Annotated in this window: 48 protein-coding genes, 1 pseudogene and 3 riboswitches (2 of these 52 only partly in view); of the genes and pseudogenes, 29 read left to right on the forward strand and 20 right to left on the reverse strand. The window is 61.2% G+C overall.

Going from position 1 to position 57311, the window contains the following annotated elements:
- A protein-coding gene (gene ggt / locus ACFVHU_RS11835) for a gamma-glutamyltransferase (RefSeq protein WP_388024586.1) crosses the window boundary here: on the forward strand, positions 1 to 1396 show its 3' portion. It extends 428 nt beyond the left edge of the window; 1396 of the gene's 1824 nt are visible here — the last part of the coding sequence; its start codon lies beyond the left edge, outside the window; it ends in the stop codon at positions 1394 to 1396.
- An 82-nt stretch (positions 1397 to 1478) separates the two neighbouring features.
- Here the strand turns inward: ggt and ACFVHU_RS11840 are convergent, their stop codons facing one another.
- Positions 1479 to 2882, reverse strand: coding sequence for an LLM class flavin-dependent oxidoreductase (locus tag ACFVHU_RS11840; protein WP_388024588.1), 1404 nt, complete (start codon positions 2880 to 2882; stop codon positions 1479 to 1481).
- A 57-nt stretch (positions 2883 to 2939) separates the two neighbouring features.
- A complete protein-coding gene (locus tag ACFVHU_RS11845) occupies positions 2940 to 4271 on the reverse strand; it encodes an acyl-CoA dehydrogenase (RefSeq protein WP_388024589.1) in 1332 nt (443 codons plus the stop codon).
- A gap of 15 nt (positions 4272 to 4286) precedes the next feature.
- A riboswitch (SAM riboswitch) is annotated at positions 4287 to 4378 on the reverse strand.
- A 267-nt stretch (positions 4379 to 4645) separates the two neighbouring features.
- Positions 4646 to 4747, forward strand: a riboswitch (SAM riboswitch).
- A gap of 5 nt (positions 4748 to 4752) precedes the next feature.
- On the opposite strand from ACFVHU_RS11845, the gene ACFVHU_RS11850 reads away from it, so the two are divergent.
- The 4 genes from ACFVHU_RS11850 (at position 4753) to acs (ending at position 9534) form a co-directional block, all read left to right on the forward strand.
- Positions 4753 to 5574 (forward strand): ABC transporter ATP-binding protein, encoded by an 822-nt coding sequence (locus ACFVHU_RS11850; protein WP_388024591.1) that lies wholly within the window; start codon positions 4753 to 4755, stop codon positions 5572 to 5574.
- Between the two features lie 85 nt (positions 5575 to 5659).
- Positions 5660 to 6682, forward strand: coding sequence for an aliphatic sulfonate ABC transporter substrate-binding protein (locus ACFVHU_RS11855; RefSeq protein WP_388024592.1), 1023 nt, complete (start codon positions 5660 to 5662; stop codon positions 6680 to 6682).
- 69 nt (positions 6683 to 6751) lie between these two features.
- Positions 6752 to 7516 (forward strand): ABC transporter permease, encoded by a 765-nt coding sequence (locus ACFVHU_RS11860; protein ID WP_388024657.1) that lies wholly within the window; start codon positions 6752 to 6754, stop codon positions 7514 to 7516.
- Between the two features lie 56 nt (positions 7517 to 7572).
- Positions 7573 to 9534 carry an acetate--CoA ligase gene (gene acs / locus ACFVHU_RS11865; protein WP_388024593.1) on the forward strand — a complete coding sequence of 654 codons (1962 nt, stop codon included), beginning with the start codon at positions 7573 to 7575 and terminating at the stop codon, positions 9532 to 9534.
- An 80-nt stretch (positions 9535 to 9614) separates the two neighbouring features.
- Here the strand turns inward: acs and ACFVHU_RS11870 are convergent, their stop codons facing one another.
- A complete protein-coding gene (locus tag ACFVHU_RS11870) occupies positions 9615 to 11486 on the reverse strand; it encodes a BCCT family transporter (protein ID WP_133834313.1) in 1872 nt (623 codons plus the stop codon).
- 665 nt (positions 11487 to 12151) lie between these two features.
- Between ACFVHU_RS11870 and ACFVHU_RS11875 the strand changes: the two genes are divergently transcribed.
- Positions 12152 to 12580 carry a Fur family transcriptional regulator gene (locus ACFVHU_RS11875; RefSeq protein ID WP_388024594.1) on the forward strand — a complete coding sequence of 143 codons (429 nt, stop codon included), beginning with the start codon at positions 12152 to 12154 and terminating at the stop codon, positions 12578 to 12580.
- A gap of 103 nt (positions 12581 to 12683) precedes the next feature.
- On the forward strand, positions 12684 to 14867 hold the full coding sequence (gene katG, locus ACFVHU_RS11880; RefSeq protein ID WP_105657950.1) for a catalase/peroxidase HPI: 2184 nt from the start codon (positions 12684 to 12686) through the stop codon (positions 14865 to 14867).
- Positions 14868 to 14965: 98 nt separating this feature from the next.
- Here the strand turns inward: katG and ACFVHU_RS11885 are convergent, their stop codons facing one another.
- The 3 genes from ACFVHU_RS11885 to ACFVHU_RS11895 form a co-directional block, all read right to left on the reverse strand.
- Positions 14966 to 15595 (reverse strand): methylated-DNA--[protein]-cysteine S-methyltransferase, encoded by a 630-nt coding sequence (locus ACFVHU_RS11885; protein WP_388024596.1) that lies wholly within the window; start codon positions 15593 to 15595, stop codon positions 14966 to 14968.
- Positions 15592 to 16089, reverse strand: coding sequence for an RNA polymerase sigma factor (locus tag ACFVHU_RS11890; RefSeq protein WP_332595234.1), 498 nt, complete (start codon positions 16087 to 16089; stop codon positions 15592 to 15594). Before ACFVHU_RS11890 ends, ACFVHU_RS11885 begins: the two co-directional genes overlap by 4 nt.
- A 115-nt stretch (positions 16090 to 16204) precedes the next feature.
- On the reverse strand, positions 16205 to 16765 hold the full coding sequence (locus ACFVHU_RS11895; protein ID WP_332595233.1) for a histidine phosphatase family protein: 561 nt from the start codon (positions 16763 to 16765) through the stop codon (positions 16205 to 16207).
- A 111-nt stretch (positions 16766 to 16876) separates the two neighbouring features.
- A riboswitch (SAM riboswitch) is annotated at positions 16877 to 16971 on the forward strand.
- Between the two features lie 115 nt (positions 16972 to 17086).
- Between ACFVHU_RS11895 and ACFVHU_RS11900 the strand changes: the two genes are divergently transcribed.
- From ACFVHU_RS11900 to ACFVHU_RS11910, 3 genes are all read left to right on the forward strand, one after another.
- Positions 17087 to 18460, forward strand: coding sequence for an O-acetylhomoserine aminocarboxypropyltransferase/cysteine synthase family protein (locus tag ACFVHU_RS11900; protein WP_133834308.1), 1374 nt, complete (start codon positions 17087 to 17089; stop codon positions 18458 to 18460).
- The gene (locus ACFVHU_RS11905; RefSeq protein WP_105657946.1) at positions 18460 to 18954 is read left to right on the forward strand and encodes a CoA-binding protein; all 495 of its coding nucleotides are present in this window, start codon (positions 18460 to 18462) and stop codon (positions 18952 to 18954) included. The genes ACFVHU_RS11900 and ACFVHU_RS11905 overlap by 1 nt, the downstream gene beginning before the upstream one ends.
- A gap of 686 nt (positions 18955 to 19640) precedes the next feature.
- Positions 19641 to 19769: a hypothetical protein gene (locus ACFVHU_RS11910; RefSeq protein WP_388024598.1), complete on the forward strand. Its 129-nt coding sequence runs from the start codon at positions 19641 to 19643 to the stop codon at positions 19767 to 19769.
- Positions 19770 to 19813: 44 nt separating this feature from the next.
- Here ACFVHU_RS11910 and ACFVHU_RS11915 read toward each other — a convergent pair whose 3' ends face one another.
- The 5 genes and pseudogenes from ACFVHU_RS11915 to ACFVHU_RS11935 all read right to left on the reverse strand — a co-directional run.
- Entirely contained in the window at positions 19814 to 20077 is a 264-nt protein-coding gene (locus tag ACFVHU_RS11915) for a hypothetical protein (protein ID WP_332488338.1), read from the reverse strand.
- 558 nt (positions 20078 to 20635) lie between these two features.
- Positions 20636 to 20947, reverse strand: coding sequence for an ATP-binding protein (locus ACFVHU_RS11920; protein ID WP_388024658.1), 312 nt, complete (start codon positions 20945 to 20947; stop codon positions 20636 to 20638).
- Complete coding sequence (locus ACFVHU_RS11925) at positions 20917 to 21336, reverse strand: hypothetical protein (RefSeq protein ID WP_105662623.1); 420 nt, start codon at positions 21334 to 21336, stop codon at positions 20917 to 20919. The genes ACFVHU_RS11920 and ACFVHU_RS11925 overlap by 31 nt, the downstream gene beginning before the upstream one ends.
- Positions 21337 to 21369: 33 nt before the next feature.
- Positions 21370 to 22086, reverse strand: a complete 717-nt coding sequence (locus tag ACFVHU_RS11930) for an amidase domain-containing protein (protein WP_388024600.1) — start codon at positions 22084 to 22086, stop codon at positions 21370 to 21372.
- 26 nt (positions 22087 to 22112) lie between these two features.
- Positions 22113 to 23188 (reverse strand): annotated as a pseudogene (locus ACFVHU_RS11935) (IS3 family transposase); the annotation flags it as partial.
- Between the two features lie 111 nt (positions 23189 to 23299).
- Here ACFVHU_RS11935 and ACFVHU_RS11940 point away from each other — a divergent pair.
- The 13 genes from ACFVHU_RS11940 (at position 23300) to ACFVHU_RS12000 (ending at position 39412) form a co-directional block, all read left to right on the forward strand.
- Complete coding sequence (locus ACFVHU_RS11940; RefSeq protein WP_388024602.1) at positions 23300 to 23776, forward strand: GNAT family N-acetyltransferase; 477 nt, start codon at positions 23300 to 23302, stop codon at positions 23774 to 23776.
- Between the two features lie 156 nt (positions 23777 to 23932).
- The gene (locus ACFVHU_RS11945; RefSeq protein WP_388024604.1) at positions 23933 to 24793 is read left to right on the forward strand and encodes an AraC family transcriptional regulator; all 861 of its coding nucleotides are present in this window, start codon (positions 23933 to 23935) and stop codon (positions 24791 to 24793) included.
- Between the two features lie 117 nt (positions 24794 to 24910).
- Positions 24911 to 25753: an ABC transporter ATP-binding protein gene (locus ACFVHU_RS11950; RefSeq protein ID WP_388024605.1), complete on the forward strand. Its 843-nt coding sequence runs from the start codon at positions 24911 to 24913 to the stop codon at positions 25751 to 25753.
- A gap of 220 nt (positions 25754 to 25973) precedes the next feature.
- Positions 25974 to 26867 carry an ABC transporter substrate-binding protein gene (locus ACFVHU_RS11955; protein ID WP_332488347.1) on the forward strand — a complete coding sequence of 298 codons (894 nt, stop codon included), beginning with the start codon at positions 25974 to 25976 and terminating at the stop codon, positions 26865 to 26867.
- A gap of 12 nt (positions 26868 to 26879) precedes the next feature.
- Entirely contained in the window at positions 26880 to 29021 is a 2142-nt protein-coding gene (locus ACFVHU_RS11960; RefSeq protein WP_388024607.1) for an iron ABC transporter permease, read from the forward strand.
- Positions 29022 to 29186: 165 nt separating this feature from the next.
- Entirely contained in the window at positions 29187 to 30173 is a 987-nt protein-coding gene (locus tag ACFVHU_RS11965; protein ID WP_388024609.1) for a peptidase C39 family protein, read from the forward strand.
- Between the two features lie 1182 nt (positions 30174 to 31355).
- Positions 31356 to 32132: a DeoR/GlpR family DNA-binding transcription regulator gene (locus ACFVHU_RS11970; protein WP_133834940.1), complete on the forward strand. Its 777-nt coding sequence runs from the start codon at positions 31356 to 31358 to the stop codon at positions 32130 to 32132.
- Positions 32129 to 33106: a 1-phosphofructokinase family hexose kinase gene (locus ACFVHU_RS11975; RefSeq protein WP_105662631.1), complete on the forward strand. Its 978-nt coding sequence runs from the start codon at positions 32129 to 32131 to the stop codon at positions 33104 to 33106. Before ACFVHU_RS11970 ends, ACFVHU_RS11975 begins: the two co-directional genes overlap by 4 nt.
- Before the next feature lie 2 nt (positions 33107 to 33108).
- Complete coding sequence (locus ACFVHU_RS11980) at positions 33109 to 35103, forward strand: fructose-specific PTS transporter subunit EIIC (RefSeq protein ID WP_388024611.1); 1995 nt, start codon at positions 33109 to 33111, stop codon at positions 35101 to 35103.
- On the forward strand, positions 35100 to 36782 hold the full coding sequence (ptsP, locus tag ACFVHU_RS11985) for a phosphoenolpyruvate--protein phosphotransferase (RefSeq protein ID WP_105662633.1): 1683 nt from the start codon (positions 35100 to 35102) through the stop codon (positions 36780 to 36782). The genes ACFVHU_RS11980 and ptsP overlap by 4 nt, the downstream gene beginning before the upstream one ends.
- A 52-nt stretch (positions 36783 to 36834) precedes the next feature.
- Positions 36835 to 37113, forward strand: a complete 279-nt coding sequence (locus ACFVHU_RS11990) for an HPr family phosphocarrier protein (protein ID WP_105657931.1) — start codon at positions 36835 to 36837, stop codon at positions 37111 to 37113.
- 129 nt (positions 37114 to 37242) lie between these two features.
- Positions 37243 to 38547 (forward strand): MFS transporter, encoded by a 1305-nt coding sequence (locus ACFVHU_RS11995; RefSeq protein WP_133834942.1) that lies wholly within the window; start codon positions 37243 to 37245, stop codon positions 38545 to 38547.
- 103 nt (positions 38548 to 38650) lie between these two features.
- A complete protein-coding gene (locus ACFVHU_RS12000) occupies positions 38651 to 39412 on the forward strand; it encodes a polysaccharide deacetylase family protein (RefSeq protein WP_388024613.1) in 762 nt (253 codons plus the stop codon).
- Between the two features lie 19 nt (positions 39413 to 39431).
- On the opposite strand, the gene ACFVHU_RS12005 is transcribed toward ACFVHU_RS12000, so the two are convergent.
- From ACFVHU_RS12005 to ACFVHU_RS12025, 5 genes are all read right to left on the reverse strand, one after another.
- A complete protein-coding gene (locus tag ACFVHU_RS12005; protein ID WP_166650869.1) occupies positions 39432 to 39863 on the reverse strand; it encodes an SRPBCC domain-containing protein in 432 nt (143 codons plus the stop codon).
- 142 nt (positions 39864 to 40005) lie between these two features.
- On the reverse strand, positions 40006 to 40380 hold the full coding sequence (locus tag ACFVHU_RS12010; protein ID WP_105657927.1) for a hypothetical protein: 375 nt from the start codon (positions 40378 to 40380) through the stop codon (positions 40006 to 40008).
- A gap of 132 nt (positions 40381 to 40512) precedes the next feature.
- A complete protein-coding gene (locus tag ACFVHU_RS12015; protein ID WP_388024615.1) occupies positions 40513 to 42141 on the reverse strand; it encodes a hypothetical protein in 1629 nt (542 codons plus the stop codon).
- A 23-nt stretch (positions 42142 to 42164) separates the two neighbouring features.
- Positions 42165 to 43448, reverse strand: a complete 1284-nt coding sequence (locus ACFVHU_RS12020; protein ID WP_133834946.1) for an AAA family ATPase — start codon at positions 43446 to 43448, stop codon at positions 42165 to 42167.
- Positions 43449 to 43583: 135 nt separating this feature from the next.
- Entirely contained in the window at positions 43584 to 45239 is a 1656-nt protein-coding gene (locus ACFVHU_RS12025) for a thiamine pyrophosphate-dependent enzyme (RefSeq protein WP_105657924.1), read from the reverse strand.
- Positions 45240 to 45607: 368 nt separating this feature from the next.
- Here ACFVHU_RS12025 and ACFVHU_RS12030 point away from each other — a divergent pair, with 368 nt between their 5' ends.
- Positions 45608 to 47137, forward strand: a complete 1530-nt coding sequence (locus ACFVHU_RS12030; protein WP_388024616.1) for a sodium:solute symporter — start codon at positions 45608 to 45610, stop codon at positions 47135 to 47137.
- A gap of 93 nt (positions 47138 to 47230) precedes the next feature.
- Here the strand turns inward: ACFVHU_RS12030 and ACFVHU_RS12035 are convergent, their stop codons facing one another.
- The 3 genes from ACFVHU_RS12035 to ACFVHU_RS12045 form a co-directional block, all read right to left on the reverse strand.
- Positions 47231 to 48211, reverse strand: coding sequence for a TIGR00730 family Rossman fold protein (locus ACFVHU_RS12035; protein WP_388024617.1), 981 nt, complete (start codon positions 48209 to 48211; stop codon positions 47231 to 47233).
- Between the two features lie 192 nt (positions 48212 to 48403).
- Complete coding sequence (locus ACFVHU_RS12040; RefSeq protein ID WP_388024618.1) at positions 48404 to 49693, reverse strand: adenylosuccinate synthase; 1290 nt, start codon at positions 49691 to 49693, stop codon at positions 48404 to 48406.
- Positions 49694 to 49848: 155 nt separating this feature from the next.
- Positions 49849 to 50502 (reverse strand): Pr6Pr family membrane protein, encoded by a 654-nt coding sequence (locus ACFVHU_RS12045; RefSeq protein ID WP_105657920.1) that lies wholly within the window; start codon positions 50500 to 50502, stop codon positions 49849 to 49851.
- A 176-nt stretch (positions 50503 to 50678) separates the two neighbouring features.
- Here ACFVHU_RS12045 and ACFVHU_RS12050 point away from each other — a divergent pair, with 176 nt between their 5' ends.
- Positions 50679 to 51488: a MerR family transcriptional regulator gene (locus ACFVHU_RS12050; RefSeq protein ID WP_388024620.1), complete on the forward strand. Its 810-nt coding sequence runs from the start codon at positions 50679 to 50681 to the stop codon at positions 51486 to 51488.
- Here ACFVHU_RS12050 and ACFVHU_RS12055 read toward each other — a convergent pair.
- Positions 51473 to 52708 (reverse strand): ROK family transcriptional regulator, encoded by a 1236-nt coding sequence (locus tag ACFVHU_RS12055; RefSeq protein WP_332488375.1) that lies wholly within the window; start codon positions 52706 to 52708, stop codon positions 51473 to 51475. The two genes, ACFVHU_RS12050 and ACFVHU_RS12055, sit on opposite strands and share 16 nt — an antisense overlap.
- Before the next feature lie 130 nt (positions 52709 to 52838).
- Here ACFVHU_RS12055 and xylA point away from each other — a divergent pair, with 130 nt between their 5' ends.
- The 4 genes in view from xylA to ACFVHU_RS12075 are tightly spaced (at most 41 nt apart) and all read left to right on the forward strand, a layout consistent with a single transcriptional unit that may run on beyond the window.
- Positions 52839 to 54026 carry a xylose isomerase gene (xylA, locus tag ACFVHU_RS12060; protein ID WP_105662643.1) on the forward strand — a complete coding sequence of 396 codons (1188 nt, stop codon included), beginning with the start codon at positions 52839 to 52841 and terminating at the stop codon, positions 54024 to 54026.
- Positions 54027 to 54067: 41 nt separating this feature from the next.
- The gene (gene xylB, locus ACFVHU_RS12065; protein WP_388024622.1) at positions 54068 to 55495 is read left to right on the forward strand and encodes a xylulokinase; all 1428 of its coding nucleotides are present in this window, start codon (positions 54068 to 54070) and stop codon (positions 55493 to 55495) included.
- Between the two features lie 9 nt (positions 55496 to 55504).
- Entirely contained in the window at positions 55505 to 56773 is a 1269-nt protein-coding gene (locus ACFVHU_RS12070; RefSeq protein ID WP_388024624.1) for an FAD-binding protein, read from the forward strand.
- Between the two features lie 33 nt (positions 56774 to 56806).
- Positions 56807 to 57311: the 5' portion of a TetR/AcrR family transcriptional regulator gene (locus ACFVHU_RS12075; protein WP_388024626.1), read on the forward strand. 29 nt of this gene lie beyond the right edge of the window; 505 of the gene's 534 nt are visible here — the first part of the coding sequence; the start codon lies at positions 56807 to 56809; the stop codon falls past the right edge of the window.

Genomic DNA, 57311 nt, shown 5'->3' on the forward strand with positions numbered 1-57311 from the left:
GGCCGTAGGCGTGCCCGGGACAGTGGCCACCTGGCAGCGCGCACTGGATAATTGGGGTTCGCAGAACCTGAAACAGGTTCTGCGGCCGGCAACCCAGATCGCTTCACGCGGCTTTGTCATCGACGAGACGTTCCGCGAGCAGACCCTGGACAACAAGGAACGGTTCGCCGCGTTCACCTCCACGAGCGAATTGTTCCTGCCCGGCGGAGATGCTCCGGAAGTCGGGAGCATTTTCAAGAATCCGGATCTCGCACACACCTACCGGATGCTGGCAAAGCAAGGCATTGATGGATTCTATGAGGGCGAACTGGCTGCCGACATCGCCCAAACGGTACAGGCGCCGCCAAAGAGCGAAGACACCACCCTCCCGGTTCCCGCAGGGCAGCTGGGCACCGCCGACCTGGCCGGCTACGAAGTGGTGGAGCAGGCACCGACAAAGGTGGACTACCGGGGCTACGACGTCTTCGGCATGGCTCCTTCTTCCAGTGGCGGAACGACCATCGGCGAATCTCTGAACATTCTGGGCGAATTCGATTTGCCAGCCATGGAAGAACCCGATGCCTTGCATCATTATTTCGAGGCAACTGCGCTCGCCTACGCTGATCGCGGCAAGTACGTCGGCGACCCCGCGTTCACCAGCGTCCCGACCCGGACCTTGACGGACAAGTTATTCGGCGCGGATCGTGCCTGCGCCATTGATCCGGATCAGGCCGCAACGAAGCCGGTCGCTCCGGGCGACCTTGAAAACTATGATGGCCAATGCCCTGCGGCTACCAGCGAACCGGTAGTGGAGCAGGATACGGAGAACATCTCCACCACCCATCTGTCGGTCGTGGACCGTTGGGGCAATGCCGTTTCCTACACGTTGACCATCGAGCAGACCGGCGGCTCGGGCATGGTGGTCCCCGATCGCGGTTTCCTGCTGAACAACGAGCTGACCGATTTCTCCACGGTGTACGACCCGCAGGATCCGAACCGCATTGAACCTGGCAAGCGCCCGCGTTCCTCGATGGCTCCGACCATTGTCCTGCAGGACGGCGAGCCGGTGCTGGCCATCGGCTCCCCCGGTGGTTCAACCATCATCACCACGGTGCTGCAGACCCTGGTGAACCGCATTGATCTGGGCATGGATATCAGCGAAGCCATCGCCGCTCCACGTGCTTCCCAGCGCAATACGGCAGTGGTCACCGCGGAACCGGAGTTCATCCAAGCCCATGGTTCGGCGCTCGAAGCCTTCGGGCACAAGCTCGCGCCAGCTGGGGATTCCTTCACTCCGCAGGCGGAAATCGGGGCGGTTGAAGCGGTGGAAATCGCTGCCGACGGCACACTCACCGCCGCGGCCGAGCCCACGAGGCGCGGCGGCGGTTCAGCCATGGTGCTGCAGCCAACCGAATAGGCCCGCAGGCAGACGACGGCCCCCGGCAACTTCATTCGAAGGTGCCGGGGGCCGCCGTCTGCTGCGCTAGCAGGCGATGCGCCTAGGCCTGCGCGGCCATCCGGTTGGAGATCTTGTACCGGGCTGCGCGGTGGGTGTCCTTCACGCGGTCGCCGGCGCCGAACATCTTGTGGCGCAGCGAGCCCTCGGTGTATTCGGTCTTGTAGACCCCGCGCGCCTGCAGCTCGGGAACCACGTACTCGACGATGTCCTCGAAGGTGCCCGGTGTGACGGCATAGGCGAGGTTGAAGCCATCAACATCGGTGTAGTCCACCCAGTCGATGAGCTTCTCGGCTACCTCGGCGCCGGAACCGACGGAGACCGGGCCGAATCCGCCCACGCCGATCCATTCGGCCAGCTGGCGGATGGTCCACGGCTTGCCGGTATCGCCGCTGGCCTTCTTGAAGGTTTCCACCGAGGACTGGATGGCGTTGGACTTCACGTCGTCGCCGATGACATCGTCGGGGCCGTAGACGGACATGTCGATGCCGGTCCAGCCCGACAGCAGTGCGAGCGATCCCTCGATATCCACGTAGGAGCTGTAGTCCTGGAACTTCGCCTGGGCAAGTTCGGTGGTTTCGGCGGTAATGATGGTCTGCATGGCGAAGACCTTGATGTCGTAGCGGCCACGCCCGGCGGCCTCGGCAGCGTCACGGATCTTGCTGACCGCTTCCTTCAGCAGGTCGCGGGTGGGGCAATTGACGAAGATCGCTTCGGCGTTCGTTGCGGCGAACTCGGTGCCGCGCTTGGAGGCGCCGGCCTGGTAGATCACCGGGGTGCGCTGGGTGGACGGCTCGGTGATGGCGATGCCCGGAACCTTGAAGTACTTGCCTTCGTGCTCGATCGGGTGCACCTTGGCCGGGTCGGTGTAGACGCCGGTGGCCTTGTTGTTCTGCACCGCGTCGTCTTCCCACGAGCCTTCGAGCAGCTTGTAGACCACCTCGAGGTACTCATCGGCGTGGTTGTAGCGCTCGTCGTGCTCCATCTGGTCTTCCTGGCCCATATTGCGGGCCGCCGATGGCAGGTAGCCGGTGACGACATTCCAGCCCACGCGGCCGTTGGTCAGGTGGTCCAGGGTGGCCAAGCGGCGGGCGAAAGCGTACGGGTGCTCATAGGCGGTACCTGCGGTGACGCCGAAGCCGAGGTTCTCGGTCACAGCGGCCATGGCGGAAACCAGCATCATCGGGTCGTTGACCGGCGCCTGCGCGCCGGAGCCCAGCGGGGTCACGTTGGTGCCCTTGTACACGTCGTAGGTGCCCAGCACGTCGGCAAGGAACAGCCCGTCGAACTTCCCCTTTTCCAGCACCTTGGCCAGGTGGGTCCAGTAGCCCAGGGTCTTGTAGGTCGAGGCCTTGTCCTGCGGATGGCGCCACAGGCCCGGCGACTGGTGCACCACGCAGTTCATGTCGAATGCGTTGAATAGGATCTCGCGCTTGTTCTCGCTCATGGCTTTGCCCCCATAGGTTGGTAATCGTGGAAAGTTGCTGGTGTGCGTCGCAGGCCCTCAGGCCCGCTGGGTCGAATCCTCGCCGGTGACGGACAGCCGTTGCGGCTGGACCCCATTGATCTCGTAGTCCCCGACGATGCGCGCCTTGTAGATCGCCGGGTTATGCGTGGCGATGGTGCGCGCATTGCGCCAGTGCCGGTCCAGGTTGCAGCCGCTTCTGGTGGAAGAGGCGCCCAGTGCGTCGAAGAGCTTGCTGGTCACGCCGATGGCCAGTGGCTGCACCACGGTTTGCGCGCGGTTGGCGGCCAGCTCGCATACTGCGTAGCGTTCCTCGTCGTTCAGTCCCGGATCGCCCAAGGCGGCTTCAACTTCAAGGACTGCGCCGATCACCACGGAGTCGGCAGCGAAGGACTCCGCGGAAACTTCGCCCACCAGCTGGAGGACCTGGGGTTCCTGGTATACCGGCACCCCGGTTCCAGTGGTGAAGATGCGGGTGCGCGCCTGCACCGCGTGACGCAGGTCGTTCAGTGCGGCGCGGGCGATGCCCGCCTGCACGGCCATGAGCACCAGCTGGAAGATCGCCGCTTCGGAGTCATTGGTCTGCTGCGGCATGAAGCAATCCACCGGGACCTGGTGGAATTCGGTGGTGCCGGTTCCGGTGAGGCCCTGGCCGAACCCATCCCAGTCGTCGAGGATCTTGACGCCGCTGCGCTGGGTGGAGACCACGGCGATCTGGCGGCCGGCGAGCTCCGGGTGGGCCACCGCAACGGTGGTCCAGTCGGCAAAAATGGTGCCGGTGCAGTAGTACTTTTCACCGTCGATCACCCAGCGTCCATCCAAGACGCTGGCCTTGGTGTTCAAGGTGCCCAGGGCGTTGCCACCGCGTTCGGTGTAGGCGTTGCCGATAATCTGCCCGGCAGCGATGCGAGCGACCCACTTCTTGCGCAGTTCTTCGTCGTCCAGCACCAAGACATTCTCAACGAATGCGATATGCGCGCGCCACAGCTGGCCTACGTGGGAGTCCGCCTCGGAAAGCTCGATGAGCAAGCGGAAGACATCCACCAGCCGTGCACCATAGCCCCCGTCGGCAACGGAAAGGCGCAACGCACCGAAGCGCTCGCGATTCAGCAGGCCTACCTGCTCGAAAGGAAGCACGCGGTTCAAGTCGCGGTCCTTGGCGGTTGCGGCGATCTGCGCAAAAACGGGACGGAAGATTTCGGCCAGCCGGTCGTATTGCTCATCCGCACTTGGTCCGGGGGTGATTTTCAGCAATTGCCTAGTCGGCAACTGTTCTTCAAACTTGTCCAGGTCCATTGCGGTGGCCTGCGAAGGGTCACTGAGCTGGTTGAAGTCCAGTCCGAGGGCATTGTGCGATTCACCAATAGGCATCAGGGTTCTCAATTCTTTCCATCGGTCCTGGCGGTAGCACCGTCCCGCTATTGGGGTGGTTGCTGCGGCGTCGTGGAGCCAGATCTCTCAGCCGCTCTGGATGGGTCGTAATTCATTTGTAACGGTAATAAACCGGTGATTCCAACCCGCGAAGTCACATTTCGTCCCAGTGCCGGCAGTGCCCATCTTCAAATTTCACAGCCTATTCCGTGTCCTGCCGAAGATGAGTTGCAAAGTTTTGCTTAATGTCGAGCAAACCGGCCTGCAATAAAATAAATAACGAAATTTCTGGGCAATGTGACGTAGTTGTCGAAGATTTTTTCATATTACGCGAGATTTGCGTTCAAATCGTTCGACTCGTTGTAATGGACACGTAACCATCCCGAGCGGCCTAGAGATCTGGCTCGTTGACGCCGCAGCAACCACCTTTGGAGTTTTGCTCTGCAGGCCGGTGCTACCGCCAGGACCGATGGAGATGAACATGACTCTTTCCTTTGCAGCGCCCGAGGCAGCTCCCGTTGTCTCAGCTTCAAGCGCCCTGGACGTGCAGTTCAGCAACGTGTCGCGGACCTTCACCACCAAGATGGAAAGCCGCACCGTCCTGGCCGATATCAACCTGCAAATTCCGGCAGGTCAAGTCGTGGCCATTCTTGGAGCCAGCGGTTGCGGAAAATCCACGCTGCTGCGTTCAGTATCGGGCTTGGACCACCCCACCACCGGCACCATCCGCACCGGCACCCGCGAGGTCACCGGCATCAACGAGTTATGCGCCGTTGCTTTCCAGGAGCCCCGGCTGCTGCCATGGCGCTCGGTTCGCCAGAACATTGCACTGGGCCTGGCACCGGAAACCGATAAGCGCTCCGGCAACGCGCTGATCGAGGAGTTGATCGAGCTGACCGGTCTGAGCCATGCAGCCAGCTTGCGCCCACGCGAGATCTCCGGAGGCATGGCGCAGCGGGTTTCGCTGGCTCGCGCGCTGGCTCGGCGCCCGGGTGTATTGCTTCTTGATGAACCCTTTGGCGCCCTCGATGCGCTGACACGCTTGAAGATGCAGGATCTGCTGCTCTCGATTCACGCATCGTTCCCCACCACCGTTCTCATGGTGACCCATGATGTGGACGAGGCGTTGACTCTGGCTGACCGCGTGATTGTTCTGGGGCGAGGCGCTGGGCATAGTGCAGCGGGCGTCATCGAAGATCTGTCCATCTCAGCTGGGCATCCACGCCGGCATACCGATGAAAAGTTCGTTGCAGATCGCCTGCACCTATTGCGCCTGCTCGGCGTCGACCCAACCAACCATTAGTCCCGGCCACGCCGTGGGTCCCGAACCATTCGTCCCCTTTGCCTTTTCACCTACACCGCTTGCACGCACAATTCTAGGATTCTCCATGCTTTTGAACCGTCTCACCCGCCGCACTGCATTGTCCGCCGCCGCCTTGATCGTTGGCGCAGTTGCCCTGACCGGCTGTGCTGGCGAAAACGCTACAGCCTCCTCGGATGGTCAGACCCTGTCCATCGACTTTGCCACTTACAACCCGCTGAGCCTGGTACTCAAGGAAAAGGGATGGTTGGAAGCAGCCGCCAAGGAGCAGGGCGTAAATGTCGAATGGATCCAGTCCGCAGGTTCCAACAAGGCCAATGAAGCTCTTCGCGCCGACGCAATCGATGTTGGTTCCACAGCCGGTTCCGCTGCGCTCCTGAACCGTTCGAACGGTGCACCCATCAAGACCATCGCACTGTATTCGCAGCCGGAATGGGCGGCCCTGGTAGTGGATAGGGACTCGAAAATCGAGTCCGTTGAAGATCTGGCGGGCAAGACCGTGGCCGCTACGAAGGGCACCGATCCATACTTCTTCCTGCTGCAGGCGCTGGAATCCGCGGGCTTGAGTGAAGCTGACATCAAGCTGCAGAACCTCCAGCATGCCGATGGACGTACCGCCCTGGCCAACGGCTCGGTTGATGCCTGGAGCGGTTTGGATCCGATCATGGCCGCTGCCGAAAAAGACGGCGCGCAACTGGTTTACCGGAACTTGGATTTCAACACCTACGGTGCGCTGAACGCTCGCGAAGACTTCATCGAGCAGAGCCCCGAACTCGCCCAGCTCGTTGTCGATGCCTACGAAAAGGCTCGTGGCTGGGCAGCTGACAATCCCGAGGAAACCGCAGAAATCCTGGCCGACGTAGCAGGGCTCGAACCAGGAGTTGCTGCCACCGTGATTGAGGAACGCTCCAATCTGGACGTTCCGGCAGTTCCCGACGCCAAATTCACTGGAGTCCTGAGCAAGATTGCTCCCACGCTGGTCGCTAGCGGCGATGTCTCGGAGCAGGAATCCGTTGATGAAGCTCTGGAGAGCCTCATCGATGACCAGTTTGCCGTCAAGACAGACGCAACAAAGATCTCCGGAGAGTAACCAGCCATGAGCCCCACTAACGTGGCTGGAACCCGCGGAAGCCAAACACCTGCCAAGCAGAAGGCCAGCATGGCCGCAACGATCCTGCGTGCCCCGAAATGGCTGCTTGCGCTGGTCTTGCCGCTGACCACCCTGGCTGTGTGGCAATTTGTCACCGTTACCGGAATCGTTGCTCCGTGGACACTGCCAACTCCGGGTTCAGTGGTTTCTGCTGCCATTGAGCTCTTCCAGGATGGCGAACTCGGAAAGCACATCGGCATCTCCACTCAGCGTGTTCTTCTCGGTTTCGCCTTCGGATCATTGCTGGGCTTGGCGCTGGGTGCGCTTGTCGGGCTGTCCAAATTGGCAGATGCATTTCTGGGACTGAGCATCAGCGCCCTGCGTGCAGTCCCTTCCTTGGCTTGGGTTCCGCTGCTGGTGCTCTGGATGAAAATGGGTGAAGATTCCAAGGTCACACTCGTGATCATTGGTGCCTTCTTCCCGGTCTTTACCACCGTCGCCTTGGCGTTGCGCCATGTCGATGCCCACCTGGTCGAAGCAGCCCGCGCCTTCGGGTTGAAGGGATTGAAGCTGCTGCGCACCGTCCAGCTGCCCGCAGTGGTCCCTTCGATCTTCTCCGGCCTGCGTTTGGCACTAGCCCAAGCTTGGCTCTTCCTGGTCGCAGCCGAACTCCTCGGCGCGTCAATGGGCCTTGGCTTCTTGCTCACCGACTCGCAGAACAACGGCCGATTGGACCGCCTAATCATGACCATCGTGCTGCTGGCCGTCTTTGGAAAGATCACCGATGCCCTGCTGTCGATAGCAGAACGCTGGGCTATCAAGCGCTGGACCTGAAACCGGACCAGCTAGTACCCGTTGACAAAGCTACCCCTCACCAAAGAAAGTTTGCGATGACCACCGAATTGGCAACAACCTCAACTCAAGTTTCAGAGGCAGCACGCCAGGAATTCTGGGACGAAGCGGCGAACCTCTTGGATTGGGACACCCCGTGGCACACCACCAGCCGCATCATTCCGGCCGATCCGGATGCCAAGCGCGGACCGGAAATTTCTTGGTACCTCGGCGGCAAGCTGAACGCCGCAGTGAACTGCGCCGACCGCCATGTAGCTGCGGGACGCGGCCAGAAGGTCGCACTGTATTTCGAAGGCGAGCCCGGAGACCGGGTAGCCGTCACCTACAAGAATCTGCAGGAGCGGGTCTCCCAGGCAGCCAACGCCTTGGAATCCCTGGGTGTGGTGAAGGGCGACCGCGTGGTCATTTACCTGCCGGTGCTCATTGAAACAATTGTCATCACCTTGGCTTGCGCCCGCATCGGCGCCATCCACTCGCTGGTCTTCGGCGGGTTCTCCGCCGAAGCGCTAAGGTTCCGTGTGGAGGACACCAAGGCAAAGGTCCTGGTCACCACCGACGGCCAGTTCCGCCGCGGCACTTCGGTTCCGGTCAAAGGCAATGCCGATGCGGCCGTTGCCGGCGAGAACGAAATCGAAAAGGTCCTGGTTATCCGCCGCACCGGCGACGAAATCCCGTGGACCGAAGGCCGCGACATCTGGTGGCATGAGGTGGTTGATACCCAGTCCACCGAGCACCACGCGCAGGCATTCGATGCGGAAACACCGCTGTTCATCATGTACACCTCGGGAACCACCGGCCAGCCGAAGGGCTTGGTGCACACCACCGGCGGGTACCTGACGCAGGCGGCTGCCAGCTACAACCTGCTGTTCGCCAACCCGGACGAATCCCAGCGCGCCAAGGACGTGCACTGGTGCACCGCCGACCTCGCCTGGGTCACCGCGCATACCTACGAGATCTACGGCCCGTTGGCCAATGGCGTCACCCAGGTAATCTACGAGGGCGTCCCCAACGCCCCGCACCCGGGCCGCCACTTCGAGGTCATTGAACGCTACAAGGTCACCAGCTACTACACCGCTCCCACCTTGGTCCGCTCGTTGATGGGCTGGTTCCCGGACGGCATCCCCGCTCAATACGATCTGTCCTCGGTGAAGATCGGCGGCACTGTGGGTGAAGCCGTCAATCCCGAGGCATGGAAATGGTTCCGCCAGCAGATCGGCCGGGACAGCGAAGCAGGACTGCCGATGGTTGACACCTGGTGGCAGTCCGAATCCGGCGCGACCGTGCTTTCCCCCCTGCCGACCGATGGACATTTCAAGCCAGGCTGCGCCGCACGCGCGCTGCCGGGCATCTCGGTGGACATTGTCGACGATGGCGGCCTGAGCGTGCCGGCCAACCAGCAGGGCAATATTGTCATTACGCGCACTGGCCCGTCGATGGCCCGTACCGTATGGGGCAACCCGACGCGCTACTACACCAGCTACTGGGAACAATACGTAGAGCAAGGCTGGTTCTTGGCTGGCGACGGTGCCCGCTTCGATGAGGACGGCGATATCTACATCCTGGGCCGCACCGATGACGTGATCAATATTTCCGGCCACCGGCTTTCCACCATTGAAATCGAATCGGCATTGGTCACCCACCCCGGCGTGGTGGAAGCCGGCGTTTGCCCCACCCCGGATTCCAAGACCGGACACGCTGCAACCGCCTTCGTGGTACCGCTGGACAAGACCCTGGTTGCCGAGTCGCCTGACGAGCAGCTCGTTGCACGGCAGGCCGAGTTCATTGCTGAACTCCGTGATACCGTCGCGGTGCAGATCGGCCCGATTGCCAAGCCGCGGGAAATCGTCTTGGTTCCAGATGTGCCCAAGACCCGTTCGGGCAAGATCATGCGCCGCCTGCTCACCCAGCTGTTCGAGGGCACCACGCTCGGCGACACAACGAGCCTGCAGAATGAGCCGTGCATTCCGGAGATCAACGCGATCTGCCGCGCGCGCGGCTAATCGCTGCTCCCAAGCCCCTTGGGGTTAAACAAATGAAGCTTCTTCCCCGGCTGGGGAAGAAGCTTCATTTGATTTGCCGGTTAGGAATCCCCGGCCGTTGGCTTCTGGCTCTGGCCATCGGCCGCGCTGCCCTTGCCGTCCTGCACCGGGTCAGCGGTGGCTTCGGTGGCGAAAAGCTTCACTTCGGAGGCCCTTCCCTCGGCCCTGACCAAAGGGATTTCGGTGGTCATCAAGCTGAACTGGCCACCCTCATGGCGGTCAACCGCCTGGCCCACGGACTGCTCCAGGACCTTTCGAGCCACCTTGCCGCGAAGCACCAGCGGATCCTTGCTCAGGTCCTTCCACAATGCCACGCAGAGCAGGAGCATCACAATCACGAATGGCAGCGCCGAAACAATAGTGATGTTCTTCAGCCCGGTCAATGCCTCCGCCGGATGATCGCCGCCAGCCAGCAGCATCACCGCGGCCACAGCGCCGGTGGCCACGCCCCAGAAGATCACGGCCTTCTTGGATGGCTCTTCAGCGCCGCGTTCGCTGAGCGCACCCATCACGATCGAGGCCGAGTCTGCGCCGGTCACGAAGAAGATCGCAATCAGCAGCACGGTGACGACCATCAGCACGGTAGCCATCCAGCCCGACAGCGGGAGGCTGCCAAGCATGTCGAAGAGGATCAAATCGAAGTTGATGTCTGGTGCGCCATCAACAATGCTGGCCAGCTTTTCCCCGGTTTCCCCGGCGCGTTCAGCGCGTTCCTGAATACCGATGGCGCCGCCGCCGAAGATTGCGAACCAAATCAGGGTGACACTGGATGGAACAAGCAGCACGCCGGTAACGAACTGGCGAATAGTGCGGCCACGGGAAATGCGGGCGATGAACAAGCCGACGAATGGGCTCCAGGAGATCCACCATGCCCAGTAGAAGACAGTCCACGAGGACAGCCAATCAGACATTGCACCGTCGCCGGCGGCCGTACGCGAGGCCATCTCTGGCAAGTCGCCGATGAAAGCGCCAATGGCATCGGGAATGACGTTCAGGATGAACAGAGTTGGGCCGCCAATGAAAACGATCAATGCGATGATCAGTGCCAATACCATGTTGGTGTTGGACAACCACTGGATACCGCGCTCGATACCGGAAACGGCAGAAGCGACAAACAATGCGGTCAGAATGCCAATGATGATAACCAGAACGCCGGAACCGACCTTCTCCATCATCCCGGTGGCCTGGATGCCGCCGCCAATCTGCAATGCGCCCAGACCCAGCGAACAAGCCGAACCGAAGAGGGTGGCGATGATGGCCAGGATATTGATGGTGCGCCCGCCCCAACCATGGATGGCCCGGTCGCCGAAGATCGAGCTGAACATGGCTGAGAACAGCTGGGGGCGTCCCAGCCGGAAGCTGCCGTACGCCATGCCCAAGCCAACGATGGCGTACATGGCCCATGGGAATAAGGTCCAGTGGAAGAGCGTGGTGCCCATAGCGGTGCTCAATGCATCACTGGTGGAACCTTCCACCGTTCCCGGAGGAGGCGACATGTAGAAGTACAGCGGCTCGCCCACGCCGTAGAAGACCAAGCCGATGCCCATGCCGGTTGCGAACATCATCGAGATCCACGAGACCGTGGAGAACTTTGGCGTCTCGCCGTCCTTGCCCAGCGGGATGCGTCCAAAGTTCTTGGCCGCTACGACGATGGCGAAGACCGCGAAAACCGCGGCAGCAATGACAAAAAGCCAGCCAGTGTTGGTGATAACCCAGTCAAGGGCCGCGCTGGAGGCCTTGCCCAGCCCTTCGGGGCTAGCGAAACCCCAAATAATAAAGGCCAGCGCTAGAGCGCCGGCGATTCCGAATACCCAGTAATCCGTACCGGAAAGTGAGTACTTCTTAGGTCGTCTGTGACGAACTGAATGCAGTTCCTCAACGAGGTCGCCGATTGATTGATCCGTCTGCTTCATTGCGGTCTTCCTTCACTGGTGAGATCCCGCGGATAAGATCCGGGCGGAATCTGCCGAGCCATCGCCTCTCGAGTAAACGATCGCCATGCAGTGTGATTGATTGCGAATTGCTTTTCGGGTGTCGGTCCACTGTGTCTAAATCTCGCGTTGGAGCAGCCTGAAAGAAACAACTATTCTCCGCTAATATCCCGCGAATTATTCCTGCGAGTTGACTCGATTTAGCACGATTTTGACACGATAAATCCCAAAATGGGCCTTTTCCAGCATGGTCGACATCTCATCAAGGGTCAAATCAGATCCTTGATTTCTCGCCGTTTCCGGATCTTCAGCACCCCGGGATCACGTTGTTTACGCTGGCAGCGCCATCCATGTGAGCTTCCTCGCCCCACAGGGTTTTTCGCTCCCCGAACCCGTGGAACCATCAATTGGAACGCAATATTTCCCAAGATAAAACCACGCACTATTCGCTTTCTTATTTCGGGTGAAATGTCTGCGATTTCGTAATTTTTCTCCCCCAGAAGCACATCACGCTTGAACATGCATCATACGGAATACTTACTAATGAAGCACCGATTCAACCAGTCAGCTGGAGTCCACCCACTTTTAACGCGAAATACACTGGAACTTATCTTGACTGATTCAAAATAAGCAGGCATGCTGGGTACATGACATCACAGGCAGGGATCGAGCAGGTGCTGAAGGCGGCATCGATGCGGGTCACGCAACCGCGCGTTGCGGTACTTTCCGCCGTCGCGGCGCACCCGCACGCGGATACCGAAACCATCATTTCGGCTGTCCGTGAAGATCACCCCAATGTGTCGCACCAAGCTGTCTACGATTCACTCAGGCTCTTCACGAAACTGGGTGTCATTCGGCAGATACAGCCACAGGGCCATACCGCCCGCTATGAAGCCCGCGTTGGCGACAATCACCACCATGTGGTGTGCCGCCAGTGCGGAACGCTGGCGGACGTCGACTGCGCTGTCGGCGGCGCCCCGTGCCTGCATGCTTCCAATGACCACGGGTTCAGCATTGATGAAGCCGAAGTGATCTATTGGGGCACCTGCCCGGATTGCCAGGCTGCGAACGCATAGTTGCTGTCTAAGTAAACCCCTAGATTTGCCATCGTCATCAGCGCAGCTGCTGTGCGATGGATAAAACCAGATAAACCCTAAACAATCCGGAAGGAAAGAGCACATGTCTGAGATGACTGCAGGTCAGTGCCCAGTAGTTGGCGGCGCGGGTCGAATTCACCCTACCCAGGGCAATGCCAACACCGAATGGTGGCCGAATAAGCTGAATCTGAGGATTCTGGCCAAGAACCAGCAGGTTTCCAACCCGCTGGACGAGAACTTCGACTACATTGAAGCCTTCAATGCCCTCGACTTGTCGGCAGTAAAAGCCGACCTGACCGAAATCATGACCCAGTCGCACGACTGGTGGCCAGCAGACTTCGGCCACTACGGCCCGTTCTTCATCCGCATGGCTTGGCACTCCGCAGGCACCTACCGCTCGCACGACGGCCGCGGCGGCGGCGGCGCAGGCCAGCAGCGCTTCGCTCCGCTGAACTCGTGGCCGGACAACGTTTCGCTGGACAAGGCTCGCCGCCTGCTGTGGCCAGTGAAGAAGAAGTACGGCCAGTCGATTTCCTGGGCCGACCTTATCCTGCTGGCTGGAAACGTGGCTCTGGAAGACATGGGCTTCGAGACCTTCGGTTTCGCCGGCGGCCGCAAGGACGTTTGGGAAGCAGATGACGATGTCTACTGGGGCCCGGAAAAGGTCTGGCTGGACAGCGAACGCTACACCGGCAAGCGAGACCTGGATGCTCCTCTGGCAGCAGTGCAGATGGGCCTGATCTACGTGAATCCTGAGGGTCCTGACGGAAATCCGGATCCGCTGGCCTCGGCCGTAGACATCCGCGAAACCTTCCGCCGCATGGGCATGAACGACGAGGAGACCGTCGCGCTGATCGCCGGTGGCCACACCTTCGGCAAGACCCACGGCGCGCATGCCGATGACAAGATCGGCCCGGATCCAGAAGCAGCTCCGCTTGAAATGCAGGGACTGGGCTGGAAGAACGGCCACGGCACCGGCAAGGGCGCGGACACCGTGTCCTCGGGTCTTGAAGTCACCTGGACCTACCACCCAACCCGCTGGGACAACGAGTTCTTCCACATCCTCTTCGCCTACGAATGGGAACTGTTCGAATCCCCAGCAGGCGCCAAGCAGTGGCGCCCGGTCAACAATGGCGGAGCCGGCTTGGTCCAGCCTGCATTCGAGACCTTGGAACACCGCGAGCCACGCATGCTTACCAGCGACCTGGCCCTGCGCTTCGACCCGGTCTACGGCCCGATCTCCAAGAACTTCAAGGAGAACCCAGACCAGTTCGCAGACGCCTTCGCCCGCGCATGGTTCAAGCTGACCCACCGCGACATGGGCCCGAAGTCCCGCTACTTCGGCCCAGAGGTTCCTGCTGAGGACCTGCTCTGGCAGGATCCACTGCCAGCAGCTCCGCAGACCACCTTGGGTGCAACTGAAGTTGCCGCACTTAAAGCCCTGATCAACGATTCGGGACTGACCGTCCAGCAGCTGGTATCCACGGCTTGGAAGGCCGCTTCGACCTTCCGCACCTCGGATAAGCGCGGCGGCGTTAACGGCGGCCGCATCCGCCTGGAACCACAGGTCTCCTGGAGCGTGAACCAGCCTGAGCAGCTCAAGCCGGTAATTGCCAAGCTGGAAGAGATTGTTGACAACTTCAACGCCACTTCCGGGATCAAGGCTTCCTTCGCGGACGTCGTTGTCCTAGCCGGCAACGTCGGAGTCGAGCAGGCAGCCCTGGCAGCTGGCCAGCAGGTCGAGGTTCCATTCACCCCGGGCCGCGTAGACGCAACCCAGGAGCAAACCGACGTTGACCAGTTCGCATGGCTGGAACCAGTTTCCGACGGATTCCGCAACTACGACTCGGGCTTCGTCAAGCTGCCTAGCGAGTACTTGCTGATCGACCGCGCGAATCTGCTGGGCCTCTCGGCACCGGAAGCGACCGTACTGCTCGGTGGACTGCGCGTCATCGGCAATAACTGGGACGGTTCCAACTTGGGCGTCTTCACCGACACCCCAGGCGCGTTGACCAACGACTTCTTCGCGAACCTGCTGGAGCTGGGGTTGGAATGGACCCCATCCGCTGACGAGCAGACCTACACCACCACCGATGGCCGCTGGACCGGCAGCCGCGTGGATCTGGTGTTCGGTGCCAACTCCGAGCTGCGTGCACTGGCCGAGGTTTACGCTTCGGATGATGCCAAGGAGAAGTTCGTCAATGACTTCGCCTCCGCTTGGGCCAAGCTCATGGACGCAGATCGCTTCGAACTGCGCAGCAAGTAGCAGCTGCTGGGCCGCGAGCCCGTAGCAATTAGTGCTGGGCTGCTGCTTCCCGCAAGGGAGGCAGCAGCCCAGCACTTGTTTCATGCGGGAGCTGCCCGTCAGAACAGCGTCGCGGCGCCGCTGGCGAAGTCCGGGTTCTCCAGCTTCAGCAGCTCGGACTTGGCTTCCAAGCCTCCCAGGTAGCCGCCCAATGAACCATCGGTGCGCAGCACCCGATGGCAGGGCAGCACGATGGGAATCGGGTTGGTGGCGCAGGCTGAACCGACGGCCCGCACCGCCTTCGGCTTGCCGATCTGCTGCGCCAGTTGGGCGTAGCTCAGGGTATGCCCGTAATCGATATGACCCAGTTCCAGCTGCACCTGGCGGCGGAACTCGGTGGAGAGTTGCAAGTCCACCGGAAGATCGAAGCCATGCCGCTGGCCCGCGAAATACTCCTCCAGTTGCCGGGCGGCACCATCCAGGCTCGACTTGTCGCGCAGGATCCGCGGGCTGAGCTTTTCCGAGAGCACCTCCAGAATCCGGTCATGGCCTTCGGATTCAAAAGCGACCCGGACCAGCCCGGCATCGGTGCTGGCCAGCAGCAAGGCCCCCACGGGGCTATCGACCACGCGATAGGCAACATCAACAAGTTCCCGTGCACGGGCCCGTTCAACGAGCCGGTCCTGCAGCGAGTCGAGGACTTGCGCTTCAGCGGCCGTAGCCTGCTGCCAATAATTTTTTCCGTTCATGGCTGCTCCCGCCATAGTTCTTGGTCATCCATCCGGGCCCGCAGATTCTTGATCCCATCGGCGCCCGAACGCCGGGCGGCAGCTTCGGTGCCGGAAAGGATTCCGGCAATTTGCGCGTAGCTCATTCCGCCCAGGTAGCGGTAGGCCACCACCTGCCGCTGCTTGCCAGGAAGCTGGTTCACCTCATGCCACAGTTGCAGGTTTTCCAACTGCAGATCCGGCCGTTGGGCCGATGGGGCCAGGCTGTCCACGTCTTGGCCGATGAGGATTTCCGGCTTGTTCCTGCGCAACTCGTCAATGGCTTTGTTCCGGGCAATACGCACTAGCCATGCCAGGACATTGGCATCCTCCGGCAGTTGCGGGTACGCCTTGAGCGCGGCAAGGAACGTTTCGGACCAGGCGTCTTGCGCGCGATGCTCATCAAGCAGGGCACGGCAAACGCGCAGGACGTTCAGTCCATAGTCCTGGACTATCCGCTCGAACGGTGCTTGCATGGCTCTCCTGGAATTCTTGCGCCTTCATGGCTTCTCACCATGTAAACGTACGAGGAGACCATTTTGTGAGGCGTGAACGAAAAAAATTTACTTCTCGCAGAGACCCCATGGATTCCTAGAATGCCACCAGATCCAATTCGCTGGCGATCTGCTCAAGGCGGATCAAGTCCAAGTGGAGCATTTCGCCATTTTCCACGCCTTGGGGATCCGTGGTTCCGGCCAATGCGTCGCGGATGGTGCGCATGGTGGCCCCATGGCTGACAATCATGACCTTGCGCCCGGCATGCCTGCTGGCCAAGTCCAGCAGCGCTGGCACCGCACGGCTCAAGATCTGGGCACGCGGCTCACGCAGGTCCTTGGCAGCAGCCGATTCCGCTTCGCTGACCTCGGCCATGATCCGGCCTTCCAGCGGGCCGAAGCCGCGTTCAATGAGTTCCGGAACAGCGTTCCCCGTCTCGGCCCCGATCTGCTGGGCAATCAGCGCGGCAGTTTCCCGGGCACGTTCCAAGGGCGAAGCAAGTACCAGCGACCAGTTCTGGCCGATCAGCTGGCGCCCGACCTCGCGAGCTTGTTCGCGCCCGGTATCGTTCAACGGGATATCGGTACGCCCCTGCAGGCGCCCTGCAAGGTTCCAATCGGTCTGCCCGTGTCGCACCAGTGCCAGCGAAGTATCCATGACTCCAGCCTAACCGGGGTAATAGGTATCGAAGAATCTCCGATAACAGCTCCAATACGCAACGTTACGACTCATAGTTGGGTCACGAACGGTCATGTTGCGAAGATTATTACACCATCCCGAGCGGCTGAGAGATCTGGTTCGATGACGCCGCAGCAACCTGCCACATCCGGTGGTTACGGTGCTACCGCCAGAAACGATGCAGCCGCCTACCCGTTGGACGACAGCAGGAAGCGACATTGATTCCGGGATTCCTGCCTCGATCGCGGTCCGCCCTGCGGAGCCCGCGAAACCCCAATCGACGAGGAGTCGTAAGCCACCATGGCAGATCACAAGTTTGGATTCCGCACCCGCGCATTGCATGCCGGAGGCACCCCCGATGCCGAGCATGGCTCACGCGCAGTGCCGATCTACCAGACCACTTCGTTCGTCTTCAAGGACGCTGACGATGCGGCCAACCTCTTTGCCCTGCAGAAGTACGGCAACATCTACTCGCGTATCGGCAACCCGACCGTAGCGGCTTTCGAAGAGCGCATGGCTTCGCTGGAAGGCGGCATCGGAGCGGTAGCCACCGGCTCGGGCATGGCCGCGGAATTCGTCACCTTTGCGGCCTTGGCCCAGGCAGGCGACCACATTGTGGCTTCCTCGAAGCTCTATGGCGGCACCATCACCCAGCTCGATGTCTCGCTGCGCCGCTTCGGCATCAACACCACTTTCATCGACTCCAATGATCCCGCCGACTTCGAAGCGGCGATCCAGGAAAACACCAAGGCCGTCTACACCGAGGTGGTGGCCAACCCGTCCGGCGACATCGCTGACCTGAAGGGCCTGGCCGAGGTGGCGCACCGCCACAATCTCCCGCTGGTAGTCGATTCGACGCTCACTCCCCCGTACATCCTGCGCCCTATCGAGCACGGCGCGGACATCGTGATCCACTCGGCCACCAAGTTCATCGGCGGGCACGGCACCACCCTGGGCGGCGTGGTCATCGAGTCGGGCAAGTTCAACTGGGGCAATGGCAAGTTCCCCACCATGACCGAACCGGTTGCCAGCTACGGCAACGTCTCCTGGTGGGACAACTTCGGCGAGTACGGCTTCCTGACCAAGCTGCGCAGCGAACAGCTGCGCGACTTCGGACCGGCTCTGCCGGCCCAGTCCGCATTCCAGCTGTTGCAGGGCCTGGAGACCTTGCCGCAGCGCATGGACAACCACCTGTCCAACGCGAAGCAGGTCGCTGCCTGGTTGCAGGCCGATGAGCGCGTGACCTACGTGAACTATGCCGGCCTGGAATCCCACCCGCAGCACGCGCAGGCCAAGGAGCTGCTGCCCATGGGCGTCGGCTCGGTCTTCAGCTTCGGGGTGAAGGGCGGGCGCGAAGCCGGCTCGAAGTTCATCGAAGCCCTGCAGCTGGCCAGCCACCTGGCCAACATCGGCGATGCCCGCACCCTGGTGCTGCACCCGGCCTCCACCACCCACCAGCAGCTGAGCGCCGAGCAGCTGGTCTCCGCTGGCGTGCCAGAAGATCTGATCCGCCTGTCGGTAGGACTGGAAGATGTCGAGGACATCCTCTGGGATCTGGACCAGGCGCTGGCCGCTTCGCAGGAAGCGATTGCCGCTTCCGCCGCAGGGTTCGAGGCTCCGGCCTATGACGGTTCCGCCTGCGCATTGCCAACCGCTTCGAAAGGAGCAATCTAATGACTGCCGTTGATACCGCTTGGGAAGGCCCTGGAGCCGCACAGCGCCTGGAGATCCTGCGCGACACCAAGTCCATCGCCATTGTCGGTGCCTCGAACAAGCCATCGCGCGCCAGCTATTTCGTGGCTACCTACCTGCTCTCCTCCTCCAAGTACAAGGTGTATTTCATCAACCCGGTACTCGATGAGATCCTGGGCCAGCCGGTGTACAAGTCGCTGGCCGATCTGCCGGAGACCCCGGATCTGGTCGAGGTTTTCCGCAAGCACGATGACCTGCCTACCGTGCTGGACGAGGCCCTGGCCGTAGGCGCGAAGACCCTGTGGCTGCAGCTGGGATCCTGGCATGAGGAAGTGGCCCGGCGCGCCGAGGCCGCGGGCATGAATGTGGTCATGGACCGCTGCGTGAAGATCGAGCACGCCCGCTTCCACGGCGGCCTGCGCCTGGCTGGATTCAATACCGGCGTCATTTCCTCCAAGCGCCAGGTACTTGCCTAGGGAGTCCAAGATTCCAGGAAATGGGTGCATGCAATATTGCGTTGCATGCACCCATTTTTCTGCGGCAATTCCCCGGAATCGGCCGGTTTGGTCAACGACGCTGAACTTTTGCACGGAGCATTCCGAAGGAAGAACAAGACCTCTGACAAACCATGGTCGACGCAATTGGCCCACGGCATGCCGTGGGTGTGGCCCCGAAGTGCTCGACGCGTTCAATCACAGATCGAAAAATCTGCAAACCACAGCACTGCAACGCAAGGCCAAACGACCCAAACCCTAAAACAGGCAGAGAGAATCGATTTCGATTCGCTACGAGCGCGAACGAAAGAAGAAAAATCCCGCCCGCACTGCTATATGAAAACTCAATTCCCCTGGCCCGAGAACATTCCAGCATCTCGCAATAGCATTGCGCCGCACCCTCAATGCTGCACGGAGTTGAAATTTCTCTGGGCGAGGATTCCCTCTGCGGCACCCAGCTAAGAGGCATCGGAGACAGTACTCTGGGTTGACGCACTATTCAGAATTCTCCGGAAGCAGAAGCTTCCTTGGAAGTGCGCCAGTTGACTGGAGATACGAAGGAGCAGACAGTGGATGCAAATCGAAGAACCCTATGGTCCGTGGCCCTCGGGATGAGCTTGACTGCCTTGGTATGCAGCGGGATTGCCCTGTATTCTACGGGGGTCATCATGGATGAGAACAACCTGGACTCATGGCCTGCCCCGGCTCTTTGGGTGGTGGCGATTGTTGGTGTCGTGGGGCTGCTGATTAGCTTGCCCGGCTGGTTTGCTACCAAGGAAACCAAAAAGGCTTCCTAGCTGTTGCTTCCCTTGTCCATAATCGGAGCGTTCTGCCGTACGGCCTAGTTCTTTTGACCAGTTACGTCGCCTTCCACGTAGGTGGTGTATCCGCACAGCTTCCCGGTTTCATCGGTCGTCTTCGTCGCGGCGAAGATGATGTAAGGCCAGGATCCCAGGTCCCATCCGTCGCGTCCCCACCCTGGAACTTCGTACCACCCGGTACCGGCCAGCGATTCCATCCAGTCATACACTTCGCCGTACATATCGCGCTCGACAGTTGCCGGGACGGTAACGGTTTCGCGGCTGTCTTTGGTCGTGGTCTGCATAGGTTTTTGCATCCTTTCGCTTCACGGAAAGTGGGGCAGATTGCCAGCCTCCCGTCGAAGCCCTCCCCCGGTTGTTTTTCTGCCTGCTGGCGAAAAGAAATGAAGCGGGGCCAGCCGGAAACCCATCAACCCGTCAGGGGTGCGCAATCCACGAAAATCTTGGGCCGAAAAAGCGACGAAGGAGCGCGGACCAAGAATTTCTGGTGGAGCACGCCCGAAGCGCAGCGAGTGGCTTGTGGGTTTGGAGGTGGCCCGTACACTCCGAAGGACAGCAGCAAAAACAGGAAAAGACCGGACGAAGTCCGGGCCACCAACCGGACACGCCAGCGGACGCCCGACACACCCTGGAGACGAGCTTGCGAGGACCCAGGGTGTTCAACGGGACGAGAAACCTCATGGCATACCTAGCCTGCGTCTAACGTCCACGACTATCCTGAACGGGGAATGCCCGCATGTTCAGAACCCACAGCGGGATTTGTAGCCAAAGTTTATCAACGCTAACTGAAAATTGACCCTCTACCGCCAATCGAAACTTGACCCCTCCACGCCCAATTTGTTCTATACCTGCTCAGCGTTGCGCAGCAGATCCTGACGGTTCTTCACCCGATATGAATCCCCAGCCAAAGACAACACCTCCGCATGATGAACCAAACGATCAATCATCGCCGAAGCAACAACATCATCACCGAAAACCTCACCCCACCGGCCAAAAGGCATATTCGAGGTCGCCAGCACCGACCCCTGCTCATATCGATGAGCAATCAGCTGAAAGGACGCAGACCCTGAATGAGATTCAGGGTCTACGTCCTTATCGCGGGGCTTGATAATACGGTAGTGACTCAGTAGTTTTCGCCAAATACTATTCGCGATCCTTTGCCAACGTCCATGAACGTAAGGTCCACGGACTTATCAGGCTGATCAGCATACACATGGTAGAAGTGTGCTGGACCGCCGCGCTCGAACTCGACCATCGTGAAGTTGGATGAGGTGACTTCTACCGAATCCATGTCGGTCTTCAGCGCAGCTAGCTGTGTGTTCATGACTGTTTCGTCTAATTTGTCCATGATCACTGAACACGCTTTGTCATGGTCAGTTGTTTCTGCAGCCTCAAGTAGTACTCGAACTGCTTCCTGTGGATCGCTGACGGGTTTTCCTCCGTCACAAGCCTGCTTCCTATCGGCTGAACACCCTGCTGCCGAAAGAGCTAGCGGAAACAGCAGTAGTGGGGCAATAATCTTTGAGATGCGTTTTTCGTACACAAATGACCTTTGCAAATCGAATGAGCTGTACGACTAGATCCTATGCGCGTACCAAGTTACATTCAGTGGTTTCAGCTGAGTGAAGGGCTTATTCAAAGTAGCGTTGCTGTGGTACGAGAGGTATGGGACATCATTGATTTTCTTAGTGGTCACCATGGTGTGCGTCATATTCTTAATCTTGGCACCGTTCGTTTTGTACTGAAGGATATCTCCAGGAACGAGGCTGTAGACACTGGCAAGACGTGAAGCCCGCTTTGATTCATTCCGGGCAAAACGATAGAAATTTTCAGCACCGCTCCAAGTCCAGCTGGTCATGACACCATTGCCAAACCATTTCGAGTTGCTCTTGTAGTAGCCTTCAATTTTCTTCCATCCACCTGCATAAAGCGCTTGGGAAGCGAAATTAGTACAGTCGTAGCCGTGCCTCTTATAGGCAGGATTGTACGACTTAGCCCACTTGATTGCGTAGTTTGCAACTTTCGTCTTGTTGGACGAACTAAGCTTTGAAGCCGCCATTTCGGCGACGTTCAGGGGGAGAGGATTGATTAATGCCCCACTGTCCTCCTCGCTGCCAGGGACAGTGGGGTCAACTTCGATTTCCTCTTCTTCGGTAGTTAGAGCTAGTGCCGCAGACTGCGAGACAAGATACTCATCATCCTTCACTACGATGTTTTGGATCTTGCCAGTGTCGTCGATTGTTAGCTCATAAGGGATGAGCTCGCTCCTGAGCTGGTCAAGTTTTTGGGACACGAACTTTGATCTTTTTGTACATTTCCTCAAGCAGTCAAAGCTAGAGGATCCCTTTCCTGATACGAGTCCAGAACCGCCTGGGGGCTAACTCCGCCATTTGCCGTATACGGGCGCTTCCGGTTGTACCAAACCGCGATGCACTCCTTCACTGCGGCACACGCAGCCACCCTGCTGCTGAAGAACCTGTGGTGGAACATATCCTTCTTGATCGTCCAGAAGGCTGACTCGGCGACGGAATTATCCCAGGGACACACCGGCGCGTCCCGTCGACTACTGCACCCTGTGCGCAGCACACCACCTCTGGAACGCGCCGAGGTACATTGGGGCCTCGGTCTGAATGGAACACACTACCAAACTGGATGAACGCCTGCGACGCAGCAAGCCCCCTCGCGTCAATGGCCAACTACGTTTACATGTTCTTACCCATTGACCAGCCCACGATCTGTCGCGAATTCAAATCGATCACCGTCGCCAAATACAACCAGCCTTCACCGGCGCGCAGGCAGGCAATATCGCCTAACAGTTTCGCCGCAAGCCGCGAGGAGCGGAAGTCACGCATACCGAGATTGTCGACCCTATGGTTTTCTATACGCACCGTCCGGGATTGGCGCTCACGCACGGTCGTGGTTTTGAAGGCGCTCATCCGCCTGGCCCGGATTCTCAGCTCTTTCATGAGCGACATCACCGTGGATGTCGAGATGTCTTCCTCATGGTTTTTGCGGATCAAATCCACTAATTGTCCGCCACCGGCGACCTGGTTGGACGCCTCACACTCGTCCTGGAGCAGTTTCGTGCGGTGTGCTCGCAGGACTTAGGCTTCGCTCAGCTCTTGGCAGGCGTTCAGACATCGGTAGTGACTGCCCCTGGAATTCTGGGTTTCCTGCCCATCCAGTTCACTGGATACTCGCCTATGTGGGCTTCGATGAAGTCTAAGACCGCGCTTACTCCTTACTGTTCGAGGCGCGATAGGCGCCGACAACTTTTATGAAGCCGTTCTCCCGTTTCACCTTCAACAGTTCTTTGCGCAGGTTCTCGTTGTGGACCGTTTCACTGGGCCGTGTTCTTCGGTTTCCGCTATGGGACGCTCGGCGCGGTCGGCGCGGGATTCTGAGCGCTCATTGACCTCTATTTGAAATAAGAGCGCCATAGGTAGGTCTAGTACTGTTTAATGCATTTAAGAGTTTTTTAAATTTACGACATCGAAAGGCTTTGGATGTCGCGCTCACAATCAATTACCCTGCGTCCATTTCGCAGCGCAGACACCGAATTCTTTGCCAGCATGGCCTCGGATGAACGTGTAGCTCGTTTTATTGGGTATGGGGAGCCATGGGACCGGCAAACCATCAACGCCTGCGTTAAGCAATCCCTCCAACATGAACCACTCGACACTGTGGGGGGCTCTCGATGGTTCCTAGCTACTGAAGCAAATGCAGCAGTGGGCCTCGCGTTTTGCACCCGGCAGGAAAGTTGCGTGGAGGTCGGTTACTGGGTATCTCCAGATCAATGGGGGCGAGGAGTTGGTGGAGCCGTGCTCGATAGCACCCTGATTTCAATTCCCAAGATATACGGAATTACGAAATTCAGTGCCCGCGTAGCTCCGGCTAACACTGCTTCAACCCGACTGCTCACCAGTCGAGGATTCAGACTGGAAAAACGTGATGACATGCTTGAGTACTACACACTGGAATAGCCTTCTGTGGGTAACCGAACGCAGCCTAGATTCCTGATTGAACCAGTTGGGGGTGAAATGTATTTGGTTTAGTAGCCGATCCGTAGAATTTTGGCACGCGATTATTGAACCGTTCTTCAAGGGGTTCGGTAGATCTAACATGAAACCTGCTATGTCATGCTGAATACTTTCTATACTGCAAATATGACTTCCCCTCCTACCTCGACCATCGGGCTTGGTACTTGGTCCCGTGAACCAGGTACTGCTCTAGTGCAAGCAACTGCCTTGCCTAGCGATGCGACCTCATCATTTGTGATTCTGAGCGAAACGCACACCATTGAGGTCTCTACGGAGTGGGAGCCTCATTCGCACCTGGCCCATGAGCTCTTATGGACCCAAGATGGGACACTCACCGCTCAAATCGAAGGACAGATTTTTACGGTCTCCGAGGGTCATGGTCTGTGGATTCCGTCCGGAGCGCTGCACGGTGGACGCCTGACCGCACATGTAGAACTTTTCAGCGCGTTCTTTTCCCCTGAACGAACCACCACCCCATTCAGTACCCCTACAGTGATCGACATGAAACCGTTGCTTAAGTCGTTGCTGGTCCATTTATCCAGTCGGGAACTGAGCCAAGAAGCCAGAGCGCGTGCGGAGGCTGTAGTTTTCGACGTACTCAAACCATCAGCTCATCAGCTAGCGCTGCGCTTGCCCGATGACCCTCGTATCCATGGCATTGCCAACCGTTTACTAGCCAACCCTGCGGATAACCGATCTCTCGAGCGATGGGCGGTAGATGCTGGAATCAGCTCACGAACCATCACGCGAGTCTTCCGCGAAGCAACCGGCTTATCCTTTGCCCAGTGGCGTCAAGCGGTGAAAATTCATCGCGCCCTGGAGCTGCTCACCAACGGTGAAGGCGTCCAAGACATCTCTGAAATGCTGGGCTACGCGCAGCCGAGTACTTTTATCGACGCTTTTCGACGCACCATGGGCTCCACACCTGGCACATTCACCTTAGCAAATGTGAATAGGTGACCGAAAAGCCGGATGCACTGTCAGAAATCATCGATTGCTGACATCGATTAGTTAACTTAGACTTACCTAAGTGAAAATACCTATTCAAATCGGACGTATTCAATCCGTTCCTTACGCATGCTAGACGTGGCGTCCGGAGCAGCATCCGCCGCAGCCGGAACGATGCTCGCCCACGAGGTAGTGCTGCGCTACGGCAAAAGCACTGTAGTGGACGGTGCTTCCATCCGTTTATCCCCGGGTGAAGTCACCACACTCATTGGACCCAATGGCAGCGGGAAATCCACACTTCTCCGTTCCATGGCAAGGTTGCATGAGCGCGCCGCGGGGGTGATCACGCTCTCCAATTCTCACGGGGAGGCCCGCGAAATTAGCACGCTGAATGGACGAACATTCGCCCACGAAGTTACGCTCTTCGCGCAGTCCCACGCCACCCCGGAAGGGTTAGCCGTGGCAGATATCGTCGCCTTCGGTCGCCATCCATATCGGCGCGGTTTCTCGGGGCTATCCGATACGGATCATGCGGCGATTGCCTCGGCCATGGAACTGACTGGCACTACCTCGATGTCCCGGAAGGCAGCTGGGGAACTATCCGGTGGAGAACTTCAACGTGTCTGGTTGGCCGTGTGCTTGGCACAGCAAACCAATGTGGTGCTTCTCGACGAGCCGACCAATCACCTCGACTTGAGATATCAGGTCGAGACCCTAGATCTGGTCCATGATCTAGCCCGTCAAGATCGGCTAGCCATCGGCATCGTCCTGCATGACCTGAATCAAGCCGCCGCGTTGGCTGATCGGCTGGTGCTGATGAAACACGGCCGGGTATACGTCTCAGGAACCCCCGCTGAGGTCCTCACCGCAGATAACCTCTCGGAGGTCTATGAGATCCCTGTGCAGGTCCTCTCTGATAAGCAGAATGGATTGTTGCGCATCGAACCGGTTAGCCGCCACCGGATGAGCTAACCACTTTCTTTCTACCACCGAAACATATAATTACAAGGGAAAACCTATGCCTACACTCGCTCGAAATGCAGTCACTTCAGCGGCCGCTCTAGCACTGTTGTTCTCAGCCACCGCTTGCGGTACCACGGACATTAGCAGCGCTGGTGCCGAACGGAGCCCCGCTGCCGCATCCGCAAGTTGCGCGAATGACACCACCGCCACTAGCACAGATCCGGTATCTATGACCGATGATCTGGGCCGCACACTTGAATTGGATAAACCAGCCGAGCGCGTGGTGGTGCTCGAATGGCAGGAAATTGAAGATGTACTAACCTTGTGCGTCACTCCGGTGGGCGTCGCTTCCCCAGATGGATATAGCACCTACGTCACTGCAGAGGAGCTGCCTGAGGGTGTTGCTTCGGTGGGTGAACGTGGCGAGCCAGATCTGGATTCGATCTACGCGCTGGACCCCGACTTAATCATCGTGGACGCTTTTAGTGAAGAAGACCCCGTGCTGTCGCAGCTTGATAAGGGCGACGTTCCCGTATTGGCGGTCAAGGGCAACGATTCTGCGGATCCCATCGGCAACATGAAAAAAGTCTTCTCACAGGTCGCCGAAGCCACCGGCCGCACCGAGCGTGCTGCGTTAGTGCTCAACGAATTCGACGCCCACTTGGCGCAGAAAAAACAGGAAGTCTCCGAGGTGAAGTTGGAAACCACCGACTTCCTCTTCTTCGACGGTTGGGTTGACGGCTCCAACCTGACGATTCGTCCATACACTGACGGGGCTCTGTTCACAGAGCTTGGCAAGGAACTGGGCCTGAGCCCAGCTTGGAACGATGACATCAACAAGTCCTTCGGATCCGGCGGCGTGAACAAAGAATACGGACTGGCCCAGACGGACATAGAAGGCCTAGCGGGCGTTGGCGACGTCAACCTGTTCTACTCCAACGACGCAGGCACCGGGTGGACCACCGAGCTGGAATCCAGCGAGATCTGGAACAACTTGACCGCAGTCAAGGATGGCCGGACCTTCCAGTTCCCAAACATCTGGGGTGCCGGCGGGCCGAAATCCACCAGTCAAGCGGTAGATGCCTTCACCGATGCACTGACCTCCGCCTCGGAAGCCAAGTAGCGTACAACTGAAATGAAAACCGCTGAAAAATCAGCAGAGCGACACATCGTGGACAGCAGGGTCGGCATCCGAATGACCGGCCCTGGTTATTCCCCCGCGCCAGTCACCGGTACCCGTCTCGCCACTGGCCTAGGTCTGCTCGCCGCCTTAGCGGCAGCGGTACTGCTGGTGGGTGCTTGGCACCTCACCCAGGGGACCTCCGGTATTGGTTTGGGTGAACTGCTACGCGCACTCACCGGAGATGACACCCGTATCGGAGGGGTAGGAGCCGCCGAGATCTTCACCGGCTCCCGGCTACCGCGCCTCTGTGCGGGTGCCGCCGTTGGTCTGGCTTTGGGGGTGGCAGGTTCATTGCTCCAATCCGTCACCCGCAACCCGCTGGCCTCGCCGGACACATTGGCTGTCACCTCTGGTGCATTCTTCGCGTTGAGCGTGGCTGCTGCCTTGGGAATAAGCATGTCCACGCTGGCTTCCAGCACTCTCGCATTCGCTGGCGGGCTGCTCGCCGCCGGGATCGTATTGGCTATCTCTGGGCGCAGCGCGGGAACCGCCACCACCCGGTTGATCCTCGCTGGCTCTGCCATCGCCATGGCGTTGGAAGCAGGCAGCGGAATCATTTTACTGCTGTTCAAGGAAAATACGACTGGACTGTATGCCTGGGGTTCAGGGTCGCTGGCCCAATTAAATCTCGATGCATTCTTGCGCAGTCTGCCAGTGATCTTGGTGGTGCTGGCCATCTGCCTCTTGCTCTCTCGCCGACTGGATGTCCTGTCCTTGGGTGATGAAAACGCTGCGGTGCTCGGCATCCCGGTGCGCTCAACCCGCACTCTCGCCGTCCTGTGTGCTGTGCTGCTCACCGGCGTTTCCGTTTCGCTGTCCGGCCCGATTGCTTTTGTAGGGCTTGGCGCCCCCGTGCTCGCCCGACTGCTGTCGCGCCGCCTGGTAGTCTTGCGCCGTCAACTGTTCTTGCTCCCCGCCACCGGCCTGATTGGTGCGCTACTGATCCTGCTGGCCGATGTTTCGCTTCGTGCCTCGCTCGGTGCGCAAGGTGCGGCTTCCATTCCTACTGGAGTTCCCACCGCGATCCTGGGCGGGGTGCTGATCATCATCTTGGCAATGCGACTGCCCGAAGCTTCCAGCTCCCGCAACCCGTTACAGGTAGCAAGCAAATTGCGCAGCAACCGCCGATTCGTTCTCACCATGACGCTGGGATTCAGTTTGCTGTTGGGAGCCGTGATTCTAGGCCTTTTGGCCGGGAGCATGTTACTCAAGCTGGGAGATCTCGCCTTGTGGTTCCAGGATGATGCGCCCAAGCTCATTGCCCGAGCCTTCTCCGAACGTGCACCACGGACCAGCGCGGCGCTGGGTGCCGGAGCCGCCTTAGGACTGGCTGGTTGTTTGGTGCAGGGCGCCGTGCGAAACCCATTGGCCGAGCCCGGAATCCTGGGTATTACCGCGGGGGCAGGGCTGGGCGCGGCTGTAGTGGTCACTGCCTTTGGCGGTTCCCGCTCGCTACTGGTGATTTTTGCGGTGATTGCCGGGCTCGCGACCTTCGCTGCCATCACCGCGCTAGCCTGGCGTCGAGGATTCTCCCCTGAACGTTTTGTGCTAATCGGCATCGGTGCTGGCTACACGCTCTCTGCGGTCACCACCTACCTGCTGCTGAGCATTAATTCGTGGGAAACTCCGCGCATCTACACCTGGCTGTCTGGCTCAACTTATGGACGTCAGTTCGCAGACGTGTTACCTGTTCTGACGGTGTTGGCATTAGCTCTTCCGGTCGTACTGCTCATGGGACGCAAGCTGGACCTGCTAGCCATCGACGAAGACCTGCCCCGGGTGCTGGGCGTCAAGACCATTCGCATCCGATTAGTCTCATTGTCCATTGCCGCGCTGCTTGCGGCACTCAGCGTCGTGGCCGTAGGTGTGGTTGGCTTTGTCGGACTCATCGCCCCGCATCTGGCGCGGTCGTTGGTGGGTTCCCGCCATCACCGGGCGATCCCGGTGTCCATGGTTTTCGGAGCCTTGCTAGTTTGCCTGGCCGATACCTTGGGCCGTACCGCAATCGCGCCGGCACAGATTCCCGCCGGTCTGATCGTGTCGTTACTCGGCTCCCCGTACTTCATTTGGCTTTTGTACCGATCACGCGCCTAGGTGTTAAGCGAGGATCCTAACCGACGCCGCCTCCACCCCACCTAATAGTAAGGAATCATGGCGAAACGCTCTGCCCGGCAAACGAGAATCCAGGCCTTTGACCCCGAGCAGCACCCGGCGCAACTACGGCATCTGGGTTGCATATCAGGTCCGTGGGAAAGTCTCATGGCAACGGTCAACGCTCGGCTGCTCACGATACAGTCATCAGATGCCACCATACTCGGTGCCGCATTGCTTACCGCCCGTTCGGCGACTGCATACGTGAAGATCTCTGGGGTTCTTGCCCGCGACACAGCTGCATATGAAGAGCTCGTCCGTGCGGTGCTGGACTACGCCAGGGAAAAAGATCTGGCCTGCGTGAAATGGGAAAGCTGGTCGGAAGAACCGTGGCTCGCAGACCTGGCTGAACAAATGGGTTTCCAGTCGTTGCCTGCTCCACGCTTCACCACAGATGCGTCGGTATCGATTCCAAAATTCGGCTATGTGCACTGGTCACATCCAGCCCGATATCTGCGTACCTCGCACTACCAGCAAAGCGAGAACTTCACCTGCGCGGCGGTTTCCGCGCTGGCCGCGCACGGGGAAACGATGAGCATTGCAACGATGGATCGCCTGCGTACCGCCGAGTTGTTACTGTGGCGTCAAGCGACTAATTTCATGGCTTGCGAACCCGTGGGGCTCGGGCTGGCCATCGCTGAGCGCTGGCCAGCAAGCTCAGTTCAGGTGTCTTTGGATACCGATAAGCCAGTAATCGTCGACTATTATCCCGAGGTTGAACGTGGCTGGCGGGGCATCTTGCAGGCTGACTCGCGCCGCCGTGCAGAAGCTACCGGGTTGCCGGTGACCTCTATGCGTATGGAAATCTCACAGATTCACAAAGTATTAAGTCAGGGTGCCCGCGTCTTGTTGCTGGTGTCATTGCAGCAGATGCTCGGCTACGATGTTCCGCACTGGCTACTCTGCCATGGAACGGCTGGTTCCACGGAACGTCCCGTCATTCTCATCGAGGATCCTTGGGTCGATGTTAGTAGCGGGGAGAGCTGGGTGGATGCTACCTGCCTACCGATAGCTTTCCAGCAACTAGAAGCCATGTCTTGTCTCGAGTCAGATGGCTATCGAGCTGCGCTGATTCTGACTGAGAGTGCTCACTAATCACCAATCAAGTTCGTCAATAACAAAAGAGTTCGACACCCGTCCAGAGACATCTTTCAACTCAATGGTTGCGAGAAGTCTCGCCGGGCACCGCTCCCCAGCCGAGAACGAGAATCCTTGAGAACTCACTAGTCCTAGAATCTCCCAACCATGTGCCGCAACTAATTTCGTTGGATCGTGCGGGCCTCGTTAGTCGCGAGAGGCTTTTCAGGGACTCCACGACAAGTCTCATCGGATCCCCTCGCGGATCAATCAAGGCTAAGGCGCCGATCACCAAGTCCAGGGCTTCCTCGTCATTTGATTCCGCTGCGATGCCACTGGATTCATAATGAGCTATTCGGTTCGCTGGTAGGACGGGCCGAATTCGATACAGCCCTCGACGCGATACTTCCCCGATGCTACTTCGGTGATCACGAACTTGGTTCGGCAGTAACGCTCGAACTAGATAACAATCGAACTCTCCGGTGAAGTTCGCGAATACGACCTCGAGCTGCGGGCCGCTGGCATCTATGGCAGTGACGCCGATCCGGGATTGCCGGTGGGCCCCATGGTTTTCACCGTCAAAGTAAATTCGACCCCAATGCAACTAGGAAGCATGCGAGAACGCACTAACGAATCCATCGCCAAATGCCAATCCAACGGAAAGACTTTAGCAGACGCCCACTAGTGCAAATATCAGAGCTGACCTCAGATCGCCTCCACGCTGTTCCGGTCGAAGTTATACCTTGGCAGAGGAACATCCGAAGAGAAAAGGAATGCACAAAGGACCGTTGCATTTCAGCCAACTCGACCGAACGCATTCAAGCGCGGAGAGTGGCATGGCTTGATCCAGGCACGTCATCCTGACGCAACTCATTCGCCCGGCAACCTATGATTCCTGTCGAATTCATGAACTGCCCGCCCTGGTTCCTGGCCGTACAGACGTCTTGCTCATTAGCTGGGTTTCCAGTCAACTGAGGCCGCACAGTTAGCGATTTCCGGAGGAAAGAATCGAGTCGCACGCTGCCTTGGTTACGCATATCTCCCAGCGTTGATTCTGCATAACCCCTAGCAAACCCACTCAAAACCAACTAAAGCCAAAGATTCCCCAGATTTTCACTTGACGATGCCACATAATCGGGCATAAAGTCATGGAAACACAGATCAATGTGTTGCAGGTCATGAGGAATTGCGGAGGCAAGAATGTTCGCCGAAGAACGACACCGGCTGATCGTTGAGCAGCTGGAAGCTGACGGGAAAGTAACCGTCGCCCAGCTCGCGCAGCGCTTCGATATCACCCGGGAAACCGTGCGGCGGGATCTGGCCCAGCTGGAATCCGAGAACTACCTGCGCCGCGTCCACGGCGGAGCGGTCACCATCACCGAAGCCAGCACCCGCGAGGAAAGCTACGTGGTGCGCACCGCCATCCATTCAGAGTCCAAGGCCCGCATCGCCCAGCGCGCGCTGAGCCTGCTGCCGGTCTCCGATGCCTCGGTCATCATCGACGCGGGAACCACCACGGAAATCCTGGCCGAGCGCATGCTCAAGAGCACCGCGGGCACCGGACTGGTGGTCATCACCCACGCCCTGCCCATTGCCTCGGCGCTGGTCCACAGCCCGGATGTCGCCTTGGAGCTGATCGGCGGGCGGGTCCGCGGCATCACCGGCGCCTCCAGCGGAGCCCGCACCGTGCAGGAGTATTCCCAGTACCGGGCAGACATCGCCTTCATCGGCACCAACGGGCTGCATGCAGGATTCGGCCTGAGCACCCCGGACCCGCTGGAAGCTGCCGTCAAGCGCGCCCTGGTCGCCAGTGCCCGCCGCGTGGTGCTGCTGGCCGACGGATCCAAATTCGACCAGGAAACCCTGGTCTGCTTCGCCCGGCTCGAAGACATCGACACCCTGGTCACCGACCAGCAACCCGGCACTGAACTTGCCGCTGCGCTGGAAGCGGCGGATGTCGAGGTGGTGATCGCATGATTATCACACTGACCGTCAACCCGGCGCTGGACAAGACCATCGAATTGGTCGCCGCATTGCAGCCCGGTGCGGTGCAGCGGGCCGCTGGCAGCCACCTGCAGGCCGCAGGCAAGGGCGTGAATGTTGCGCGGGCCATCCTCGCCGCCGGGCAGCGGACCCTCGCTGTACTCCCCGGAGCTGGAAACGATCCGCTCATTGCCGCCCTTGCCGCCGACCAGTTGCCCTACCGGGCGCTGGAAATCAATGCTGCGCTGCGCACCAACACGACGCTGACCTCGCCGGATGGATCGACCACCAAAATCAACGAGGCCGGTCCTGAGCTGGACGCGGCCACGTTGGAGCAGCTCTCGGAGCTGGTGCGCGATTCCTGCGCTGGCGCCGATTGGCTGGTCATGGCAGGGTCGCTGCCACCCGGGGTGCCGGCGAACTACTACGCCCTGCTTACCGCGTCGTTGCGCGAGCAGCTGGGCTCGAAGTGCCCGAAGATTGCGGTGGACACCTCTGGGGAGCCGCTGCGCCAGCTCTTCGCCCACGACGAGATCCACATCCCGGATCTGGTCAAGCCCAACGCCGAAGAGCTTGCCGAGCTGCTGGGCGAGGACCTGGGCGAAGCCCAGCTCGAAGCGGACCCCGGGCTGGCCGCTCGCGCCAGCTCCAAGCTGCTGCGCCGCCCCGGGGCCGCGGTGCTCACCACCCTGGGTGCGCACGGCGCGGTACTGGCCACTGCCGAGGGCTGCTGGCACGGCTGGCCGCAGCCGATCACCCCGCGCAGCACGGTAGGTGCCGGCGATTCCTCGCTGGCCGGCTATCTGCTGGCAGACACGGCAGGCCACTTGCCGGCGTTCAAGCTGCGCCAGGCCATCGCCTACGGAACCGCGGCGGCCTCGCTGCCCGGCTCCGGCATCCCAACCCCAACCGACCTCCGCATCGATGCGGTCAGCGTCATCGAACTCACCCCAAGGCAAGGATCCTGACCATGAGCGATCTGATCGAAACCCGGCTCGTCACCCTGGATGCGCATCTAGGTTCCACGAGTACCGACGTCATCAAGTACCTGGCCCAGCAGATCACGCAGGCCGGGCGAGCCGCCAGCGCTGCCGAATTGGCCGAGCATGCCTTGGCCCGCGAGGCGAAGACGGCCACCGGCGTGCCCGGCGGCATCGCGATTCCGCATTGCCGCTCAGCAGCGGTCACCGTTCCCACCCTGGCCATGGCCCGGCTGGGCACCCCGGTGGACTTCGGTGCCAAGGACGGCCCGGCAGATCTGGTCTTCTTCATTGCCGCCCCGGAAGGCGCCGACAAGGAGCACCTGAAGCTGCTCTCCAAGCTGGCCCGCGCACTGGTGAAGAAACCCTTCACCGCGGCCCTGCGTGCAGCCAGGAGCAACGAGGAAATCGTCGCGTTGGTCTCCGAAGTACTCTCCGATGCCCCCGCCGCACCAGCTGCACCAGCAGCTGCACCCGCTGCCACGGCGCGGCCGAAGATCGTGGCCGTCACCGCCTGCCCGACCGGCATCGCCCACACCTACATGGCCGCCGATTCCCTGGCACAGGCCGCCGAAGAACTCGGCATTGACTTCGCTGTGGAAACCCAGGGGTCCTCGGGGTCCAAGCCGTTGGATCCGGCATTGATCACCCAGGCCGACGCGGTGATCTTTGCGGTGGACGTCGACGTGCGCGACCAATCGCGGTTCGCCGGCAAGCCAGTGATCCAGGTTCCAGTCAAGCGCGGTGTGGATGAACCCGAAAAGCTGCTCAAGGATGCCTTGGCCGCGGCCAAGGATCCGGCGGCCCGCAAGGTACCAGCCGGCAACGAAACGGCAAACGAGCGCTCCACGGATTCTGCTTCCGAGGGCTTCGGCGCTGGCCTGAAGCGCGCGCTGCTCACCGGTGTCTCCTACATGATCCCATTCGTCGCCGGTGGCGGCCTGCTGATCGCTCTGGGCTTCCTACTCGGCGGCTACGCCATCACTGATGCAGCAGACCAGTACTTGACCGAAAATACGCTGTTCAATCTGCCGGAAGCTGGCTTGCTGGCCTACCTCGGCGCGGTGGCGTTCAAGATCGGTGGCCTGTCCATGGGCTTCCTGGTCCCGGCGCTGGGCGGTTACATCGCCTATGCCTACGCCGACCGTCCGGGCATCGCCCCGGGCTTCACCGCGGGTGCCGTGGCAGGCTTCATGGGAGCCGGGTTCATTGGCGGCATCGTCGGCGGCGTTATCGCCGGCCTGGCCTGCCGCTGGATCAATTCCTGGACCGTGCCACGCTGGCTGCGCGGCCTGATGCCAGTGGTCATCGTGCCGTTGCTCGGTTCCATCATCGCTTCGGGCCTGATGTTCCTGTTCCTTGGCGGGCCGATTGCCCAGCTCACCGAAGCCCTCAACGGCTGGCTGGGGGGCATGTCCGGCACCGCGGCGGCGATCCTCGGCCTGGTCCTGGGCCTGATGATGGCCATCGATTTGGGCGGGCCGATCAACAAGGTCGCTTATTCCTTCGCGGTAGCCGGCTTGGGCGCCGGTTCGGTGGCCGAGAACCCGGCCCCGCTGATGATCATGGCAGCCGTGATGGCTGCCGGCATGGTTCCGCCGCTGGCGATGGCCCTGGCCACCGCGGTGTCCCCGAAGCTGTTCACCGGGGCGGAACGCGAAAACGGCAAGGCGGCCTGGCTGCTGGGTGCCGCGTTCATCTCCGAAGGCGCCATCCCCTTCGCCGCGGCCGACCCGCTGCGCGTCATCCCGGCCTCCATGGTGGGTGCCGGGGTCACCGGCTCGCTGATCATGAGCTTCGATGTGCTCTCCCAGGCACCGCACGGCGGCATCTTCGTCTTCTTCGCGATGGACAGCACCTGGCCGATGTTCCTGGTGGCCACCGTGATCGGCACGCTGGTTTCCGCGGCGCTGGTGATCATCCTGAAGAAATATGTCCGCAAGGCCCCCGCACGGGCCGCTGAAGAGGCAAAGGCCGCAGCATGAGCCAGAAATTCACCGGAGTAGGCGTCAGCGCCGGACGGGTCATCGGATCCGTGCGCCGCATGCCCGACCCCATCCTCCCGCCCGCCGACGGCGCGCCCCTGCCAGCAGGTTCCAGCGCGGAAGCCGAATCCCTGCGCCTGGCCGAGGCCACGCAGGCGGTCGCCGCGCAGCTCAAGGAACGCGCGGCGCAGGCCACCGGCGATGCCCAAGCCGTGCTCAAGGCCACCGCGCTGATGGCCAGCGACCGCACGCTGCTCAAGTCGGCCACCAGGCTGGTGGCATCGGGCACCTGCGCCGAATCGGCCATCTGGGAGGCCGCCGACGCGGTCGCCACGCAGCTGTCGGCGCTCGGCGGCTACATGGCCGAACGCGCCGGGGATGTGCTCGATGTGCGCTCGCGCATCGTCGCCGAACTGCGCGGCGTGCCCGCCCCGGGCATCCCGGACTCGGACCAGCCCTTCATCCTCGCCGCGGTGGACCTGGCTCCGGCCGATACCGCGACGCTGGATCCGGCCAAGGTCCTGGCGCTGGTCACCTCCGATGGCGGGCCGCAATCGCATACCGCCATCATCGCGCGCTCGCTGGGCCTTCCGGCCATCGTGGCCGCTGCCGGCACCACAGCGCTGGCCGACGGGGACCATGTCTTCGTGGACGGCATCGACGGGCTGGTCATCACCGGTCCCGGCGAGGCCGAAGAGCACCTGGCCGCCACCTACGCCAACCGCGAGGCGCTGCCGGAGTTCTCCGGCACCGGGCAGCTGCGCGACGGGCACCGCGTGCCGCTATTGTCCAATGTCGGCAGCGGCGACGACGCGCAGCTGGCCGCCGCGGCGGGCGCCGAGGGCGTGGGCCTGCTGCGTACCGAGTTCTGCTTCCTGGGCAAGGACAAGGAGCCCTCCCATGACGAGCAGGTGGCAGCCTACGGTGCGGTCTTCGCCGCCTTCCCCGGCCGCAAGGTCGTGGTGCGCACCTTGGATGCGGGAGCGGACAAGCCGCTGCCCTTCCTGACCGATGCCAGCGAGCCGAATCCGGCCCTCGGCGTGCGCGGCTACCGCACCGACCTGTCCAGCCCGGGCGTGCTCGAACGCCAGCTGCAGGCCATCGCGCAAGCCGCCGGCGAGCACCAGGCCGAAATCTGGGTGATGGCGCCGATGATTTCCACTGCGTCCGAAGCGCAGGAATTCGCGCAGCTGGCCAAGGCCGCTGGCCTGGCCACCGCCGGGACCATGATCGAGGTCCCTTCGGCGGCGGTGCTGGCAGGCCAGATCCTGCAGCGCTGCGATTTCGTCTCCATCGGCACCAACGACTTGACCCAGTACACCATGGCCGCGGACCGCCAGCTCGGTGCCCTGGCCGAGCTCAACGACCCCTGGCAGCCGGCAGTGCTGCACCTGGTGGCCGCCACCGCCGCCGGTGCGCAGGCGGCCGGCGGCAAACCCGTCGGGGTGTGCGGCGAAGCGGCTGCCGACCCGGCGCTGGCCGTGGTGCTGGTGGGCCTGGGCGTGGACACCCTGTCCATGAACAAGCGGGCGTTGGCACCGGTTGCCGCGGTGCTGCGCACCGTAGACCTGCCCACTGCGCAGCGCCTGTCCCAGCTGGCCTTGGACGCCGAGTCGGCCGAGGCGGCACGCACTGCCGTGCGCGCGCAGCTGGGCGAGCTGGACCGATTCGGCCTCTAGGCCCCCCGAATTTACCGCAATCAACCGTTCAATAGATCCTGAAGGAGCCATCATGGCAGAACGTACAGCAATCATCGGCAGCCGCGTCGGCCTGCACGCCCGCCCGGCAGCCATCTTCGCCGAGGCCGCGGCCGAGGCGCCGGTCGAGGTCACCATCGCCCTTCAGGGCGAGCCCGTGGACGAGGCGCTGGACGCGTCCAGCATCCTCTCGCTGATGGGCCTGGGCGCGGAATACGGAACCACCGTAGTGCTGCGCGCCGAAGGCGAAGGAGCCGAAGCTGCCCTGGAGCAGTTGGCGGCCATCCTGGAAACCGACCACGACGCCGAGTAGCGCGAAGCCGAGCTCCGGGGACCACGCGCCATCGCGTGGTCCCCGGAGTTATTTAATTACCATCCACTGATTGACAAAGCTCAATCAGTGGATGGATGATAGTTCCTACGCACTACCGCAGGAGCTTCCATGAGCGCGCTCAAAACCTCTGCACTGCGCCTCATCAAGCCGTTCGCCTACCGCGACTACGCCCTGCTGGCCAGCGCACTTGTCCTCTCCACCTTCGCCGCCGGCATGTGGGCCGTGGCAATGGTCTACCAGGTGCGCCAGCTGGGCGGCGGGCCCATCCAGCTTTCTGCCGTGGCCACCGCCAGTGCCGCCGGGCTGCTCTGCTTCGTGCTGCTCGGCGGGATCATGGCGGACCGCCATTCCTGCCGGCGGATCGTGATGCTGGTCGAGGCGCTGTCGCTGGCGGCCATGGGCATCACCGCGGTGCTGGCCATGGCCGGTGCCCTGGAGCTGTGGCACCTGATGCTCGCCGGCTTCTGCGGCGGGGCCGGGTCGGCCTTCTTCTACCCCGCCTACTCCGCACTGCTGCCCAAGATGCTGCCCGCCGAGCAGCTGCTGGCCGCCAACGGATTGGAAGGGACAGCCCGGCCGGTGGTGCACACCGCCCTGGGCCCGATGGCCGCCGGATTCGTGGTGGCGGGACTCTCGCCGGCGCACGCCATCGTCGGCATCTGCGTAATCCACCTCGCGGCGCTGCTGATGCTGCGCCGGATCCCCAACCGCCAGGCGTACAACGCGCCAGGCCCCGTTGACGGCCAGGGACAGCCCGGGATGTTCCGGCAGCTGCGCGAAGGCATCGGCTATACGGTGCGCACCCGCTGGCTGCTGTGGACGCTGCTGTTCTCGGTCATTTCGGTGTTCACCTTCATCGGGCCCTTCGAGGTGCTGCTGCCCTTCATCGTCAGCGGCAACCTGCACGGGGACGCGAAACTGTTCAGCTTCGCGCTGGCCTTCTTCGGCCTCGGTTCGGCGATCGGCTCGCTGCTGGTCGCGTCCGCGAAATTCCCGCGGCGCTACTTGAGCTTGATGACCGCCTGCTGGTGCCTGGGCACCTTGCCCCTGGCCCTGGTGGGCTACGTCGATGCCGCGTGGATGCTCTTCGCGATCCTGCTGGCCTTCGGCATCACCGACGCCGTGGGCATGGTCATCTGGGGCACCTTGCTCCAGCGCCGGGTTCCCGGACACCTGCTCGGGCGGATCTCCAGCCTGGATTTCTTCGTTTCGCTGGCGCTGATGCCGCTGTCCATGGCGGCGGCGGGACCTTTGACCCAGGTGCTCAGCTTGCAGGCGATATTCGTCATTGCCGGCCTCGCCTCGCCGCTGTTCGGAATCATCGCATGGTGGGCCGGGAAATTTGCCCGCGACGAAATAGCGCATCCGCTCTCGGACCCCGTTCCGGCGGAGCTGGACGGCGAGCGCAGTTGACCGGTTGCGACCAGCTGGCGCTGGGCCGGCACTGATCAAACTCCCAGCAGATTTTCGCGTGTAGTTCCCGGGCACGGACCGGGCATGACGGGAAGGTGGAAGGATGACTTCTCGATTGCCCGACATGGCGCGCCTGGCCCTGTTGGCGCTGTTGGCGCTGGGCCCGGCATTCCTGGTTTCCTGTTCCCCTGCACCAGCGCCTGCTCCCGATACGCAGCCCACGGGCTCCGCGGCAAGCGAGCAGGTGGATTGCGCCGTGGCTCGATGCGTGGCGCTGACCTTTGATGACGGACCTGGCCAGTACACCGGGCGGCTGCTCGACGAGCTGAAGGCCGCGGATGCGCCAGCCACCTTCTTCATGGTCGGGAAGAACATTGCCAAATACCCCGACGCGGTCAAGCGCATGGCTGCCGAAGGCCACCAGCTGGGCAGCCATACCTGGGACCATGCGGATCTCACGACGCTGACCAGAGAACAGATCCAGCATGAGCTGGGATGGACCAGCGAAGCGGTAGAAAAGGCCTCCGGCCACGAGCCCACCGTCTTCCGCCCGCCCTATGGGAATCACGGTGCCGTCTATGACCGGCTGGTGCCCTACCCGTTGGTGCTGTGGGATGTTGACACCCTGGATTGGAAGCACCACGATCCGGAGAAAACGGTGCGCATCGCCATGGACGAAGTCCATCCGGGCTCCATCATCTTGATGCATGACATCCATGAGAGCTCAGTCAAGGCACTGCCGGATCTCGTGGAGAAGCTGAAGGCCGAGGGCTACACCCCGGTCACCGTGGACCAGCTATTCAATGGCCAGCTAGAGAATTCGACGGCCTATGCTTCGGCTCCTGCTCCCGGCGCGACGAAATAGTCTTGCGCCGCGCAGGTGCTCAGGGGGCCTGCTCTGCGTACAGCCGCAGCTGGTCCAGCTTGTCCCCTTCGCTTTCGCGGATATTTGCCGCCAGCTCCTCGCACTGCTCCACCGTCAGATCCGGGTTGATGATTGCCACCTGCAGCACTACCTCGGTATGCCCCGCGTCGTCCTTCAGGTCGTAGCGGTAGGAGAGCCCATCGGGATTCTCCGAGGTGTGCAGGATCAGCAAGCGGTTCTCGATCAGGTCATGGACGCGATACACGCGTTCATGGCCGGCAACGCGGTATACCAGCTGGGTGCCGACCTTGAGCTGCGGGTCGTCCGAATGCATGGAGCCGATCCCATGGATCCACAAGGGTGTTGCTGCCCAATCGGTAAGCAGCTCCCAGACACGGTGCACCGGCAGGTGAATGACCACGGTGCTCTCGAAAACGCTGAACTGGCTCATATCCGCATAGTGCCACCCTCGGCGGCCAAATGGAATAGCTTCATGGCTGTTGGCATGCAATCCGGTTTCCGGCCGCCTGCAGCAAAGGCCGGCACCCAGCGCGCGTACGCTGCTGGGTGCCGGCCCCTGGGCGGCAGAAGGCTTACCAGTCTTCTTCGTCGTCGCCATCCGCCTCGGAGATACCGAGTTCCGGCTCATTCTCGAGGTCGAAGTTGTACCAGGCCTCGGTGAAGTCAACCATCGCATCCAACGCGTCCTGCGCATCGGAATCCAGGGCTTCCAGCGCCTCTGGGCTGTTGAGCACTGCGGTCACCGCGAGGAATGGGTGATTATCGAAGTAATCGGTGGGGGTGGCCTCCCCATTGAACGTCAAGTTCTCGCTCTGCGCGAATAGGTCGACGTACTGAGCCACTGCCTCGGGCAGACGGCTCAGATTAATGCCAGTCAGGGACTCATTGTAGATTTCAGCAGTTGCGTCAGCCCACTGCTCAATGAGCTCTTCGCTCATCTGTGCCATCAGATTATCCACCTCGTGGTTGGGGTTCTAGTGCTCACGGGAATCGGTAGCAATTCATCTTATTTCTTCAGCGGGCGCGTGCCAAGACAGAAAGGCCCACGGCGTTGTGATCTTTTCCGCGTAGGTTCCTGCTCACTGGTTCGGGACGCCGAGGGACGGAATATCGAGCATGTCCGGCAGCGAAGGGATCGAGTATTCACGGGGCTGGGAATCCGGAGTTTCCACATCCTTGAGCTGATTCAGCAAGTCTTCGTCGAGGACGCTATCCTGGCTTGGATGACGGGGCTCCGGTGGCGAATCCAGCGAACCCTCCACTCCCGATATGAGCAGCCCCAGCGATGCAGCCGCGGCAAACAGCCCGGCGAACAGATGCACCCCGATGAAATACAGGCCGCCGATATTGCCGCGAAGCATGGCCAAGTTCCGGTTTTTGGCCGAGGAACTGACAGTCAGCCCGTAGGCAAAGGCATTTTCCTTGAATCCAAGACGGACTTGCGCTGCCAGCAAGGAAATGCCAGGCACCAGCAGTCCGGCGGCCACCGATCCGGCTGGCACGGCAGCGATCCTGCTTTCATTGGCCAAGCAAATCCCTAAGAGCACTAGCTGGATGAGCGCCAGGCACGCCCGCTTCCAGAAGCCAGCCGCGTGCAAGCCGCTGCACCGGACCAGGTACCGGCGTTGCTCGTGGCGGTCGGAGCCCGTTCTTGGCGGGCCAGCATTTTCTTGCAGGATCCACAGTGCTCCTAGCTGGCTTGCCAGCACACCGAGCAGCATCACGATGATGCCAGCCACCGGCAGGAAACAGCCCAGGACCGCTCCGCTTGTGCTCAGGAGCCAACCAATCCGGTAGGAGCGAATAGCTCGGGGCAGTTTGGGGAAGCGCGCATCAATGTCCTTGGCGTAGCCGGAGGGCAACGACCTGGCCGCCTTGCTGTACGCCTTCTTGTTCCACCATCCAAAGAGCCCGGCCACGATGGCAATGGCGGCAATCGCCAGCAGCGCCCCGGTTCCACCAGCCCGCTGCCCCAGGGCAGCGGCAACTGCCAGCACCGGAGTGAAAAGCCAGAACCGATTAGCGTAGGCAGTTTGCTTCGCAACGAAGGTCTCCGCGTAGTCCTGATGCAGGCCTTCGTTCATCGGATCCATGGATATCAATCCACGCAGCACATCGCCTTGTTCCCCGACGATTTTTTCGCCATTGCCGATACTTCCGGCCGCCCGCAAAAGCCCCTGGTGATTGGGGTCGATCTGCAGCCCGGATTGGAGGAATCCGAGAGCCGCCCGGTTGTCATCTTGGGCTTCGGCAGCAATTGCCGCGCCCTGGTAGTAATCGGGGTTCCCCGGCTCCAGCCGAATCGCGTGCTCGATGGCTTGGCGGGCCAGCACCCTGTCATCGTTGCTCCGAATATCGCTGAGCGTGATCATGCTCAGCCAGTAGTGCCCGTTGCCGTATTCCGGTTCCGTTTCGATTACCTGCCGGATCGCCAGCAGCGCCTCCTCCCGTCGATGCTGGCGCATCAGGGCGACGGCCAGGCACTCCCCGGCCACCGGGTTGGCAGGATCCAGATTCAGCCCGGCTCTGGCAGCGGACTCCGCTTCGGCCCACTGCTTGAGGCTCAAATGGCATGACGAATAGAGGATCCAGAAGGCAGGGACCTGATGGTGCTCGTTGAGGTTATCCTTCAGCAAGGCAATCGCTTCGGTTTCCCGTCCGATCGCCAGGTGGTGGGTGATCCGGTGATGCAGTCGCTCGAATTCCATGCGGTGTACTCCCCCGGTGCTTTCTAGAGCATGTTCTGCGAAACCAGATACTCGGATAAATCATCGTAGCGGCCATGCTGGTTGCTGAAGCGCACCACATTTCGCGCGGATTCCAGCCACGGCAAAGTCGACGCCTTGATTTCCGCCAGGGCAGTTCTGATATGGCCCATGTCCAAGGGGAGAACCTCGTTGCGCTCGATGGATTGCATCATTGCCTTCTCGGCGGCAGTGGTGCACACGTGCTCCAGGTCCGCGCCCGAGAATCCGTCGGTCTGTGCCGCAATCCATTCCAGGTCGATTCCGGCAATCGGGCGGTTCTTCAGGTGGTACCGCAAGATGGACTCACGTGCCGGCGCGTCCGGCGGAGTCACCAGCAGGGTCCGGTCCAACCGGCCTGGACGCAGCAGTGCTTCGTCCAGATCCCATGGGTGGTTGGTAGCCCCCAGAACGTAAAGGCCATCGTTGTTTCCCGCAAGCGAATCCATCTCGATCAGCAGCTGATTGACCATCTGGCGCATCCACGCGCCCGATCCAGTCAGCGAACCGCGGCGGATGCCGATGGCATCAATCTCATCGATGAAGAGAACCGTTGGCGCATTCTTGCGGGCCTGGTCGAAAATCGCCTTGAGCCGCTTTTCCGTTTCACCGATGTAGGAGTCAACCACATCGGTAATGGTGACAGACATGAAATTGGCTTTCAGCTCACCGGCCACCGCGCGAGCCAGGAAAGTCTTGCCGCATCCCGGTGGCCCATACAGCAGCAGCCCGCCGCGCAATGATTTGCCAAAGGCCTTGGCAATTGCGGCGTTGCGCATCGGTGCCAGGAAGGATTCGTCCAGGCGGTCCTTGACCGCCTGCAAGCCACCCACATCATCCAGGGTGACACCCTTTCCGGCCGGGTTCTCGATGGGAGCTTCCGGGGCATCGGACCCCGCATCTGAGCGCAGTGGGACCCGTCCTTCAATAAAGGGCGCCGGCAGCGAACTGCCGAGTTCCTTGGAACCCGCTTCCCAGTCGTAGCCTGGTGGCGTATCGTTCTGCTGGTTTCCAGCCGGCGCGGCATCCGCTGCGGGTTCGACGGGCGCCTGCGGGGCCATCGCTGCGGCCATCGACGCGCTGATCGTTCCAAGCCTTCCCAGCGCGGACGCGTTCCCCGGATCCTGCTGCAGCACGATGCTGACATGGGACAGCGCTTCGGCGGATCGACCGGCACCATCGAGCTGTTCAGCCAGGTGCAATCGCAGGGCATGGTCGTCCGGCGCTGCTTCTACGGCCCGGAGAAGGCTAGCAATAAGGGCATCGTTCATTCTAGGGCCGCTCCACGGTTGAAGGTCTCGGTCTGTTGCCTCTGCTGGTTAAAGCATCCAGCGGGTATCGCTAGAAACGATACCCGCTGGAATTATACGTCGCAGACCCGACTGTTCGCTGAGCGCACCCAGTGCCTAGTAGGCCTTGACTCCCTGCTCTACCACCAAATGGATCAACGCGAATTTCTTGTTTTCGTCAATGGCCTTCAGCGCATTTTCCAGGGCAGCCGGGACATCTGAATCATTCTCGACGCGGACGCCGAACCCGCCGAAGGACTGCGCCATCAGCGCGAAGTCGGGGTTGGCCAACTGGGTTCCGGAAACCCGTTCCGGGTACTGGCGTTCCTGGTGGGTGCGGATGGTGCCGTACTGCTGGTTGTCCATGACGATCACCAGCGGGGTGGCGCCGTACTGGGCAGCGGTAGCCAGCTCCTGGCCATTCATCAAGAACTCGCCGTCACCTGCGATGGTCACCACGCGGCGCCCCGGGTAGTTCAGCGAAGCGGCGACGGCGGAAGGAATCGAGTAGCCCATGGAACCGTTGCGTGCCGAGAGCATCGAAGCGTAGCCGTTGGTTGGGAAGTAGCGGTGGGCCCAGTTGGTGTGCTCGCCAGCGCCGAAGGTCACCAGGGCGTCTTCGGGCAGGGATCCAACCAGATTAGCCATCATGGTCGCCATCCTCGCCTGGCCCGCGGAAGGCTGCGCTGGTGGAAGTTCGGCGAACTTCTCCTGCTCGCCGCGCATCCGGGAAGTCCACTCCTTCCAGGATTCCTTGACCGGCAAATCCATCAGCAGCAGGTCGCGAACGAAGACATCGGGCTTGGCGACAATCTGGTGCGATACCGGGCCGGAACGTCCGCGCAGCGACGGGTCGATGGTGACCAGGAAGTTCTTCTTGTCCCAGTTCTGGCGGACATTGAAGCCGTCGGTGATGACGTCGCCTGGAACCGTGCCGACGAAGATCAGCAGATCAGTCTCTTCCAGCAGGTCATAGGTCGGCTTGGGGCGGCCGTAGCCGATCGGGCCAACATAGGATGGCGAGTTGAAAGGCACGGTACCCTCGCAACGCCATTCGGCAGCGGCTGGCAGGTCGTGTTCCTCGAGCCAACGAGTGAAGTCCGCTGCGCCTTCGTGGGACCAGTCGTTGCCGCCGAAAATGAACAGCGGCTTATCCGCTTCCTGCAAGGCAGTATTCAGCGCCTTCCAGTCGGTCACGGTCATGCCGCCGGTAGCCACCGGGATTTCCGGATGGACTTCGGCGGAAACTTCGTTGCGGATGATGTCTTCTGGCAGGCCGACGACCACCGGGCCCGGGCGTCCGGACATGGCAGCGAACATGGCCTCGGCGACGACTTCGCTGGCGCGATCGGCGTGGTCCAGGATCATCACGCGCTTGGCGCCGGTGCCGAACCATGCCTTGGGATCGAATTCCTGGAAGGCTTCCTTTTCACGGTGCTCGAACGGGATCAGCCCCACGAATAGCACCAGCGGGGTCGAATCCTGCCATGCGGTATGCAGGCCGACGTGGGCGTTGGCAGCTCCCGGGCCACGGGTCACCATGGCAATGCCGGGGCGCTGGTGCATCTTGCCTTCGGCTTCGGCCATGTAGGTGGCTCCGCCTTCGTGGCGGCAGACCACGGTTTCGATTGGCGAGTTGTGCAGCCCATCAAGGACATCCAGGTAGCTTTCACCCGGCACCACGTAGGCGCGTTCCACGCCGTGCGCGGCAAGCGTGTCGACAATGACGTGTCCGGCCGACTTCTTTGTCAGGCCCTGACCATTTTCACTCATCTTCTAGGCGTCTTTCTGGTTTCGAGAAATCGTCTGACGCAACGGCGGAGAAAACGGCCCTGCTGGCCAATGATGCAACGCTGCGTCAACGTGAAACAGTACTAAACAAGCTGCGATTGCACACATTGCCGATCGAATGCTACGCATATGTGACACGATGCCGTATGTGAATCATATTTGAGTGCAAAATGTCTAGAAAGTTTCACTGAATGGAACGGTTTGCTTCGTCACATTGCGGCTGGCCAGAGCAGTGCGGTGGGCAATGTTCGCGATTTCCATTGATCGGCAGCGCCAGCGCTAGTAGCCTGTGATGCAACAAAAGTTTACTTAAGGTAAGCGCTGCTTTTATCCGGACATCGAGGTTCTCCATGGAATTCATCAACGGCGCGATTGTCGCCGCCTACCTGGCCGCAATGCTGGCCTTTGGCTGGTGGGGCAAATCCCGCACCAAGAACAGCAGCGACTATCTGGTGGCCGGCCGGCGCCTGGGCCCCTTCCTCTACACCGGAACCATGGCGGCGGTGGTGCTCGGCGGAGCCTCGACCGTGGGCGGCGTTGGCCTGGGCTACAAGCACGGGATCTCCGGCATGTGGCTCGTGGTGGCTATTGGCGCAGGCGTGATCCTGCTGTCGCTGGCTTTCGCCCCGACGCTGCAGAAGCTCAAGGTCTTCACCGTTTCGCAGATGCTGACCCTGCGCTACGGCAGCGCGGCGGCAACCAATACCTCCGGCATCGTCATGCTGGCCTACACGCTGATGCTCTGCGCCACCTCAACCAGCGCCTACGCCACCATTTTCGTGGTGCTCTTCGGCTGGGAGAAATGGCTGGCCATCGCCATCGGCGGCGCCATCGTAGTCATCTACTCCACTATCGGCGGCATGTGGTCCATCACCCTGGCCGACCAGGTGCAGTTCGTCATCAAGACCGTCGGCATCTTCGCCCTGATGCTGCCATTCTCCATGAATGCCGCAGGCGGCATGGATGGCATCCGCGAGCGCGTGGGCGCCGAATTCTTCAGCTTCACCGGCATGGGGCTGCAGTCGATCATCACCTACTTCGTGGTCTACACCTTGGGCTTGCTGATCGGCCAGGATATCTGGCAGCGCGTTTTCACCGCCAAAACCCCGAAGGTCGCCCGCTGGGGCGGGATGACCGCCGGCATCTACTGCATCTTCTACGGTGCTGCCGGCGCACTGATTGGCATGGCCGCGAAGGTGGCGCTGCCGAACATCGCCGGCGCGGCGGATAACAAGGACGTGGTTTATGCCGAGGTCGCCACTCAGTTGCTGCCCGTTGCGGTGGGCGGATTGGTCATGGCCGCGGCCGTGGCCGCGATGATGTCCACCGCCTCCGGTGCGCTGATCGCCGCCGCCACCGTGGCCCGCACCGACGTCACCCCATTTGTCGCCAGCTGGTTCGGCAAGCACTTGGAAGTGAATACCGATGAGAACCCGGAGCATGACGTGCGCGCAAACCGCATCTGGGTCATGGCCTTGGGCGTCGTGACGGTCGCGCTGGCGATCTTGGTGGATGACGTGGTCGCAGCATTGACCATTGCCTATGACATCCTGGTGGGCGGATTGCTGGTGGCAATCATCGGCGGCCTGCTGTGGAAGCGCGGCAACGGCCTTGGCGCTACGGCCTCCATGGCTGCCGGATCGATAGCTACTTTGGGCACCATGATCATCTTGGAGATCCAGGCCGAGAACAAGTTCGACGGCGTCTATGCCAATGAGCCGATCTACTATGGCCTGATCGCTTCGGCAGCAGCGTTCATTGCTGTTTCGCTATTGACCAAGTCGACGGACCGACAGGTGATTGAGCACTGGAACCTGCGGGTTGCGGGCAAGATCCAGGACGCTCCGATCAATGCCACGGCACAAGAGCCTACGCTCTAGTCCGCCAGGAATACCGAGTCGAGCAGATAGATTCGAGCCCTGTGCCCAGCGGTGAAAACCGCTGGGCACAGGGCTCGTTTGGTTCATCGAGCTTCAGTTCTTGGAACCGGCGCCCCATTTTGCCGCTGGCGCTTCCCACGAGGATAGGGCATCCAAAAGCGCTTCCGGTTCGCTGGCGACCACCAATGAGTCACGGAACTTCGGGGCCAGGAAACCCTGATCCGTCATGTGATCCAGCATGCTCAGCAGCGGCTGCCAGAATCCGTCGACGTCCAGGAGTGCTACCGGTTTTGCGTGGATTCCAAGCTGTTGCCAAGTCCATACTTCAAAGAGCTCTTCCAACGTTCCGGCGCCACCAGGCAGGGCGACAAAACCATCAGCCAGTTCTGACATGCGGTGCTTGCGAGCATGCATGTCGGGCACAACTTCCAAGCTCGTTAATCCTGGATGCGCCAGTTCACCATCAACCAGGACCTGCGGCATAACTCCGAAAACGTCTCCACCGGCCGCTCGGGCAGCATCAGCAATTGATCCCATCAGGCCTACCCGTCCGCCGCCGTAGACGATGGCTCGACCCGAGGCAGCAACAGTGCGCGCGAAGTTTTCTGCCGCCTGCTCATAAATAGGTGAATTGCCCGAAGCGGAGCCGGTGAAAACTGCCAGCCTTCGAATCTTTCGGTGCTGGGCGGCCAAGACTGGGAAGACCACGTCTTTGAGCAAAGGAGCGAGCTCGTCCAGTTCCGCTAATGGGTCAATCCACCGCAGCTGTTCAATTTCGGCCAGAGGTTCAGCAATCGGTACCAACGGATGTTCAAATACGGTGGCTTGAACGCTATGCCCTTCTTCGTTAGCCGCCGGGGCCGTGAAGGTTCCAATGAGACGCAGCAATGCTGAATCCAAGCTTACTCCCAGCTCTTCGCTCACTTCTCGCATCGCTGCATCAATAGCCGCTTCCCCTGGCTCTGGCTTGCCACCAGGGAACATGAATGATGCCGTACCCCGTTTGCGGACTGTCAGAACCTGCCCCGCATCGTTTCTGAAAATGACGGCGCTGACAATAATCTGTTCTGGCATTCGAGTTCCTTCTTGGTACATCCGCATACTGGTTGCGCCTGTTCGGCACAACCGGCAGGCACCATTCAATCCTAGAGTTTCATCTGGGTGTGACTGGATCTCGTGGCCAACATGCTTTGGCGCTACGCAAACGAAAAAGAGCCGCCGCAGTTCATCAGCTGATGAACTGCGGCGGCTCCTTGGCTACAGGAACTAGTCCTGGATCAGATCGTGGCGCACGATGGTCTGATCGCGGTCCGGTCCCACGCCGATGGCGGAGATCCGGGTGCCGGAGATCTTCTCCAGGGCCAGGATGTAGTTCCTTGCGTTCTCCGGAAGCTCTTCCATGCTCTGCGCACCCGAGATGTCCTCGGTCCAGCCCGGGAAGTACTCGAAGATCGGCTTCGCGTGGTGGAACTCGGTCTGCGTCATCGGCATTTCGTCGTGGCGCACGCCGTCAACGTCGTAGGCCACGCATACCGGGATCTGCTCAATGTTGGTGAGCACATCCAGCTTGGTGACGAAGTAGTCGGTGAAGCCGTTCACGCGCGAAGCGTGGCGAGCCAGCACGGCGTCGTACCAACCGCAACGACGCGGGCGTCCGGTGTTTACGCCGAATTCGCCACCGGTCTTCTGCAGGTAGAGGCCCATGTCGTCGAACAGCTCGGTAGGGAACGGACCAGCACCCACGCGGGTGGTGTAGGCCTTGATGATGCCGATGGAGCGGGTGATGCGGGTCGGGCCGATGCCCGAACCCACGGACGCGCCACCAGCAGTCGGGTTGGAGGACGTCACGAATGGGTAGGTACCGTGGTCCACGTCCAGGAAGGTGGCCTGGCCGCCTTCCATCAGCACGACCTTGTCCTCGTCCAGAGCCTTGTTCAGCTCGTAGGTGGAGTCGATGACCAGCGGGCGCAGGCGCTCGGCGTAGGAGAGGAAGTACGAGACGATTTCCTCGACCTCGACGCTGCGGCGGTTGTAGATCTTGACCAGCAGCTCGTTCTTCTGGCGCAGTGCGCCTTCGACCTTCTGGCGCAGGATGGACTCGTCGAAGACGTCCTGCACGCGGATGCCCAGGCGTCCGACCTTGTCCATGTAGGCGGGGCCGATGCCGCGGCCGGTGGTGCCGATGGCCCGCTTGCCCAGGAAGCGTTCGGTGACCTTGTCCATGGTCTGGTGGTACGGGGCCACCAGGTGGGCGTTGGCCGAAACGCGCAGCTTCGAGGTGTCGGCGCCGCGCGATTCCAGGCCGTCGATTTCTTCGAAGAGGGCTTCAAGGTTCACCACGCAGCCATTGCCGATAATCGGAGTGGCGTTCGGGGAAAGGATGCCGGCAGGAAGGAGCTTGAGCTCGTACTTCTCGCCGCCTACGACCACGGTGTGCCCGGCGTTGTTGCCGCCGTTTGGCTTCACTACATAGTCGACCTTGCCACCGAGCAGGTCGGTAGCCTTTCCTTTGCCTTCATCGCCCCATTGGGCTCCGACGATCACGATTGCTGGCATGGGATCCTCCCCCTTGCTTAAAGCAGCGGTTGCGGCGTGCTTAGCGCCGTCCCGGCACGGTGCCGGACAAAAAATATGCCCCTGTCCTGCTCACTGAAACCTGAAGGTCCGTTGCAAGAGTTAGGGGCTCTTACGACCAAAGTTTACCGAAACGATTAGCGAATCTCGAGTTGCACGTCACGATGTCGCCCACGCAGGCCATAAGCGACAACCAGAAAAGCTATTCCCGCGAAGAGCACGGCAATGGAAACAACGTACAGGGCAATGACGGGGTATCCCTGATCCGGGTCGAGGAACGGGTAAGGAACCCATCCATCGGACGCTCCGCGAATCAGCACTACCCCGGTCCAGAGCAACGGGTAAATCAGCAATAGCGGCACCGCCCGGTAGGACAGGGAAGTACGGTCCCTGGCCAAGAGCCAATCGGCCAGAACCAGCAGGGGACCGAGAATATGCATTACCCAATTCGCCCAAGGAAGCGGAACCCCGCCTGCGGCCCCTAAGGGTGCCAGCAGCGTGAGGTAGATCAGCCCGACCACGACCATGCACACGCTCGCCATGGCACGCAGGCCCACAACCCAGCGGGGCATCGAAGCACCCTTGGCTAGGCCCATCAGTCCTGCGATAAGCCCGACCAGAACCACCACCAGATTCGACTGGATGGTGAAGTAGCCAAAGAAATTCAGTGGCTGCACCGGGCCCCGTGAGGCAGTGTCGGCGTAGGTCGCCACGATAGCGCCCAGGGTGGCCAGCGCCCACAGTATCCGAGCCAGGTTGAGGAAGCGCAAGGCGGTTTGACGGGTCTTCACCCTGGAAGACTATAGCCAGCTGCTGCCTCATCCAAGGATTCATGCGTAGCTGCTCGGAGATTCCGGAACTTTGCCGGCCGTCAAAACCGCCCGGGAGAACTCTCGCGATGCAACAATTATTCCAAAACCAGCCAAGGGCTTGACCCTGACACAGTGTGAGGGCGGAGAACTGAAGCATGCTATCCATCGGGGCGTTTGCGCAGATCGGCCAGGTTACCCACCGCATGCTGCGGCACTGGGATACCGCCGGGGTGCTCAAGCCCGCCCACGTAGACCCGTGCAGCGGCTACCGTTCCTACGACCCTTCCCAGCTCCAGCGCTTGCATCAGATCGTGGCCTTGCGCGAGCTGGGTTTCGGCCTGGAAGAGGTTTCCCTGATCCTGGATCAGGGAGCCACCGCGGAAAAGATTGCTGAGCACTTGCAGAATCGTGCCGCGCAGGTCGAGGCCGAACACCGGCTGGCCACGCAGCGGCTGCAGGATGTGCAACGGCGCCCGCGCTTGATCTCAAAGGAGAATCTCATGTCACGCATTGAAATCATCCACAAGCCACTGCCCGCAGTGCGCTTGGCCGCAGGCCGCTTCACGGTGTCCGAGCAACCTGAAATCGCTGGTCGCATCGGCCCGCTCTTCGACAGAATCGCGCAGTCCATTCAGGGCCAAAGCCTTGCCACGCCCATTGCGCAATACAACGGAACTGAGGATGGAGTAGAGGTCATTGCCGGATACGCCACTAACGCTCCCAACCTCGCCGATGTCGAAATCATCGAGCTCCCCGCGGTGCCCGAAGCCATCTGCGGAGTGCACCTCGGCTCCATGGACACCATCCATGAAAGCTGGCAGGCCGTGCACGAAGAAGTCCTAGCCCGCGGTTTGGTTCCGACCGGTCCGTGCCGCGAAGTCTACGTGCGTGCCATCTCCGAAGACCAAGGTGATTGGGTGGCCGAACTGCAGCAGCCGGTAGGCGTTTCTCAACCCACCAGCTGATGCGGGGCCTCCAACAGGTCCCCCGCCACGCTGCGCGCGGCACCGACCAGCGCACCTGTTTGGCCCAGCGGCGAGCACAGCAGTCGAGCCTGGCCGGCGATGCTCGGCGCGTGCATCTGGAGGCTGGCTTCCATGGCAGGACGTAGCCACTGTTCCAGGGCGGCAAAGTGCCCGCCAAAGACTACCGTGGAAACGTCATACAGGCGCATGGCCGAGGCCACCGCAATTCCCAAGGATTTTCCGGCCTCGGCTACCGCGCTCAGCGCGGGTTCGGTTCCGGTTTCCAGCGCTTGGAATAGCTGGTGGATCCGCCGTTGGCGCGAGGCGCTATCGACCATCGCCCCTAGATCAGCGGCAGCCAGGATCGCTTCCTGCCCGGCAATGGTTTCCAAGCATCCACGACCGCCGCAGCTGCAGGCCCTGCCCTCGGGGGCAATCACCACATGCCCGAGTTCACCGGCGTGTCCCTGGGGACCGGCAAAAAGTTCAGCGTCGATTATCAATCCGCCACCGATGCCCACTTCCCCGGAGACAAACAGGAAGTCGCGTTCTTGGACGTCCATCAACTGCTGCTGGGCCAGCGCTGAGGCGTTGGCTTCGTTAAAGAGCCTGAAGCGGGTTTTGGCGTCGGGCAGCAATGCTGCGACATCCAGGTCTTGCCGCTCCCAGCCGAGGTTAGGGGCCTGCAGGACGGTGTACCGCTCCTCGTTGACCAAACCAGGAACAGCCAACCCGCCGCCGAGAATCATTAGCCCTTGGGCCCGGGCGGCAGCTTGGAGCCTTTGACTCAGCTCTCCCAGCGCAGCGAGCACTTCGCTGGCTGTTGAGCTGTGGTTGGCACTGGGCAGGATTTCGTGTGCCAGCAGTTTGCCGCTGAGGTCCACCAGCCCGGCGGCTATGTAGTCAACGTTGATTTCCATGCCCATGACACAGCGTGCGGGGTTCAGGATGAGCCCCACCGAGGGCCGCCCGCGTTCCCCGTCGCGGTGCACGCCAATTTCGATAACTAGTCCGGCCGCCAGCAAATCGGCGACCAGGCTGGAGACCGAGGCCTTGGTGAGCTGGCTGAGTTGGGCGATATCGGCGCGTGATAACCGCTGGTCTTCCCCTGCGCCTGCGATCACCGATAGGACCCTGGCCAGGTTGGCTTTGCGCACGTCTCCGACGTTACCCGGGGCCGAAGAGCTTGCGGCACGGGCGCTAGACGCTGGTTGGCGCATGCCTTCTCCTTGAGAATTTATTGGGACGAATCGTTCACTGCTCGCTATTGACTCTAGCGCATCACCACCCATATAGTTCAGGACATAAACTAAATGGCATCAGCCAACCCCCGATCCAAGGATGCATCCCATGACTCTTCAGCCAACCGCCGCCGACCGCTTCACTTTTGGACTGTGGACCGTGGGATGGACCGGTGCCGATCCCTTCGGTGTCGCCACCCGCAAGAACCTGGATCCGGTGGAAGCTGTCCACAAGCTGGCCGAGCTCGGCGCCTACGGCATCACCTTCCACGACAACGACCTGATTCCTTTTGACGCCACCGCTTCCCAGCGCGAGCAGATCCTTTCGGACTTCCGTGCAGCACTCAAGGAAACCGGCCTGAAGGTCCCGATGGTGACCACCAACCTGTTCAGCCACCCGGTATTCAAGGATGGCGGCTTCACCTCCAACGACCGCTCGATCCGCCGCTTCGCGCTGGCCAAGGTCCTGCACAACATCGACCTGGCAGCCGAAATGGGCGCCGAAACCTTCGTCATGTGGGGCGGCCGCGAAGGCGCCGAGTACGACGGCTCGAAGGACCTGGCCGCGGCACTTGACCGCATGGGCGAAGGCGTGGACACCGCAGCCGGCTACATCAAGGAAAAAGGCTACAACCTGCGCATCGCGCTGGAGCCGAAGCCGAATGAGCCACGCGGCGACATCTTCCTGCCAACCGTAGGCCACGGCCTGGCCTTCATCGAGAAGCTGGAACACGGGGACATTGTCGGATTGAACCCGGAGACCGGCCACGAGCAGATGGCTGGCCTGAACTTCACCCACGGCATCGCCCAGGCGCTGTGGGCAGGCAAGCTGTTCCACATCGACCTCAACGGCCAGCGCGGCATCAAGTACGACCAGGACCTGGTCTTCGGCCACGGCGATCTGACCAGCGCCTTCTTCACCGTCGACCTGCTGGAGAACGGCTTCCCGACCGGCGGACCCAAGTACGATGGCCCCCGCCACTTCGACTACAAGCCATCGCGCACCGACGGCTACGACGGCGTGTGGGACTCGGCCAAGGCAAACATGTCCATGTACCTGATGCTCAAGGAACGCGCACAGGCATTCCGCGCAGACCCCGAGGTCCAGGAGGCGATGAAGCTCTCGGGCGTGTTCGAGCTGGGCGAGAGCACCCTGGACGCCGGCGAAACCGCGCAGCAGCTGATGGACGATGCGGCAAGCTTCGCCGACTTCGACGCCAACGCCGCAGCGCAGCGCAACTTCGCGTTCATCCGCCTGAACCAGCTGGCCATCGAGCACCTGCTCAACGCCCGCTAGACCGCTCACCCCCGCCCACCGCAGAAAGCAGCCGAAGAACAATGACGCTCGTTGCCGGCATAGATTCATCCACCCAGTCATGCAAGGTGGTCATCCGCGACGCCGCAACAGGCGCCCTGGTCCGCTCCGGCCGTGCCTCGCACCCCGATGGCACCGAAGTGGATCCGGAATCCTGGTTCAGCGCATTGCAGGAAGCGATCGCCCAGGCCGGGGGCCTGGACGACGTGGACGCCATCTCGGTGGGCGGGCAGCAGCATGGCATGGTGGTGCTCGACGCCAGCGGTGCGGTGATCCGCCCGGCACTGCTGTGGAACGACACCCGCAGCGCGCAGGCGGCCAGCCAGATCATCACCGAGGCAGGCCAGGGCGATGCCGCGGCGGGCGCCCAGTACTGGGCACAGCGCACCGGCACCGTCCCGGTCTCCTCGATCACGCTGACCAAGCTGCGCTGGCTGAGGGACAATGAGCCCCAGAACGCGGCCAAGGTCGCTGCCGTCTGCCTGCCGCACGACTGGCTGTCCTGGCGCCTGGCCGGCTACGGCCCGGGCTCCGGGGCAGCAGGGCTGGCCGCCCTGCGCACCGATCGTTCGGATGCCTCGGGCACCGGCTACTACCGTGCCGCCGAAAACGCCTATGACTACGAGGCGCTGGAGCAGCATCTGGGCCACGCCCCGATTCTGCCTACGGTCGCTGGCCCGCTGGAATCCATTGGCCGCACCACTTCCGGAGCACTGATCGGTGCCGGCGCGGGCGATAACGCCGCGGCCGGCTTGGGCGTAGGCGCCACGGTGGGCGACGTCGTCATGTCCCTGGGCACCTCCGGCACCGTCTTCGCGGTTGCCGATTCCCCATCGGCAGATGCCTCCGGCCTGGTGGCAGGCTTCGCCGACGCCACCGGCAACTACCTGCCATTGGTATGCACCCTGAATGCCACCCGCATCTTCGATGCCACCGCCACCCTGCTGCAGGTCAGCCTCGAAGAATTCAATGACCTGGCACTATCCGCCGTCCCGGGTAGCGACGGGCTGGCCTTGCTGCCCTACTTCGACGGCGAGCGCACCCCGAACCTGCCAGAGGCCACCGGCTCGCTGCATGGCATCACCCGAGCCAACTACACCGCCGCGAATCTGGCCCGCAGCGCCGTGGAAGCGGTGGTTTGCTCGCTAGCCGACGGCCTGCGCGCACTGGAAGCCCAAGGGGTTGAAGCGCAGCGCATCATCCTTGTCGGCGGTGGCGCGCGGTCCCGCGCGGTCCAGCAGATCGCCGCCCAGATCCTGGGATTGCCAATTTTGATCCCGGCCCCGGGCGAATACGTCGCCGATGGCGCAGCCCGCCAGGCGGCCGGCGTACTGGCCGGGGAATTCCCCAATTGGGCCCAGGGCACTGCCCAAGTCCCAGCGATGGAACTGGCCCCGCAGATACTGGAACGCTATCGCGCACTGGTTTCCAGCCAGTGGCTCGACAAGTAAGGATTAGCCGTGGAACTGCGCAACAAGGAACTGAACTGGGCCGGAAATCTTGAATACCGGGCCGCGCAACTGCTGTTTCCCGCCAGCCTCGAGCAGCTGCAGGATATTGTTCGCGCAGCCAAGGCCGTGAAGGTCCTGGGCTCCCGCCATTCCTTCAATGACATCGCCGATACCCGCGAAACCATGATCACGCTGGCCAAGATGCCGGAAGCCATCGAGATTGATGCGCTGGCCATGGCCGTGCGCGTCAGCGCCGGCACCACCTACGGCGCCCTGGCTGATGCACTTCAACGCGCCGGCTATGCCCTGCACAATCTCGCCTCCCTGCCGCATATCTCGGTAGCCGGCGCAGTATCCACCGGAACCCACGGTTCGGGCGAAACCCATGGCAACCTCGCCACCGCCGTGCGCGCAGTGGAACTGGTGCTGGCCGACGGCTCGCAACTGAGCGTGCAGCGCGGCGACGAGGATTTCAATGGCATCGTGGTCGGCCTGGGCGCGCTGGGCGTGCTGACCCACCTCACCTTGGATATCCTGCCGAGCTTCGAGATGCAGCAGACCGTCTACCAGGATCTGTCCTGGGACAAGGTGCTCGACGGCTTCGACACCATCCAGGCTTCGGCCTACAGCGTCAGCCTGTTCACTGACTGGAGCGGCGAGCAGGTAGGCCAGACCTGGCTCAAGCGCCGCGTCGGCGATGCGCTGGTAGAGCATTTTGACCAGGGCCGGTTCGGCGGGTTCCCGGCAACTGCTGCGATGCACCCGCTGCCCGGTGCCGATGGGTCCATCTGCAGCCAACAGCTCGGAGCAACCGGTCCATGGTCGGATCGCTTGGCGCATTTCCGCATGGACTTCACCCCCAGCGCCGGCGATGAACTGCAGACCGAATACCTGGTCCCGCGCGAGCACGCGGCAGAAGCGATCCAGGCCGTCCGCGGGCTTTCCCCCGCCATCACTCCCCTGCTGCTGGTCTCGGAAGTGCGCACCATTGCCGCCGATGAACTGTGGCTCAGTGGAAACTACGGCCGTGACGGCATCGCCCTGCACTTCACCTGGAAATCCCAGCAGGAGGCTGTCGAGGCGCTCCTACCGCGGATCGAGGAAGCACTGGCTCCTTTTGCGGCACGCCCGCACTGGGGCAAGCTCTTCGCAGCCACCTCTACGCAGCTGGCCGGGCTGTATCCGAAGTTCAACGACTTCATTGCATTGGCGCAGCGCCTGGATCCGTCCGGCAAGTTCCGCAACGACTTCCTGGACCGCACGGTGTTTGGAGCCTAAGCGCGCACAGGCGTTGCGACTAGACTTGTCACCATGGCATTGACTCAGTTAACGGTCGTGGACACCGCGGTCGGCATCCTGCAACAGTTCGGGTTGGCTGATTTGTCGATGCGCCGATTGGCCAAGGAACTCGATGTCCAGGTCGGTGCGCTCTACTGGCATGTGAAGAACAAGCAGGAGCTGCTGGCGCAGGTTGCCGCCCAGCTGCTGAATACCCCTGCGCTGACGGTGGATGCCGAGGACTACAATTCCCCCTCCGAGGCGATCCTTCAGCTGGCGCGCAAGCTCTACCTCGCGTTGCTGCCGATTCAGGACAGCCCCGAGGTCATCGAGGTCGCCACCGCAATGCAGGCCACCGAGCTCCAGCCGGTGCTGCAGCTTCGCACCCTGCTGGAAACAGCAGGGCTGCCTGCCGAAAACGCCCGCCATGGCCAGCAGCTCTTGCTGAACCACGTGCTCGGCTCGGTCGCCTACCGCCAGAACCTCGTGCAGCTCGATGTCGACGCACCCCTGGCCGATGGCTTCGACTGGGGGCTGC

This window comes from Glutamicibacter sp. NPDC127525, assembly GCF_042672105.1.
GTDB lineage: Bacteria > Actinomycetota > Actinomycetes > Actinomycetales > Micrococcaceae > Glutamicibacter.

What these genes read in the sequence shown, in the direction of transcription:
- ACFVHU_RS11840 (WP_388024588.1), bottom strand. Translation starts at nt 2,882, where the DNA reads ATGAGCGAGAACAAGCGCGAGATCCTATTCAACGCATTCGACATGAAC.
- ACFVHU_RS11845 (WP_388024589.1), bottom strand. Translation starts at nt 4,271, where the DNA reads ATGCCTATTGGTGAATCGCACAATGCCCTCGGACTGGACTTCAACCAG.
- ACFVHU_RS11850 (WP_388024591.1), top strand. Translation starts at nt 4,753, where the DNA reads ATGACTCTTTCCTTTGCAGCGCCCGAGGCAGCTCCCGTTGTCTCAGCT.
- ACFVHU_RS11855 (WP_388024592.1), top strand. Translation starts at nt 5,660, where the DNA reads ATGCTTTTGAACCGTCTCACCCGCCGCACTGCATTGTCCGCCGCCGCC.
- ACFVHU_RS11860 (WP_388024657.1), top strand. Translation starts at nt 6,752, where the DNA reads ATGGCCGCAACGATCCTGCGTGCCCCGAAATGGCTGCTTGCGCTGGTC.
- acs (WP_388024593.1), top strand. Translation starts at nt 7,573, where the DNA reads ATGACCACCGAATTGGCAACAACCTCAACTCAAGTTTCAGAGGCAGCA.
- ACFVHU_RS11870 (WP_133834313.1), bottom strand. Translation starts at nt 11,486, where the DNA reads ATGAAGCAGACGGATCAATCAATCGGCGACCTCGTTGAGGAACTGCAT.
- ACFVHU_RS11875 (WP_388024594.1), top strand. Translation starts at nt 12,152, where the DNA reads ATGACATCACAGGCAGGGATCGAGCAGGTGCTGAAGGCGGCATCGATG.
- katG (WP_105657950.1), top strand. Translation starts at nt 12,684, where the DNA reads ATGTCTGAGATGACTGCAGGTCAGTGCCCAGTAGTTGGCGGCGCGGGT.
- ACFVHU_RS11885 (WP_388024596.1), bottom strand. Translation starts at nt 15,595, where the DNA reads ATGAACGGAAAAAATTATTGGCAGCAGGCTACGGCCGCTGAAGCGCAA.
- ACFVHU_RS11890 (WP_332595234.1), bottom strand. Translation starts at nt 16,089, where the DNA reads ATGCAAGCACCGTTCGAGCGGATAGTCCAGGACTATGGACTGAACGTC.
- ACFVHU_RS11895 (WP_332595233.1), bottom strand. Translation starts at nt 16,765, where the DNA reads ATGGATACTTCGCTGGCACTGGTGCGACACGGGCAGACCGATTGGAAC.
- ACFVHU_RS11900 (WP_133834308.1), top strand. Translation starts at nt 17,087, where the DNA reads ATGGCAGATCACAAGTTTGGATTCCGCACCCGCGCATTGCATGCCGGA.
- ACFVHU_RS11905 (WP_105657946.1), top strand. Translation starts at nt 18,460, where the DNA reads ATGACTGCCGTTGATACCGCTTGGGAAGGCCCTGGAGCCGCACAGCGC.
- ACFVHU_RS11910 (WP_388024598.1), top strand. Translation starts at nt 19,641, where the DNA reads ATGGATGAGAACAACCTGGACTCATGGCCTGCCCCGGCTCTTTGGGTG.
- ACFVHU_RS11915 (WP_332488338.1), bottom strand. Translation starts at nt 20,077, where the DNA reads ATGCAGACCACGACCAAAGACAGCCGCGAAACCGTTACCGTCCCGGCA.
- ACFVHU_RS11940 (WP_388024602.1), top strand. Translation starts at nt 23,300, where the DNA reads ATGTCGCGCTCACAATCAATTACCCTGCGTCCATTTCGCAGCGCAGAC.
- ACFVHU_RS11945 (WP_388024604.1), top strand. Translation starts at nt 23,933, where the DNA reads ATGCTGAATACTTTCTATACTGCAAATATGACTTCCCCTCCTACCTCG.
- ACFVHU_RS11950 (WP_388024605.1), top strand. Translation starts at nt 24,911, where the DNA reads ATGCTAGACGTGGCGTCCGGAGCAGCATCCGCCGCAGCCGGAACGATG.
- ACFVHU_RS11955 (WP_332488347.1), top strand. Translation starts at nt 25,974, where the DNA reads ATGACCGATGATCTGGGCCGCACACTTGAATTGGATAAACCAGCCGAG.
- ACFVHU_RS11960 (WP_388024607.1), top strand. Translation starts at nt 26,880, where the DNA reads ATGAAAACCGCTGAAAAATCAGCAGAGCGACACATCGTGGACAGCAGG.
- ACFVHU_RS11965 (WP_388024609.1), top strand. Translation starts at nt 29,187, where the DNA reads ATGGCAACGGTCAACGCTCGGCTGCTCACGATACAGTCATCAGATGCC.
- ACFVHU_RS11970 (WP_133834940.1), top strand. Translation starts at nt 31,356, where the DNA reads ATGTTCGCCGAAGAACGACACCGGCTGATCGTTGAGCAGCTGGAAGCT.
- ACFVHU_RS11975 (WP_105662631.1), top strand. Translation starts at nt 32,129, where the DNA reads ATGATTATCACACTGACCGTCAACCCGGCGCTGGACAAGACCATCGAA.
- ACFVHU_RS11980 (WP_388024611.1), top strand. Translation starts at nt 33,109, where the DNA reads ATGAGCGATCTGATCGAAACCCGGCTCGTCACCCTGGATGCGCATCTA.
- ptsP (WP_105662633.1), top strand. Translation starts at nt 35,100, where the DNA reads ATGAGCCAGAAATTCACCGGAGTAGGCGTCAGCGCCGGACGGGTCATC.
- ACFVHU_RS11990 (WP_105657931.1), top strand. Translation starts at nt 36,835, where the DNA reads ATGGCAGAACGTACAGCAATCATCGGCAGCCGCGTCGGCCTGCACGCC.
- ACFVHU_RS11995 (WP_133834942.1), top strand. Translation starts at nt 37,243, where the DNA reads ATGAGCGCGCTCAAAACCTCTGCACTGCGCCTCATCAAGCCGTTCGCC.
- ACFVHU_RS12000 (WP_388024613.1), top strand. Translation starts at nt 38,651, where the DNA reads ATGACTTCTCGATTGCCCGACATGGCGCGCCTGGCCCTGTTGGCGCTG.
- ACFVHU_RS12005 (WP_166650869.1), bottom strand. Translation starts at nt 39,863, where the DNA reads ATGAGCCAGTTCAGCGTTTTCGAGAGCACCGTGGTCATTCACCTGCCG.
- ACFVHU_RS12010 (WP_105657927.1), bottom strand. Translation starts at nt 40,380, where the DNA reads ATGGCACAGATGAGCGAAGAGCTCATTGAGCAGTGGGCTGACGCAACT.
- ACFVHU_RS12015 (WP_388024615.1), bottom strand. Translation starts at nt 42,141, where the DNA reads ATGGAATTCGAGCGACTGCATCACCGGATCACCCACCACCTGGCGATC.
- ACFVHU_RS12020 (WP_133834946.1), bottom strand. Translation starts at nt 43,448, where the DNA reads ATGAACGATGCCCTTATTGCTAGCCTTCTCCGGGCCGTAGAAGCAGCG.
- ACFVHU_RS12025 (WP_105657924.1), bottom strand. Translation starts at nt 45,239, where the DNA reads ATGAGTGAAAATGGTCAGGGCCTGACAAAGAAGTCGGCCGGACACGTC.
- ACFVHU_RS12030 (WP_388024616.1), top strand. Translation starts at nt 45,608, where the DNA reads ATGGAATTCATCAACGGCGCGATTGTCGCCGCCTACCTGGCCGCAATG.
- ACFVHU_RS12035 (WP_388024617.1), bottom strand. Translation starts at nt 48,211, where the DNA reads ATGCCAGAACAGATTATTGTCAGCGCCGTCATTTTCAGAAACGATGCG.
- ACFVHU_RS12040 (WP_388024618.1), bottom strand. Translation starts at nt 49,693, where the DNA reads ATGCCAGCAATCGTGATCGTCGGAGCCCAATGGGGCGATGAAGGCAAA.
- ACFVHU_RS12050 (WP_388024620.1), top strand. Translation starts at nt 50,679, where the DNA reads ATGCTATCCATCGGGGCGTTTGCGCAGATCGGCCAGGTTACCCACCGC.
- ACFVHU_RS12055 (WP_332488375.1), bottom strand. Translation starts at nt 52,708, where the DNA reads ATGCGCCAACCAGCGTCTAGCGCCCGTGCCGCAAGCTCTTCGGCCCCG.
- xylA (WP_105662643.1), top strand. Translation starts at nt 52,839, where the DNA reads ATGACTCTTCAGCCAACCGCCGCCGACCGCTTCACTTTTGGACTGTGG.
- xylB (WP_388024622.1), top strand. Translation starts at nt 54,068, where the DNA reads ATGACGCTCGTTGCCGGCATAGATTCATCCACCCAGTCATGCAAGGTG.